This window comes from Gordonia sp. NPDC003950, assembly GCF_053605205.1.
Window position 1 is genome coordinate 1 of the sequence record NZ_JBSGIT010000008.1, and the last position, 57,090, is coordinate 57,090.

The window sequence follows — 57,090 nt, forward strand, 5'->3', positions numbered from 1 at the left end:
CCCGTGTCGAGACCCTGGTGGGGTGGCGCTGGGCGTTGGGTGGCTTCCAGCGCGGGTTGCGGTGGTCTCGAGGCTCGTCGCCCTGGGGGCTCCTCGCTCCTCGACCAGCGGGAGGGGCTTGTGCTGGGGTGCAGCTTATTTCGTTGGTGAATCTGGTCCGTTGGACGAGCCGGGCGGAGCGCCAGCGGAGCCCGTGTCGAGACCCTGGTGGAGTGGGGCTGGGAGGTGGTTGGCTTCCAGCGCGGGTTGCGGTGGTCTCGAGGCTCGTCGTTTCGACGGAGCTCAACGCGGCGGCTGGCGCTCCTCGCACCTCGACCGACGGAAGGGGGCTTACGCTGTGGTGCAGCTCTTTTCGTTGGTCGAGCCGACCGGAGCGCTAGCGGAGGTCGTGTCGAGACCTGGTGGGGTGGGGCTGGGAAGTGTTGGGCTGGTCGCGTTGTCGGGTTGCGGTGGTCTCGAGGCTCGTCGCTGGCGCTCCTCGCACCTCGACCGGCGGGAGGGGGCTTGCGCTGGGGCGCAGCTGGTTTCGCTGGCTGTGTCGGAGAGAAGCGATCGGTCAACTGGTGCGGGTGAACAGATCTTCGTAGAACTCGAGCAGGTTGTGTTCCGATGTGGCCCACGAGAGTTGGGACTCCACTCGGGATCGACCGAGGGCGCCCATCTCGGCTCGGCGTTCGGGGTTGTCGAGGAGTTCGTTGAGGGCTTCGGCGAAGGCGGCTTCGTCGTTGGCGGGGACGTAGACCGCGGCGTCGCCGGCCGACACTCGTGCTTCGACGAGGTCGAAGGATACCAGGGGGCGGCCCATCGCCATGTATTCGACCACCTTGTTCATCGTGGAGAGATTGTTCAGTGGGTTGAGCGGATCGGGTGAGAGGCAGACGTCGGCGGTGGACAGGCAGGTCTGTACGTACTCGTCGGGGACGCGGCCGGTGAATTCGACCATGTCGTCGAGCCCGAGATCGGTGGTCAGAGCGACCATCTCGTCGAGGGCGTCTCCGGCTCCCATGAAGATCGCGTGCACGTCGTCGCGGCCGATCTCGGTGCGCAGGTACTTCAGCGCGCGGATGGCGTAGTCGACACCGTCCTGCGGGCCCATCACCCCCAGGTAGGCGGCGAGATGCTTCTTACCCTGCGCCAGAGCAGTATCCGGTGTGCGCATGACGAACCTCTCGAGGTCGGGGGCGCTGCGCACCACACGCACCGCGTCGGGTGACATCTTGCCCCGTTCGATGGCGACGCTGCGGTAGCTCTCGTTGGTGGAGATCACCCCGTCGGCAGCGGCGAAGGTCACCCGCTCCACGGCCCGTGTCGCGCGGTAGAGCCAGTTGCGGCCACCGAAGCGGGATTCGAACAACTCGGGCACCAGATCGTGGTGATCGAAGACGAATGCCTTGGCGCCCAGCAGTTTCAGCAGCAGTCCCACCAGGAACAGCAGGTCCGGGGGATTGCAGGCGTGCACGGCGTCGATGCGTTCGTGGCGTCGCACCCGCAGTGCCAGGCGGGTGGTGTGCCACAGGGCGAGACCGTACTCGCGCAGATACCCGGCCGGACCGCCGGTGGCCGGGCGCAACGGATATCGCAGGATGCGCACCCCGTCGATGGTCTCCTCGGCCGCGGTGTCGGTGGCGGTGCCCTGAGGGCAGATCACGGTCACCTGGTAGCCGCCGTCGACGAGGGCGCGCGATTCCTGCCAGACCCGCCGGTCGAACGGAACCGACAGGTTCTCGACGAGGATGAGGATGTGACGCTTCATGATCGGGCCCTTCTACGTGCGAGTGCCGACACGAGATTCTGATAGTCGTGTGCGGTCTTGGTGATCTGATAGTCGTTCTCGGCGCGCCGACGGCCGGCGGAACCGAGCCGTCGTCGCAGTTCGGGATGGGCGGCGAGGTCGGAGAGGCGTTCGGCCATCGAATCCGCGTCGCCGACGTCGACGAGGTAGCCGTTGACGCCGTCGGTGACCATGTCGCTCAACGAGCCGCAGTCGGTGGCAACCACCGGCAGCCCGGCGGCCATGTACTCGATGACAGCGAGCGGCACCCCCTCGTGCACCGACGACAGGCAGCCCGCGTCGAAGGCCGGCAACAGGTTCGCGACGTCGCTGCGGACACCGGTGAACACGATGTGCTCGTCGAGGCCCAGAGACGAAGCCAGAACGCGTAATTCCTTCTCCCGATCACCCTGCCCGATCACGAACAGGCGCGCGTTCGGATGGGTACGCACCAGCCGGGACATCGCGTGGAAGGCCACCTCGTGCGCCTTCTGAGACGACAACCGGGCGACCATCCCGATCGCGAAGTCGTCGGGCTTGATGCCGAGATCGGCGCGAGCCCTCTCCCGTTCGGTGTCATCGACCGGCGGTGGAATGACGATCCCGTTGGGGATCACCACCTCCCAGGTGCGGCTGATCGCGGAGGTGCCGACGCCCTCCTGATCGTGCAGGTAGCGTCCCTGGGCGGGGCTCAGCAGCACCAATGCCTGACTGGCCCACAGGGTGTCGACCGCCCAGCGGGGCAGCACCCGGCCGCCGACGTCGGTGAGATCCATGTCGTGTGCGGCGACGATGTTGGGGATGCGGCGGATCCGGGCGGCGACCCGACCGAAGGCCAGCGCCGCGCGGTGGTGATGGGTGACGAGAACGACGTCGGTGCGCGATCGGCGCAGGTCTGCGACGAGCCGGGTGAGCCGACGCGGATCCCAGCGACCGGTCCGGTCGATCACGGCGACCTCGAAGCCGGCGTCCCGGAAGCGTTGCGTCAGCGCTCCTTCACCCCGCAGGCACACCACCCGGGGGCGGATCACATTCGTGTCGAAGTGCGAGAACAGGTCGAGCAGAAGCAATTCCACGCCGCCGACCTCGGTGACGTCGAGGACGACGGTCAGCGTCATCGGTTCGCGGGGTCCCCGGGTGGCCACCAGACGCTGCAGGTGTCGCTGCGTCGACTCGACGGCACCGTCGAGACTGAACTCGGTCTCCACCCGGGTGCGGGCATTGCGGCCCATCTCGGCGAGTCGGTCCCGGTCGGACAGCGTCGAAATGATCTGCTGCGCAAGCGCGCTCGCATCATGCGGTGGAACGAGATGACCGGTGCGGCCCTCGTCGACCAGTTCGCTGACCCCGCCGACGTCGGTGCACACGGCGGGCACCGCGCAGGCCATCGCCTCGAGCAACGCCATCGGAAAGCACTCGATGCTGTAGGAACACAACACGAACAGATCCAGGGACCGCAGGACCGCGGGGATGTCGGAACGCGCGCCGGTGAAGATCACCGCGTCGTCGAGATGGTGGGCGGCGGCCAGCTCGTGCAGCCGGTCGCGCATCGGGCCGTCGCCGACGATGAGGAAGCGGGCGTTGGGGATGCGGGCACGCACCTGCGCGGCGGCGGCGAGGAACAGCTGGTGATCCTTCTCCGGGCGCAGCGCCGCGATGATCCCGACGAGGGGCTCGCTGTCGGCGACCCCGAGGTCACGCGCCACCGACCGATCGCGGTCCTGATCGAATGCGGCCGGGTCGACGCCGTTGTGAATGATGGTGACCTTCTCCGCCGGACGTCCGAGCTCGTTGACGATGTAATCGCGTTGCCGTTGGGCCACACCGAAGTAGGCGTCGGTGACCCGGTCGAGGATCGCGTCGGCGATGATGCGGACCCGGCCCCGTGGTTCGATATCGCCGTCGTTGTGCACCCACACCACCGACACCGGGACGCGGGTGATCCAGGCGGCGATCCGCCCGAGCATCTCGGCGTTGTAGCCGCGGACGAGGACGACGTCGGGCCGATTCCGGCGGAACTCGGAGATCAGTCCGAGCAGTGCGGGCAGGGCTTGGCGTTTGCCGAGTCGCATGGCGCGCACCGGAATACCGGTGGAGCGCAGGTCGTCGAACAACGCGCCGGGTTGACCGATGCAGATGACGGAGGGGACGAAGTGCCGCGGGTCCAGTCGTGGCATCAGGGTGGCGACGTGGCGTTCGGCGCCACCGACTCCCAGGTCGGGAACCACATGCAGCACCCGGACCCGCGAGTCCAATCCGGTCGTCATCGAAGAATCCTTTGATAGATGGAGTCGAGAGTGGCGGTGGCGGCGTTGATGTCGAAGCGTTCCCGAATGCGTTCGCGGGCAGCGTCACCCAGGCGAGTGCGTCGGGCGTCGTCGATGAGCAACGCATCCAGCGCGGCGGCCAGCGCGGCGGGATCGTCGACGGGGATCAGAACGCCGCAGGAGGTGTCGAGGACATCGGGAATGTCGCCGACCGGGGTGGCGATCACCGTCACGCCGTGCGCCATCGCCTCGAGCACCGCCATCGGTAAACCCTCGTTGCGGGACGGCAACACCACGATGTCGGCGCGGCGCAGCAGCGCCTCGGTGGCCTCGGGTGAGAGCCAGCCGGTCAGCGACACTGATTCGGACATACCGTGGTCGGCGATGACGGTGCGGGCGCGGTCGAGGTCACCGTCGCCTGCGATGGTCAGCCGTGCGGGCACCGGAGCAGAGCGCTGCGCCCAGGCGTCGAGCAGGACGAAGGTGCCCTTGCGGTCACCGACGCGACCGAGGAACACCACCCGCAGCGGATCGTCCGCGCGGCGGAGGACCGAGTCATCGGACACGCGAACCGAATTGGGTAGCACCTCGACGTGTGCCGTCGGGGCGATGGCCAACAATCGGGTGCGCCACTGCGGGCCGAGAGCGATGACACAGTCGGCGGCGGAGAGGGTTTCGGCGATGTATGCCTGCAGGGGGCGGGGTGCACGCTCATGGAACAGGTGGAACTCGGCGCCGTGGACGTGCATCACCACCGGGACCCGACGCGCCGAGGCGAGCCACAGCAGCAGACTCTTGCGGATGAAGCTGCCGTAGGACGCCGTGTGCAGGTGCATCAGTGCGGGGGGTCGTCGAATCAGGGTGACGGCCACCGTAATCAGGGCGGCCAGGTAGGTCAGCATCCGGGTGGGGATGGAACCGTCGCGGTGGGTGGCGATGTGACGGATGTGCCAGTCCGACCAGAGTGGCGTGGCGGTGAACTCCCGCACCACCGACGACACCCCGCCGCGGGTGCCCAGCGAGGTGGACACCCAGAGGACCTCGGTGTCGGTGGCGGTGTGCAGGTCAGTGGACGGCGACATGGGAGACCTTCTCGGCGTGGGGAACCTTTCCGGGGGTGCCGATCGCAGCGGCACCGACCTGGGCGGCACCGACACCCGGCCCGCGGCTTCGTTCGTACCAGCCGATCGCGATGCCGGCGAGCAGGAATGCCAACGCGTTGGGGAAGTCGAAGAACCGCAGGTCCACGGTGGTGCCGGCGATGACGAGGGTGAGCATCGTCAGTGCGGCGAGCAACGCCAGGTTTCGGCCGCAGACTCCGGCGTCGGGTAGGGCACGGACGGCGCGAACCAGGGCGAGAGCCAACAGGATCAGGACGGCGAGCCACAGCCCGACACCGATGATCCCGAGCTCGACGAAGATCCCGGCCTCGTTCTGGTGCGAGGAGATGCCGAATCCGCGCATCCACGGGATCTCCTCGGAGAACCGTTGATGGTGCACCGTATTGAGTGCCGTGAATCGTCCGATCCCCCAGCCGAACAGGGGTCTCTCCTGGATTGCCCACCACGAGGTGGCCAGTGAGTTGAGCCGGTCGTCGACCTCGTTGACCGACGTGACCCCGCCGGCCGACCGGTCACTGCTGGTCAGCCGACTCCACGTGGCCATCACGCCGACGATCACCACGAGCAGCGAGATCACGTACGGTGTCCGGGGTTTGGCCAGGATGGTACCCACGATGATCACGATCACGAAGGCCAACCACACCACCCGCGTGTAGGTGAGGTACGCGCCGTAGGCCATCGCACCGGCCGCCACGTAGAGCAGCACCCGAATCCACACCGACCGCAGCCGCGGATCGGTGGCGAGGGTGATGGCGGCGAGGAATCCGGCGATCAGGCAGATCCCGTTGGCAACAGGCTGATTGAAGATGCCGTTGGCGCGCCCGGCCCAGTTGGGCGCGGTCACGATGTAGCGCGGGAACACCAGTGCGGGTGCGTGGAACTGGCAGATGTTCATCAGTGCGGAGTACGCACCGAATGCGCCGGTCATCCAGATGATCACCCGGACCGACTTCTCACTGCGATAGACCATCCGGCCGACGAGGTACATCGTGAACGGGATCGCGGTGCCGGTCAGGATGAAACGGTAGATCGACAGGTCGGTGTCGGTCAGCGGAGAGTTGACCGTCAGATCGTGTGGCGCGCACCAGGAGTAGATGTTCCACAGCAGGTAGCCGACCATCATCGCGTCGAGCCAGGTGAGTCGTGGCAGCGCGCCGTGCCGTGCGGACAGCCACAGGAGCATCGCGAGCAGCACTCCGGCGAAGGCAGGGACGAACGGATCGACCGGGGCGACCGCACCCAGGGCGATGCGCCCGAACATGGCCACCAACAGGTAGGCGACCGCGATCTGCGGATTGACCAAACCGGCGGCGACCGCCGCGATGGCGATCACCCCGAGGGCCGCCAGAAGCGGGAACTGTGCCGGAGCGACCACCACACCGACGGCGACGACGAGCGTCACCGCGGCAGCGACGATGACCCGGATCACCCGCGATCTGGTGTGCGCGAGCGGGATCGGAACCGATGCCACCGGATCAGCGCGTGCCGGCGGACTGCATGGCGGGTTCGGTCGCCTCTTCTGCGTCCGAATCCGATCCGCGGGACTCACGCCAGGTCGGGTGGGTGGCCACGTCCGGATCCTCCGGTGTGTCGGCGGTGTCGGCGGTGTCGGTGTTCTCCGCGTCGACATCGGTTGCCGGCGAGTCGATGTCGTCCGTCGGTGATGTCACGCCGTCCGCGGTGTCCGACGTGGCCGTGGCCTCACCGCCGGTACGGAACCGGGGAAGTCGCCCGACGACGGGGATCGGATGCTCGACGAACACGGTGCCGAGGATCGTGGCGTCAACCTGTCGGAGCAGGGCGACGGTCGAACCGACCGTGGCGTTGGTGGATCGTGACTGGTCGACCACCAGCACGCACTCGCGTGCGACGCTGCAGAGTACCTGCGCGTCACTGGATTCGGTGATGGGCGGCAGGATGAGCAGGATGCGATCGTAGCGGCCGCCGGCCCCGTCGAGCAGGGTGCGCAGCGCCGCGGCCGGCGGAGGTGCGTCGTCGGAGAGTTCGAGGGCCAGGAAGTCCTCGGACTCATCGGCGAGGAAGGTCTCCGTGGTCGGGTCGCCCTCATCACGGCCGTGGGCGGCGTCGATGATCGCCACCCGCAGTCCGGAGCGGCGCCAGCTGCGCGCAACCACTTCTGCGGCGTGTGCGGCGGAATCGTCGGAACTGGTGCCGCACAGCGCGATCAGCGGGGAGGTGGGTTCGGCGCGGTGATCGAGTGCGACGGCGAGATGTTGCAGACTGCGCGTGCCGGCCGGTTCGGCGGTGGGTACCGTCGCCAGCGACTCGAGCCCGGTCATCGCGTGCAGGTCGTGTGCGGAATCCGTCCGGCGGGTGAAGATGCCGCAGGCCAGTGCGACACCGGCGCCGACCACCAGGCCGGCGAGCAATGCCAACGCAATGGTGATCATGCTGGGTCCACCCGAGGAAGACACCTCCGACCGCAGGCCGAGTGTGGTGACCTGGTTGGTGGAATCGCCGGTGATCTGACTGATGCGGTCCTCCAACTGCGCCAGGGATTGCTGCGGGATCACCCCGCTGGCACTGCGGATGTCGTCAAATGGTTTGCGGATGGCGGCAACCGAACGATCCTGCTCTGCCCGTATTGCGTCGTTCACGGTGTTCTGCAATGCCGTGGCCATCTGCCCGGCCGCGGCCTCGACCTGCGCGGAGTCGGTGGACGTGGCGGTGATGTAGATCAACGGACTCGGCCCGGCCAACGACGCGGCGAAAGTGACATCCGCGGGTACCGCGGCGATGCTGCGCAGGGTGGCCTGGTAGGCGGGATCGTTGAAGAAGTTGATGTATCCCTGCGCAAGGTATGAATCCTGTTCCGGCGCACGGATTTGTGACGCAACCGACAGGGTGGCCTTGCTGGAATAGGTCGTCGCGGTGGTCAGCGACGACACCGTCCCGATCAGTGTGATGATGATCGCGATGGCGGCGACGAGATAGCGTCGCCGCCAGATGCGATCCCAATGGATCGCAGCAAAGCTGCTCGTATTCACGATGTTTCCCTTCGCGTTTGTACGCGGAGGCCCCCCCAAATTGGGCATCCTATGTCTTCGCTTGTAGCGTCCCCCCGGACGTGTGGACAGCGTCGGTGCCTCCCTGATGTGACATCCGCAGACGGGTGTCGCACGCTCACCGAGAACTGTCCTTGGACAAGTGAACCATCTTTTGTGCATTACAGTAAAGTGGGCGCGGGGGAAACGGCGTGGCCATTCCGTCATGCCGGGGGAGCGCTGGGGTGCATCGACACAGGTAGGCCGGTGTCTCCGGGGCAGAAGAGTTCGGAGAATTTCATGGGGGAAGTTGCGGCATCTGTGGTTGTGGGGGGAACCAGACCACGGGTGCTCATCGAGAACAGCGAGTACTGGCTCCGTAATCACGGGGACATGGCGATGATGCAGATGACCATCGAGCGCATCCGTCGCCGGTGGCCCCATGCGCGGGTGGCGGTGCTCACTGACTCGCCAATGTTGTTGCGCGCGTTGTTTGGTGACGTCGAGGCGGTCACCGTCGGCGACGCCGACCCGTGGGGGCCGCCGACGTGGTGGGAGAATCTCGCGCAGCACGTCGGCCCACAATTGGTGGGGCCCATCGTCATTGCCGCGTTGTGTGCGCGGGTGTGGTTGCCGCAGCGGGCGCGTGGTGCACGCAACCGGTTGCGCCGGGCGTGGCTGGTGCTCATCGGTCGCCCCGAGGAGATCGTGCCTCCGCCGCCGCGGGTGGCGGTCACCCGCGGATCGTTCGCGGCGGCCGAAGAGGCCACGGTGATCGTCGCGTTGGGCGGTGGCTACCTCACCGACGCCGACAGCGCGCAGTCGAATCGGGTGTTCGGTCTGATGGAACATGCGGTGGCGCACGGTGTTCCGGTGGCCTTGGTCGGCCAAGGGCTCGGCCCGCTGGACGATCCCGCGCTGCGGGAACGGGCGGCGGGCGCGCTCGGGGCGGCATCGGTCATCGCGTTGCGCGAGGGCCGTCGGGGTCCGGCTCTCCTCGAGTCGCTGGGTGTGCCACGTGACCGGGTGGTGGTGACCGGCGACGACGCCATCGAACTGGCCTACCGTGCGCGGACCGACGAGGTCGGCAGCGACGTCGGCCTGTGTCTGCGGGTGGCCGACTACTCTCCGGTGGCGCTTGCGGCCCAGGAGTGCGTCGGTCGGGTCGTCCGCACCGTCGCCGCCGGACACGATGCAACGATCGCGCCACTGGCCATCGCCGAATACCAGTCACAGGACCGGATCTCGACGCTGCCACTGGTCGACGGGTATCCGAAGGTGCGGGCGATGCCGCACCGGTATGCGCATCCGTCGGCGGTGATCGAGCGCGTCGGAGCGTGTCGGGTGGTGGTGACCGGGGCCTACCACCTTGCGGTTTTCGCTCTGTCGCAGGGTATTCCGGTGATCGCGCTGACCTCCACCGCCTACTACGACGACAAGTTCTACGGTCTGGCCGAGATGTTCGGTACCGGTGTCACGGTGGTTCACCTCGACGACCCCGACCTCGAGACCGTCCTGACCGGTGCGCTGACCGACGCGTGGGATTCGGCCGACGATGTGCGAGAGCCGTTGCGGTCCAGAGCGGCCGAGCAGATCGCGGCGAGCACCGACACGCTCTACGGGTTCCTCGACTCGGTGGCGGCGGGACACGCCGCGGCGGCCGGGCGGACCGACGCATGAGCATCGACGGTCCGGTGATCCGATGAGCACCGACTCGAAGGACCGCGTATCCGAAGAAGACGAGACACGCGACGGACGGTCGATGTCGAGTGTCGTCGGCAACGTCGCCGCGGCGTCGGCGGCGGCACTGGTGTTCGGCGAGATCGTCACCTTGGCCCAGACCATCGCCCTGGCCCGGTTGCTGACGCCGACGGAGGTCGGGTTGTTCATCTCCGGCACCGTCGTCGCCGCATTCCTCGGCAACTTCGTCGAGGGCGGCTTGCGTTCGGGACTCATTCACCGCGACAACGAACTCGAGGATGCCGCGGAGACCGTGTTCTGGGTGACGGCAATCGCCGGGCTCGGCATGAGCCTGCTCACCCTGGCCGCGAGCCCGCTCATCGGGTGGGCGTTCCACAGCAGCGAGGTCGGGCTGATTGCCGCCGCCACCTCGGGTGTGTTGTTCCTGTATTCGTTCACCAATGTGCCGGAAGCGTTGCTGCAGCGAGAGTTCAGCGTCAAGCGGCGTCTGATCGTCGGGCCCACCGTTGCGGTGGTGTATGCCGCGGTGGCCGTCGGAACCGCCGTCGCCGGGTGGGGTGTGTGGGCGATGGTGGCCGGATTCTATGCGTCCTACGTGGCGTGGGTTGCGACGTTGTGGGTGATCACCGATTGGCGGCCCCGCCGTGGCCGCGCCTCGGTACGACTGTGGCGGGAACTGGCACGGTACGGAATGCCGTTGGTACTGGGCATGATCGGCGCCCGAGTGCAATCGGTGGTGGAGTCGGTGGTGGTGGGCCGCGGTCTGAGCCAAGCCGACCTCGGCAATTTCCGCTACGGGCAACGGGTCTCGGCGATGCCGGAACGCGCGATCATCGAAGTGGGTGCCATCGCACTGTTTCCGGCGTTCTCACGGCTCAAATCCGACCCGGAGCGACTCAAACCGGCCTTCCTGCGAGCCCTGCAGTGGGCGATGCTGGGAGCGGCGGCCCTGTCGGGCATGATGATCGCCTTCGGCGAGCCTGCGGTGGTGGTGGTCTTCGGTGAGCAGTGGCGGGATGCGGGCGTCGTCGTCGTCGCGATGGCGGGACTCGGCGTCGGCAAGGCCCTGATCTCGGTGAGCGAGGAGGCCATCAAGGGAACCGGGCGTACCCAACTTCTGAACTGGTACACCGCGGTTGAGGTCACACTGGGTATCGGCCTGCTGCTGGCGCTGATCGGTCCGTTCGGATTGTGGGGTGCGGCGCTGTCGGCGTCGGTGACCGCGATCGTGGTGGGTATGACCTGTGTGTTCCTCGCACGCCCGATGGTCGGCTTCGCCTGGCGTGAGGTGATCGCCGCCACGGTGCCGTCCCTGCTGTGTGCCACGCTGGCCACCGTGGCCGCGTGGACGCTCGAACATGGCGTGCTGCATTCGGATTCGCGTGGCGTCATCGGCGGTGTCGCGTTCCTGGCCGTGGGCGGTGTGTTCTTCGTGACGGTGTACGCCGCCGCGTTGCTGGTGGCGATGCCCACGCAGATGCGTGCCGTGTTGCGTCTCATCGGGACACGCATCCGGATCGGGGCGCGGCAATGACGCTGATCAGAGGTAGGTCCGGACCCGATCTGTCGCATCTGCAACTGGGGCCGTGGCCGATGGGGGAGCATCGCGTGGTGCTGCGTCCGCCACGCCTCGACGACGTCGACGCCTGGCGTGGCATCCGGGTGCGCGACCGGCACTTGATCGAACCGTTCTGGGCGTACTCGCCATTGCGGTGGGAGCAGCGTCACTCCGACCGCGCGTGGCTGCGGGAGTGCCTGCGCAGCCGCCGTGAGGCGCGGGCGGGCCGATCGGTGGGTTTCGTCATCGACGTCGACGGGGAACTGCGTGGCCAGTGCGCACTGACCGACATCGACCGGCGAGGCCGGTCGGCGGAGTTGGGGATCTGGGTCGACTCGACGCTCGCATCGTCAGGTCTGGCGATCCTCGCGGGTTCCCTGCTGTCGGATTTCGCGTTCGCCACGCTCGGAGCGGAGCGGGTGACGGCGCCGGTGTGCGTCGACAACGTCCGCGCCGCCGGTGCCTGCCGTAAGAGTGGTTTCGCGGAGGAGGCGCTCATGCGGAATTACTTCCGGGTGGGGGCCGACGGCGTCGAACGGGACCATCTGCAGCTGACTCTGCGTCTGTCGACGGTGCCCGCCGAAGGCGTCACACGGAGCCTGAGCCGGTACTTCGATCCCGGCGGCAACGCCGTGGGACGGCACCTGTCGCGGGCCGCGCGGCCGCGTTACTGGCGGTTGTCGACCGTCGGTGACGGCCTGCGTTACGTGCTCGGCGTGCTCTGTGGCGGCGTGTGCGGCGTCGTGGGCAGGATCGGCCGGCACCGCGTCGTCCGTCGGCCAATGCACGAGGGCGGCGTCGTCCTGACCGCGCGTCCCGGACGCGAGGTCACGTTTACGGTGACGGTTGACGGCGGGCCGGCCGGCGTGTGCGGACTGCGGGGTCTCGATGAGCTCTCGTCGCATGTGACCGCGTGGTTCGACCTGCGCCCCGGTACCGACGAGTCGCTGGCGGCGGTGGTGAATGCGCTGGTCAGTAGTGCTTTCGCGGTGCGGGGGCTGCGTCGGGTGGCGGTGGTCTGCGTGCCGAAGTCGTCATTGTCGGATGTGCTCGCCGACGTCGGGTTCGAGCGGGAGGGATTGCTGGTCGAGCACACCGATGCGGTGGGCCGACGTGGTGATCACGAGCTCTGGGGCGTGACCGTGGCGCTGTGGAATCGCGCGGTGCAACCTGAGAGCCGCCGAGCCGCAAGCTGAGGGACTGCTGACAATTCCGCGCGTGTCCCTCGGATCGGGGACACTTTCGGTCGTTTCTTTGGCACCCTGGGGTGGTGAAGGTGTGGGAAATTGTGCTGCTCGTCGCCCTGGTGTGGGTGGCGTTGTCGGTGGGGGCCGCCCTTCTCATCGGTGCGATGATCCGGCTGCGTGATCGCCGGGAGGCCACCCGGACGCAGGACACCACGGGGCCGCATGCCGTCGTCGGCGCCGGTCGGGTGCGCCGCCGCGAGTGACGCCGCCGACGTGGCCTGGGTGGCCCGCCGATACGGTGTGAGGCATGACCTCCGCGCCACAGAACGATTGGGCTCAGCCCGCCGACAACGATTCCCCCCACGAGGGCGGGTTCCGGGCGCGCATGGACATCACCACCGAGCGGGGTGGGCCGCGGTACGGCGAACTCAACGAGGAGATCCGTCGAATGATGGATCTGGCGCGGTATGCGTGCCCGCCCGACGACATGGTCGCCGATTTCATCGATCAGATGCGCGGGTTGAATGCGCGCCTGGAGCAGGTGCAGATCGACGAGTGGCAGACACCGGCGGGTACCCGCATCGACCTGCCGGCGCGCGGCAACATCACGCTGCCGCCCTTTGAGATCACCGAAGGCGGGCCCGACGGAGTGGTCGCCGCGGTCACCTTTCGGCCGTTCCATCTCGGCGGCAACAAAGCCGCCCACGGCGGGCACGTCGCCGTCGCCTTCGACGACCTCGGTGGCATGGCATCGGCGTTGAAGGTCCAGGGCATCACCCGCACCGCCTATCTGACGGTGAACTACCGGTCGCTGACGCCACTGGAGATCCCGCTGCGGATGCACACCTGGGTGGAGGAACTCGACGGGCGCAAGGCCTTCGTGAAAGGCACGCTGCACGACGGTGATCGGCTGTGTGCCGAGCTCGACGCATTGTTCATCGCGTTGAAGCCGGGGCAGCCGTAGCCGGTGCTCGCGGACTCGTGCTCGTGTTCTCGCGACGGTCTCGCCGGGCGGCAACGATGCGGCTCAGGTCAGCTCTTCGGCTTCCAGCGTCATACCGGCCTCGCGGAGGCGATCGATGAGGGCGTCGCCCATGGCGGCGGCAGGGGTGAGGACGCCGGTGAGCTTGGGTAGTTTGTCGCGGTTGAGGGCCAGCGTCAGGGCGCATTCGCCGAGCATGACGGCTGTGGCCTTGTAGCCCGGGTCGCCGGTGGCTCGGATCGTCGAACGGTAGCGTCGGCCGGTGCTGGTGCGCGTAAAGGTTTCGGTGACGAAGTAGCCGTTGTCCCTGGCCTTTTCGCTCGGTCCCTCGCCGGGTTCGGGGAGGACCTTGTCGAGAAGGCGGCGCGTCGGACCGAAGCTCATCAGGCCGAGGAAGGCGCCCACCCCCACGCCGACAGCGCCGGCGGCCAGCGTGGAGACACCCGGGATGGAGCCGACGTTCATCGTTTCGGCGTAGTGGAAGTCAGGGCCGTAGCCGTTGTCCAGCAACGCGTTCGAGCGTCGTACCACGCGAGTGTTGTGCGAGGACATGAAGAACGGTGCGAGCGTGCCGCGCAGCGACGGGTCGACGTTGCGGGCCCGGACGATCGCGATGTCGCTCGGCTCGGAGGACATCTCCGCCTTTGGGGTGTTCCCGGGAGTGCCCGACAACGCCTGCGGGTTGAGGAGCAGACGTCGGGTCTGGGAGTCCTTGGCCTGCTCGGCGATCACCCGCATCGAGTCGATCGTGCCGCCGGACACACCGCCGCGGAAGGACTTCAGGACGAGGGTGGTGTCGGTGAGGGTGCCCGCGTCGTCGTCGCCGACCTTGCGGTAGAGCAGGAAGGCGCCGAGATCGGAAGGGACCGAATCGAATCCGCAGCAGTTGACGATGCGGGCGCCGGTGGCCTGGGCGGTCTCATGGGCCTTGTTGATGGCGAAGTGCACGAAGGGGACCTCGCCGGTGAGGTCGACGTAATCGGTACCGGCCGACGCCGCAGCGACGATCAGCGATTCGCCGTACTTCAGATATGGGCCGACCGTCGTGCAGATGACGCGGGTGCGCGCGACCATCGCGTCCAGCGAACTCGGTGACGACGAGTCGGCGACGATCAGCGGCCAGTGCGCGGCGTGGCCGCCGAGGCGGCGTCGGACGTCGGCGAGCTTGGTCTCCGAACGCCCGGCCAGGGCGACCCTTGTGCCGGCGGGTGCGTGCTCGGCGAGGTACTTCGCTGTCAGCTCGCCGACGAATCCGGTGGCGCCGAACACCACGACATCGAACTCGCGATCGGACTGCTCGGCACCCTCGGCCACCGTGGGTTCCTCGGTGACGTCGTCGGTGAAATCTGCGCTGACACTTTCCCCGCTGGTCATGGTGGCGAGCCTAGTCGCCGTGCGAGCCCGATCACAGTGGGGTGGCGCGCCGCGCGACCCATCGGGCGGCGAAAGGTGCGACGAACAGCATCAACAGAACCCGCAGGATCTGCGCGGCGACGACGAACGCCACGTTCCCACCGGCCGCGGTGGCGGCGGCGAGCACTGCGTAGATGCCGCCGGGGGTGGTGGCCAGGTAGCAGTCGAACATCGACTCCCCGGTCCACACCGACAGCAGCACGCCGAGAAGTGCGCAACCGACACCGATGCCGAGGATCAAGACGACGGCCAACGGCAGCACGCGGCCGATGGCACGCAGACGGTCGAGGGTGAAACCGAGGCCGGCCTGCCAGCCGATCACCGCGTAGGCGAGGCCGAGGAGGATGCCGGAGACGGCGGCGTCGCCGGCGATCCCGGTGAGTTCGACGATTGTCGCGATGGCCATCGGGCCGAGGAGGCCGGCGGCCGGTAGGTGGATGAGACGGCCGAGTGGCAGGCCGATCCCGATGCACACGGCGAGCAGGAGAAGGCCCCAACCCTGGTCACCGGCCGACGGGGACGCGACCACCACACCGTCGGCGCTCGCATGGAACACCATGGTCGCGATCAGCGGGATGGTGATGGTGACCAGTGCGACGCGTACATACTGGATGACGGCGACCATGCGTTCGTCGCCGCCGAGTTCCCTTGTCAGCGCGACCAATCCGGAGGTGCCGCCCGCGACGAGGGCCAGGGCGCCGGTCAGGGTGTCGACCTGTTTGTGCAGGCCGAGCAGCATGCCGCCGACTACCGACAGCGCCAGCGTGCCCAGGCCGACGACGAGCACCGGCAGCCACGCCGAGCCGAGTCCGGCGAGGGTGTCCGGGTCGGCCATCGTTCCGATGAACACGCCGAGTACACCCTGCGACGCCAGGAACAAGGGCCGCGGGATGACGGGTGGGTCCGGGTTGTCGGCGGTGGCGCGGGGTGCCACACCTGCAATGGCCAGTACCGCGGCGACAACCAGACCGGCAAACAATGCTGCGGCGTCGACGTCGAGGAGTTGCAGGAGGGCCGTGGCCATCGCGGTGAGGAGTGCCAACCCGATCCAGCGGAGGAGGGTCGGGTGGCGCATTGGGTCCAGGGTAGGCGGGGAGTTCTTCAGGTGCGTGGGGTGCGGTGGCTCAGGACGCGTGGGCGGTGCCGAGCGACATGGCGCCGAATGTGCGGGGTGTGCCGCGTTGGTAGAAGCGGTCGATGTCGGTGATCGTGAAGCCGGCGTCGGTCAGGGCGGCGGGGATGTCGCGGGTGAGGTGGCAGCCGCCGGCGACGCGGCGCTGGATCGGTTCGAGGCGGTGCTGCCAGCGTTGGACGCGGGAGTCGGGGGCGTCGCCGTGTTCCAGGAAGCACAGCGGGGCGCCGGGTTTGAGGACGCGACGCAATTCGGACAGCGCGGCGGGCAGATCCGGGATGGTGCACATCGTGAATGTGGACAGCGCCGAGTCAAAGGTGTTGTCGGCGAAGGGGAGTGACTGGCCGTCGAGGCCGGCGCGGGTGATCGGGACGGTGGCTGTGCTGACGCGTTCGGCGGCCAGGGCCCAGCCGTCGTCGGAGGGCTCGATGGCGACGACCTCGGTGACCGTGTCGGGATAGGCGGCGACGTTGAGTCCGGAACCGAACCCGATCTCGACGACGCGGCCGGTCAGTGGGGCGCAGGTGGTGGTTCGTAACGGTCGGATGAGCGACGAACCGCAGGTCAGGTTGATCAGACGCGGCAAAATGTGGCGATCATAGAAGCCGGGGGCCATGGAAGTGAGGGTAGGCCGAACCCTCTGCCCATTTCTAGACATCCCGCTCAGTAGCAGATCGCTCTGACCTGGGGTTTTGCGGCGAGGCTACTCCGAGAATGTCTAGAAATGGGCACAGGGTCGGGCGCCCGGGGATCCTCCGTGACACGGATGTGGCAGATGAGATACTAGTGTCTGATGGGATTGATGTGAAGCGGGTCCGGGTGGAGTGCACGCGGTTCGAAGATCGTCTTCTCCCCAAGCTGGAACTCGATGGAGCCACACGGGGTCCTGCTGCGTCCAATGGCCATGGACAACACGAACAACATCGACAAGATCGTGACATTGGGCGTCAGCACCCGACCGGAGCTGCTCGCGGCGGGAGTGACCGATACCGACATCAAGCGAATGGTGCGGCGCAAAGAACTCGAGCAGATCCGGCGCGGATGGTTTGCCGCCCCGGGAGCCGACCTTGAGGCCATCGCCGCAGCGCGACGGTATGGCGCAGTGAGCGGGCCGACCGCGTTGACGAAGTACGGGATCTGGGTGCCGCCCGGCTACGACCAACTGCACGTTCGGACCGGGAAGGCGGCGACTCGTCAATGGGCGGGATGCTGCCGGCCACCCGGGTCACTGACCCCGGTGACGACGATCCTCGATCCGCTGATGGTGGCGCTGGCCGCAGCGGCGCACTGCATGACCGACGAGCACTGGATCGTGGTCTGCGATTCGGTGATGAACATGCACGGCCTGGACGTGGAGTGGCTGATCGCCATGCTGCCGGGCGTCGACGAGTACATGAGGATGCTCCTCGAAGAGTGCGATCCGGCGTCGATGTCGGGGACCGAGACCATCGTCCGGGTGCGGTTGCGGCGGCTCGGTTACGTGGTGATCGTGCAACCGCCCATCAGCAGGGTCGGATTGGTCGACCTCCGGGTGGAGAACCTGCTCATCGAATGCGACAGCGAGCTTCACCACACCAGCCTGGAGAGTTACCGCAAGGACCGCCGACGGGATCGTAAGGCTCTCACCAAAGGACTCGATCCGTTGCGCCTGACCTACGACGACGTCCTGTATGGGTGGAAGGAGACCGTCGAGGACATCGAGCAGATCCTGCAGAACGAGCGGCACCATCGTCGGCTGACCGATGACTGACCGCCGCGACCGGGGCCCTCGTGCGGGCACTACTACGCTGGATCGCATGAATCCCTCGACCCTGCAGGCGCATGTGATCGTCGACGAGATGGTGCGCGGCGGTGTCCGGGAAGCGGTGCTGTGCCCCGGGTCGCGGAACGCGCCGCTGGCGTTCGCCTTGCATGCCGCGGACGTGGCCGGGTCGTTGCGGTTGCATGTGCGGATCGACGAGCGGTCGGCGGGATATCTGGCGGTGGGATTGGCGGCGTCGTCGGGGCGGCCGGTGCCGATCGTGATGACCAGCGGTACCGCGGTGGCCAACATGAGTCCGGCGGTCTTCGAGGCGAACTATGCGCGGGTGCCGCTGGTGGTGGTCAGCGCGAACCGGCCCTACGAACTGCTCGGGTCGGGGGCCAATCAGACCGTCGAACAGTTCGGCATCTTCGGCACGCAGGTGCGGGCGGCGATCAGTCTGGGACTGGCCGAGGCCGACGTCGACACGAACAGTCAGTGGCGTTCGGCGGTCGGGCGGGTGCTGGCCGCGGCGCGGGGTGCGCGGACCGGCAATGCCGGGCCGGTGCAGTTCGACATCCCGTTGCGTGAACCCCTCGTCCCGGGGTCGGGATCGGAACCCGACGACGCGCTCGGCGAGTTCGCCGGCCGACCGGGCGGGTTGCCGTGGACGCAGGCGCCGGTCGGCAAACTTGACATCCCGTTGCCGATCGATCTGTCCGTCGACACCGTCGTCGTCGCAGGTCACGGTGCCGGGTGGTATCCGGAGCTGGCCGGTGTGCCGACGGTGGCCGAGCCGACCGCACCGCATCCGTCGACGCCGCTGCATCCCCTCGCGCTCGACACGCTCACACCCAGGCAGGCCATCATCTGCGGCCGGCCGACGCTGCACCGCGGGGTGTCGCGCCTGCTGGCCGACCCGGACGTGCAGGTGTACGCGGTGACCACCGGCCCGCGGTGGCCGGATGTGTCGGGCAATGTGTACGCGACGGGCACGCGGGTGGAGGCCGTCGGCGAACCGCGTGAGGAGTGGCTCAAGGAGTGTGCGCAGATCCATCAGCGGACGCTCGGGGCGGTCGACGCCGAACTCGACGCGGGTGGTGCGCCGACCGGACTGCACGTGGCGCGGGCGGTGAGCGCGGCGATGGCGCCGGGCGATCAGTTGGTGGTGGGTGCGAGCAACCCGATTCGCGACATCGCCCTGGCCGGGCGGGTTCCGGCGGGTGTGCGGGTGTTGTCGAACCGGGGTGTCGCCGGGATCGACGGCACCAACTCGACGGCGATCGGTGCGGCGTTGGCGCACGACATCGACCATCCGGGCGCGCGGACCGTCGCCCTGATGGGTGATCTGACGTTCCTGCACGATGCGACCGGTCTGATCGTCGGACCGGGAGAGCCGAGGCCGACATCGTTGCGGATCGTCGTCGCCAATGATGACGGGGGTGGCATCTTCGGCCTGCTTGAGCAGGGAGATCCGCGGTTCAACACCGGCCCGTATGCGGGGGCGTACGAGCGGGTGTTCGGCACGCCGCACCGGACGGACCTGGCGTCGTTGTGCGCGGGTTTTCATCTGCCGCATCGTCGGGTCGAGGTGGGCGAGGTGTCGGCGGTGCTGGCCGAGCCGGGTGGTGAGGGCATCGAGGTGATCGAGGTGGTCACCGACCGGGAGCGATTGCGGGCGGTGCACGCGGGCATCGTGGCGCGGCTGCGGTAGCGGCGCGGGGTCGGTGGGGTGGCGACGTATCCTGTCTGTCATGAATCCGACGATCCTGCGGCGCGTGCAGAAGACGCTGCTGGTGCTCGGGTTGATCGTGACGGTGATGGCCGGGGCGATCGTGGTGGCCGCCTACCGCAATGACTCCGCCATCGACCGCAACAAGGGCACCGTGATGGCCGACATCGTGTCGGCGGACCGGCTGCATGCGGTGGCGTATTTCCAGACCCCGGACGGGCAGATCTACAGTCCGCGGCTGGGCCTGCTGTATCCGACCGAACTCGGTACCGGGCAGCGGATCAGCGTCGAATACGACACCACCAATCCTGACCTGGCGAAACCGGCCGGGCGGACGGCGGCGTTATCAATCATCCCGGCCGCGTCGGTGGCGGCGGTGGCGTGGCTCATCGTCATCGGATTGATGTTGCTGATCGCCGAGGTGAACCGGCAATGGCGGCGTCGACGTGGTGGGGCCGAGAGCAATGCCGAGCGTGGCGATGCCGGGCCGGACGAGGTTGCGTCGGATGATGACGGGTCGGGTAATGCGGGATCGGATGGTTCCGGTCCGTCCGGCGAGCGGGTTTCGGTGCAGGCGTGAGGATGTCGATCTAGGGATCGCTTTCGGCCGCGGTCGGAGATTTTGCGGGGAGTTCGCGTGCATGTCACGTCGCGCCTTCTCGCGGGTCATCGGCGACGGTGACGATGGCGCCATGCGCGTTGCGATTGTGACGGAGAGTTTTCTCCCGCAGGTCAACGGGGTGGTCAACTCGGTGCTGCGGGTGGTCGACCATCTGGAGCGGACCGGCCATTGCGCGGTCGTCATCGCTCCGGATTCGGAACGTGAGGGGCGGCGGGCGCCACGCTTGGTGGGTCGTCGGACGCCGGTGCACACGGTGCCATCGATGAACTTCCCCGGTGTGACGTCGTTGCCGGTCGGGGTACCGACCCCGGCGTTGTACCGGACGTTGCGCGACGTGGGGCCGGATGTGGTGCACCTGGCGTCGCCGTTCGTGGTCGGCGGTGCGGGTGCGATGGCGGCGAAGTGGCTGCAGGTGCCGTCGGTGGCGGTGTTTCAGACCGACGTCGCGGGGTTCGCGCAGGCGTATCGCATGCAGATGGCGGGCAAGGCGGCGTGGCGCTACACCAAGCGGGTGCACATGGCGTGTGACCGCACCCTGGCACCGTCGACGTCGACGATGGATGACCTTGCTGCACATGGCATTCCGAGGTTACATCGGTGGGTGCGAGGGGTTGATACGGCGCAGTTCTCGCCGTCGCGCCGCGATGAGGAGCTGCGGGCGTCGTGGGATGTGGATGGTCGGCTGGTGGTCGGGTTCGTCGGGCGGTTGGCGCCAGAGAAGCATGTGGAGCGGTTGGCCGGGCTCGACGGTGATGATTCGATCCGGTTGGTGATCGTCGGCGACGGGCCGGAGCGGGCACGGTTGTCGCGGATGTGCCCGAACGCGGTGTTCACCGGCGAGCTGCGCGGTGAGGAGTTGGCGCGGGCGTACGCTTCGCTGGATGTGTTTGCCCATCCCGGCGAGCATGAGACGTTCTGCCAGGCCATTCAGGAGGCGATGGCCAGCGGGTTGCCGGTGATCGGGCCGGATGCCGGTGGGCCGCGGGACCTGGTGACGCCGATGTCGACGGGATTTCTGCTGGATCCGCGGACGTATGCCGACCGGGTCGGCGAGGCGGTCGAGGCGTTGCGCGATCCGGTGCAGCGGGCGGCGATGGGGCGGGCCGGGTTGTCGGCGGTGCGGGCGCGGACCTGGCCGGCGCTGTGCGAGGAGTTGGTGGGGCATTATCGGGCGGTGATCGCCGAGCGCGATGGGCGTGGTGGGATCGCGTCGGAGGGGCAGCGGCTGGCCGGGTAGCGTGGTCGCCATGGCTACCACCGATCGTGCGAGTCTGGACAAGGATCCGGCCGAGGTCGCGGCGATGTTCGACGGCGTCGCGAAACGCTACGACATCACCAACACCGTGCTGTCGTTTGCGCAGGATCGACGCTGGCGCAAGGCGACCCGTAAGGCATTGGCGTTGACGCCCGACGACGTGGTGCTCGACCTCGCGGCCGGTACCGCGGTGTCGACGGTCGAGTTGGCGACGTCGGGCGCGAAGTGTGTGGCCGCGGATTTCTCGCTCGGCATGCTCAAGGCGGGAGCTGACCGTGACGTTCCCAAGGTGGCTGCCGACGCGATGCAGTTGCCGTTCGCCGACGAGTCGTTCGACGCGGCGACGATCTCCTTCGGGCTGCGTAACGTGCACGACGTCCCGACCGCGCTGGGTGAGCTGAGTCGAATTTTGAAACCCGGTGGGCGGCTGGTGATCTGCGAGTTCTCGACGCCGACGTTCCGGCCGTTCCGGACCGTGTACATGGAGTATCTGATGAAGGCGCTGCCCGCGGTGGCGACCAAGGTGTCAAGCAACCCGGCCGCGTATGTGTATCTCGCAGAATCGATTCGGGCCTGGCCCGACCAGTTCGGTCTGGGCGATCTGATTCGCGACGCCGGCTTCACCGACGTGCGCTGGCAGAACATGACCGGTGGGATCGCGGCCATTCACTCGGGGATTCGGGTGTAGGGGTATCCCAAAGTTGGGTGGCGTCGGAGCATCTGGGTGCTACAGCACCCAGATGCTCGTGCAGGAACCAGGTTTGGCGGGGGGTGGATGCTGGGTGTCTGAGTCAGGAAGGCATCTTGTCGATGGTCGCGCGCGTGAAAGCGATTGCCTTGGCGCAGATTTCGGGGGTGGGGGGTGGGTTGACGCTGATGATGACGATTGTTGTTACAATTGCAGACCCAGACTGGACGGCTGTCATGCACGAATGTAGGCCCTTTTGCTGGCCCACCGTCACGGTGCGTCCACTGATGGTGGTGTCATAGAGCCAGTTGATATTGACGGCGTACTTTTCCTTGTAGCGACGTAATGGCAGGTCGTTGCCCACGCCTTGAGAAAGGGTTGACGTGTTCGCTTCTGTGAACTGCCAGCCGCAACCCCGAGCGGTCTGGTAGTTCGCCAAGGCGGCATCGCTGACGGAGTCGGGATCGAGGCCCAGTGAGGCGACCTCTTCGGAGTCGAGAGCGGTGCAGGGCTCGTACGCTGAGCCGTCGTTGAGGTTGCTCCAGCGTTCGGTGAACTCAGTCTCGAATGGAAGTGGGCGTCCGGCGTCGTCGGTCTGGCGAGTAGTTGCGGTCGGGGACGGCCGCGTACTTTTCAGATGTTCGGGTTGAGTGACCGGTGGTGAAGAGGTCGCGCAGCCCGTTGCCGTCATCGCAAAAAATACCGCAGCGCAGGCGATGGTTCGTCGGACGGTCGGCAAGGGCTTAAGCCTGCATCAATCCCTCGCCGCCCTGGCTGTCGGCGAAGTGGAGGTCCGTGTTCGCTGTGGCGCATTGCGCTGCCAAGTCGTTAAGCGCGGCTACATGCTTGTCGATGTCGGACGCTAGCGCGCCGATGAACTCGCTCACTCCGTCAAACATGTTCTCGCCCTCCTTGACTGCGCCGTAGTGATTTCCGGCGTTTACTCGAGCGAGGTCTCGTAACACCCCAGCCAACTCCCCCGCCAACCCCCTGGCCACAGCGGCGCGACGTCCCCACTCGGCGTCGACGACTTGAACGACGCCACCGCCGAGGCCGTCACCGGCCGACGAGCCGAGCCCGATCTGACCGTCGTCGTCGGGTTGATAGCTGGGCATGTCGGAGCCCTCGAGGGGCACTCGCGTGCCTGGCAATACGAAGAAGTCCGTCATGATCTCCCCCTTCTGGCGGCTCCGGTGGCGGCCAGATCCACGGCGTCCACGCATTCTAAGCAGAAGTTCGCAGATCGGGCGGGGTAACCGCACCACTTGTGGATGGGCGGCGTTCGTCGTGTGGTGGCCATGCGAAGGGTGGGGCTTGTTGGAGAACGTGGGTGCGCTACCACCCACGACGTCCAACAGGGCCCACGTTCTTGCGGATACTGCTCAGCCGGCGTGACGGACGGGGCAACCGGGGGAGAAGGTGCCGAGCTGGTCGACATCGTATCCCTTGGGGTAGCAACGGATCTGCTGCATGTCGCGGCCGTAGTGCGGGGTGGTGCGGGGCGTGGCAGCGAACCGGATGGCCAGGCCTCGGGCCTTAAGGCCGTAGCGGGCGAGGACGCGTTCGACGGCGGTCGGCTTGGGGTAGCGGAAGGCATCGAGCAAACGGTCGTCCATCAATGCAAAGGACAGGCGGCGCACCAACCATGCCGGGAGCAGGCGGAACGGCATGAAGGTTGCGAGGAGATCGAGGGTGGCGTCGGCGACCCTGCGGGAGTCGGCGGAGTAGGCGAAGTGCGCGAGTTCGTAGTCGTCGAGGAACTTCTCGAAACTTTCGTAGGTGGCCGGGATGTCCTTGATGGCCATGTGGTTTCCGAGCTTGCGGTAGTACTCGGTCAGGCCGTCGATTTCGTTGCGGCGCAACGGTCGCCATTCGTAGTCGGCGACCCAGCGGACCGGGCAGACGACGAAGGTGGCCAGGACGTAGATCATGTCGTCGTTGGAGATGTCGTACATGCTGTGCATCTGGTTGATGCGGCGAATCGCGGCGCGGCCCTTGGGGTCTGCGAATCCGAACTCGACGGGGGTGTCGAGCAGTAGCACCGTATCGTCATAGCGCTTCTGGGTGCGGTCGGTGAATTCTCCTGTGTCGCACAGCAGATCGCCGATGGAGGGGACAGCGTAAGTGCGGAAGAGGGCGAAGCTCAGCGCCATGGTGATGCCCCACGGATACTCCAGGGTGCCCAGTGCGCGGGCGTAGGCCTCGGGTTCGCCGACGGGATCGGTGGCCGCCAGGTCGTTGCGCAGACGGTAACGCTCGGCGCGGCAGTCGCTGATGCGACCCGCGATCGCGGATGCGACGGATGATGCGGTCGGCACGATACTCCCTCGATGGCCTCGGCTGACGTGTTTGAAACACATTATCAAATATGTGTCTTTACGCTTGGGCCGACGGGCGCTACATGTCCGTAGGCCGGGTGCAGTCGAATGAGCGGGGCCGAGTGGTGCGGGGCCGAGTGACGCGGGGCCGAGCGATGCGGAGGCGGTCAGGCGAACGGCGGCACGTCGTCGAGCTTCGTGGACACGCGTCCCGCCGACCGCCAGGCGCGGGCGACGAGATCGGTGTCCTCGGGCGTGATCAGATTGCCCATCACCCGCACGACCAGCGACATCAGTCGCTGTGAGCGGATGCCGGGCCGCCCGAGAATGGGCACGGTCTGCGGCATCGTGAGCAGGCCGGCGAGGCGTCGGGCGGCGGAGAACGCGAGCCCGTAATGCTCGACGAGGGTCGCGCGCCAGGCGTCGGTGTGATCACCCGCGCCGAGTCGGGCGACGGCCAACCGCGCGGTCTCCAGGCCGTAATCGATGCCCTCGCCGTTGAGTGGATTCACACACGCCGCGGCGTCACCGATGAGCATCCAGTTGCGGCCCGCCACCCCACTGACCGCACCACCCATCGGCAACAGCGCCGAGGCGATTCGGACGGGGTCGCCGGCGATCTGCCATTCGTCGCCGACCATCCGGGCGTAATGCTCGAGGACCGGTCGAAGTGCCATGTGCGCCGGGCGTTTTGACGTTGCCAACGCTCCGACGCCGATGTTGAGCAGGCCGTGACCCTCGGGGCGGGAGACCGCGGACATCGGTCCGGAGTCGGCCGTGCCGAGCGGGAACACCCAGCCGTAGCCGGGAAGCAGGGCGTCGTCGGGTCCGCGCAACTCCAGATGCGAACCCATCAGCGTGGCTGCGGCGCGCCTCGATGGGACGTACGCGCGGGCGGCGACGCCGTAGGCGGTGTCGCGATGCCACTGCCGGCCGAGCAGCTTGCCGAGGCCGGAACGCACGCCGTCGGCGACGATCACCTCCCGCGCCCGGATGGTGTGCGGGCCGTCGGCGGTGGCGAAGGCGACCGCACCGAGGCGATCGCCGTCCATCTCCACGGCGACGGCCTTGGCGCCGGAGACCATCCGCGCGCCACGGGCCACGGCGAGCTCGCGGATCGCGTCGTCGAGTTCGAGTCGTGCCACCGCGCTGCCGTAGCCGGGGAAGCGCCCGGACGGCCACGGCACGTACACGGCCCGACCCCAACCGTGCAGTTCCAGGCCGTTCAGGCGGGGGCGGTTGGCGAGCAGCCCGTCGAGACCGAGGGTGGCCATCTCGGCGACCGCGCGTGGCGTCAGACCATCGCCGCAGGTCTTGTCGCGCGGGAACACCGCCGCGTCGGCGAGCACCACGTCGAAACCGGCCGCCGCGGCGTGCGCGGCCGCGGCCGCGCCTGCCGGTCCGGCGCCGACGACGAGCACGTCGGCGGTGTCGGGGCGGTCGGTCGGCGGCTGCGCGGTGCTCACCCGACCAGTATGTCGGCGCGCGCCTCGGTGACGTGTGTCGGGCGTCGTCGGTGCCTACGGATAGGCTGGCGGCAGACAGTGCGGCCTGCGCGGTGGATGCGGGCCGTCCCGGCACCTTCTCGAGATGGAGTGGCGCAGCACGTGAAGTCGACATTCACCGGCGTAGACCTGGGGTCCGACGAGTTCGCCGAGACCGTGCGGTCGTCGCTGGCGCGGGTCGAGGACCTGCTGCTGTCCGAGTTGGCCTCCGGCGATGATGTGATGACCGAGGCGGCGACGCACCTCGCGCGGGCCGGCGGCAAACGCTTCCGGCCGATGTTCGCGATCCTCGCCGCGCAGTTCGGGGCGCGTCCGGATGCCGACGAGGTGATCACCTCGGCCACCGTCGTCGAGATGATCCATCTCGCCACGCTCTATCACGACGACGTGATGGACGAGGCGCCCATGCGGCGCGGCGCGCAGAGCGCCAACGCCCGCTGGACCAACAGCATCGCGATCCTCTCCGGCGATTTCCTGTTCGCGCGGGCGTCGCGGCTGGTGTCGACGCTGGGCCCGGACGCGGTGCGGATCATCGCCGAGACCTTCGCCGAGTTGGTCACCGGTCAGATGCGCGAGACCGTCGGCGCGGGTGAGGGCGTGGACCCGATCGATCACTACCTGAAGGTGGTGTGGGAGAAGACCGGGTCGCTGATCGCGGCGGCCGCACGATTCGGTGCGATGGCCGCGGATGCGACGTCGGAGGACATCGAACGTCTCTCCCACATCGGTGACATCATCGGGACGGCGTTCCAGGTCTCCGACGACATCATCGACATCAGTTCTGTCACAACCGATTCCGGAAAGACACCGGGTACCGACCTGCGTGAGGGGGTGCACACCCTGCCGGTGCTCTATGCCCTGCAAGGCGACGACGCGGCCTCGGATCGGTTGCGGGAACTGCTCCTCGTCGACGGGGCGGCCCGGCCGCTGACCGACGACGCAGAGGTGGCCGAGGCACTCGATCTGCTCAACGCGTCGGGCGGGATGGTCGCGGCCAAGGACAGGCTGCGCGCCTACGCCGACGAGGCCAACGCCGAACTCGCGCAACTGCCGACCGGGCCGGCGCATCGGGCGTTGAGCTCCCTGGTGGATTACACGATTGAGCGCACCGGCTGAGAAACCCGTCCCCGTGCTCGGTGGGTGATCGGGGATGGGGGTCGTCGTGGTGGCCGGGGTGGATACCGATCTGACGCGCAGTGGCCACGATCGATCGGCCGCGTCAGGGCATCTCGTCCTAGGCACGCGGCCAGGCCGCGAGGCGATCACGCACCGCATACGCCGCCTCCTCGTACTGCGCGGCGTCGAAGAAGAACGGTCCGAAATTCGAGTGATCGATATCGCGGCGTTGTCGGGAGAAAGACCAGGACACGGCGGTCTCCGAGACGGTGACCCGGGCGAACAGGGGTCCGCACCCAACCTCCCCGCATGAGCACCCGAGCAATGCGGCAACGTGGGGTTCTGGCCACTGGTGCGGACTGCGTCCGAGAAGATACTCGGCCATATCGCCGTAGCCGAAGTATCTCGGAATCAGGCCGGCGTAGTCGCCGGCGAGTCCGCTACCGGCGTCGCGCTCGTACTCTGCGACGACGTCGATCAGGCTGACAGCGTCGACGTAGGGCGTCAGTACCGCGATCGGGGAGTCCTCGGCACCTGCGGAGCGCCAGACGGACAACTCGAACGTGACCCGGTTCACCGGCAGGGGTGTGCGCGTCATCGGGGGTCGAGTGTAGCGACAGAGTTGTGACGGTGGCGCGGCGAGGAAACCGAATGGCCTCATGGATCGTTTGACAGACTGGACACCCCACGTCCGGTGTGGCCAGAACGAACGAGGATTTGATGCATTTCAACGGATTGAAAACGGCGGCCCTGCTGGGTCTGATGTCGGCGATCATCGTCGGAATCGGTGCTGCGTTCCGGAATCCGACGGTGCTGTGGGGGTCGGTGATCCTGGCCGTCGCGGTCAACGCCTACGTGTACTTCAACAGCGCCAAGATGTCGTTGAAGGCGATGCACGCGCAGCCGGTGACCGAGGTGGAGGCGCCGGTGCTCTATCGCATCGTGCGCGAACTGGCCACGCAGGCACGCCAACCCATGCCCGCCCTGTACATCAGCCCGACCGAATCGCCGAATGCCTTTGCGACGGGCCGGAATCCGAAGAACGCCGCGGTGTGCTGTACCGCCGGCATCCTGCGCCTGCTCGACGAGCGGGAGTTGCGTGCGGTGCTCGGACACGAACTGTCGCATGTGTACAACCGCGACATCCTGATCAGTTCGATCGCCGGTGCGATGGCCGCGATCATCAGCGGCCTGGCGAATTTCGCGTTGTTCTTCGGTGGCAATCGGCAGAACGGCGCGAATCCACTTGTGCTGCTGCTGATCACCTTCCTCGGGCCGATCGCGGCGACGCTGGTGAAGCTGGCCGTGTCACGGTCGCGGGAGTACCAGGCCGATCAGTCGGGGGCGGAACTGACCGGCGACCCGTTGGCGTTGGCGTCGGCGTTGGCAAAGATCTCCGGCGGTATCCAGGCGGCGCCGCTGCCGCCGCAGCCCGATATCGCCGCGCAGAGTCACGCGATGATCGAGAGCCCGTTCCGGGCCACCGACCGGATGGCGAAGATGTTCTCCACGCACCCGCCGACCGCCGAGCGCATCGCCCGGCTGCAGGAGATGGCGCGGCGGGGGCCGCATTCGGGGAAGTAGTCACTCTTCGGTGCGCCCGTCGGGACGGCCAGATCGTCGTCGTCGAGCCGGAGGTCACAGATCTGCACCTGGTCAATCTGGCGGCTCGCCACTCCGGTCGCCTGATCACCTTCGACGCGAAGATCTCACGCGTCCTCACGCCGCCCGACCAGCAGTCGGTGCTGACGCTGGTCTGATGAAGTGAGGACGCGCGGAGAGCCGGGCGTTACCGGTAGTTGACGAACTGCAGGGCGATGCCGAAGTCCTCGCCCTTGAGCAGTGCGATGACGGCCTGCAGGTCGTCGCGCTTCTTGGACGAGACGCGCAGTTCCTCACCCTGGATCTGCGCCTTGACGCCCTTGGGGCCCTCGTCGCGGATCTTCTTGGAGATCTTCTTGGCGTGCTCGGAGTCGATGCCCTGCACGAGCTTGCCGGTGATCTTGTACTGCTTGCCCGACGCGACGGGTTCGCCGGCGTCGAAGGCCTTCAGTGAGATGTCGCGCCGGATCAGCTTCTCCTTGAACACCTCGAGGCCGGCCTGCACGCGCTCCTCGGCGTCGGAGGTCAAGACGATGCCCTCCTCGCCGGACCACTCGATGCCGGTGTTGGTGCCGCGGAAGTCGTAGCGCTGTGACAGTTCCTTGGCGGCCTGGTTGAGTGCGTTGTCGACCTCCTGGCGGTCGACCTTGCTCACCACGTCAAACGATGAATCAGCCATACCCGTCAGCCTATCGGGTCCGACCGTCGGGCTCCGACGGTTGTGCCGACCGGGCCGATGCCAACCCGACACCGGCGCATCGGTGTCGCGGAGCCCTCTGTGGAAAGCGTCCTGAGCTGCTGGTTTGCGCTGACCGGGAGGGTTCGTTGTATTCTTCACGACGTTGTTCACGCGGTCGTCACGGTCGCGGAGACAGCACCCGGCAGATTGCCCGAGCGGCCAATGGGAGCGGACTGTAAATCCGTCGCGAAAGCTACGCAGGTTCGAATCCTGCATCTGCCACAACGAGAAGATCGTCGTCCGCGACGTGCCATCCAATTGCCTGGACGCAGGCGATTTGGTGCGCCGCCGGATCGGTGTGTAATCTCGTTAAGGCTCTCGAGCCGCCCCGGACCACCTGGTGCGGAGCGGAACGGGTACGCCCCCTTAGCTCAGTCGGCAGAGCGTTTCCATGGTAAGGAAAAGGTCGACGGTTCGATTCCGTCAGGGGGCTCGCTGGACTTGGACGCCCGTACGGGTTTTCAGGCCGCCAAGGCGGTGTAGCTCAGCTGGTTAGAGCGCACGACTCATAATCGTGAGGTCGAGGGATCGAGTCCCTCCACCGCTACACAACACGCAGCGCCCGCGGCGGCCCGGGGACACGGGGGCGCGAGCGCCAACAACGCACCACCCCCGTGAAAGAAGGACAACCGTGGCTTCCTCAACCGATGTGCGGCCCAAGATCACCTTGGCCTGCGAGGTGTGCAAGCACCGCAACTACATCACCAAGAAGAACCGTCGCAACGATCCCGATCGCCTCGAGATCAAGAAGTTCTGCCCGAACTGCGGCACGCACCAGGCACACAAAGAATCGCGCTGACCTCGTCGTCGGCGATTCCGACATAAGTTTTCACAGACTGCGGGCCGCCTCGATGAGGCGGTCCGCAAGTCTTTGTGGACGCGTCAGCAGCCCAACCCGATGTGACCCATGCCCGGTCGGTCCACATCGTCGTCCATATCGTCTCAGCCACACCGGGAGCGGCGAGTAAGGAGCCCATATCCCATGTCACAGAGCACCGAGGAACGGACGACGGCGTTGCCCACCGACGGCGGCAAGCTCTCTCCCGAGGAGATCGCCGAGCACACCAAGTCGCTGGTCGGTTTCAACTACACCGTCGACGATTACTACGAGATCGGTCGCGAGGAGGTCCGTAAGCACGCCTTTGCCGTGCAGGACACCCACCCGGTGCACTGGGATGAGGCCGAGGCGAAGCAGATGGGGCATGACACCCTGGTCGCCGCGCCGACCTACGTGTCGGTGCTGGGCATCATCGCCCAGCGCAAGCTCTTCGAGGACGTCATCACCGGCTATGACCTGTGGCAGATCATGCAGACCGATCAGCGTCTCATCTACCACCGTCCGATGAAGGTCGGCGACCGCCTGATCTGCGATGTGTCGCTGGACTCGTTCCGGCACGTCACCAGCCCCGAGATGATCGACCTGATGGTCACCAAGAACGTCATCTGGAACCAGCACGACGAGCCGGTGATGACCACCTACACGTCGCTGGCCGCGCGCCCGGGCATGGAGATCGATCCGCAGCTCACCGAGTCGCTGAACCACGTGATGATGAAGGTTCCGCCCCCAGCGCAGGTCGCGCGGACCGTCGAACCCGAGCCGGGCCGGTACGAGCTGCCCGATCCGACCGAACGTCCGGGCGCGTACGCGGCCGTCGACTTCGACACGCTGACCGTCGGGCAGGAGCTGCCGGCCAGGCGTTTCCTGCTGACCCGCGGCAACCTCACCAACTATGCCGGTGTGGCCGGCGATCCCAACCCGATCCACTTCTCCGATCACCTGGTCAAGGCGTCGGGGATGGAGGACGTCGTCGCCCACGGGATGCAGACGATGGGGCTGGGTGCAAGCTTCATCTCCGAATTCATCGGCGATCCGGCCGCGTTCTGCGAGTACAACGTGCGTTTCACCAGCCCGGTGTATGTGCCCGCCGACGACAGTGCGGCCGTCGACTTCACCGGCAAGATCAAGTCGCTGGACCCCGACACCCGGCGCGGCACCATCGCCATCGTCGGCAAGCAGGGCGACCGCAAGATCTTCGGACGTGCGCAGGCGGTTGTTCAGTTCAACTGACGTAGGCGCCGTCGCCGGTGAGGTGAGCGCTGTCAACGTTGGATAGGGCGCTGTCAACGACCGCGGGAGCGCCGTCAGCGAGTCCGGGGGTTGCGGGCCTCTGGGCTTGCCCATTTCTAGACATTGCGCCGAGTCATTTTCGGCAAAAGCCCAGGTCGCTGGTCGGGCTCTACTTCGAGAATGTCTAGAAATGGGCAACAGGTCCGGGCGGTGCCGCGGCTCGTGCCCACTCGACGGGAAAGGGCGCCCACTCGACGGGAAAGGGCGCCCACTCGACGGAAAGCGCCCACTCGACGGGATGTCGCCGGGGCCGATCTCGCCGCGGTCGCGTGCCCACTCGATGATCACGCGTGAGAGCTCCTCGGCCCGGGTCTTGAGGACGGTGAGTGCGTCCGATTCGGGTTCGGCGGCGGCACGGCCAGGATGCCGAGAATGACCCACTCCAACGCCGCATAGCAGTCGTCGATCGCGGAGGGATACGCCCGACTGATCTTCGGTAAGCCATCTACTCCGGTCGATCGGTAACCGACACCGAAGTGCTGTCGGGCCCAATGCTGTCGGGGACAGGTGTGTCCGGGCCCGGGGCTCCCCATCGTGCGGCGACGACACCCCACGGATCGGCGTATTTTCCCGGCCATCCCCGATAGGGCGAGCGTAGGCGCAGGGCCAGATTGGCCAGCGGTGCGAGGACACGTAACAGAGGGCGACGCCGTCCGCTATACGCACGGGCCTGCGCGAGCGACTCGTCGAAAGTGATCCGCTGATAGTCGAGCACCTGTTGCGCGCGCGTGGTGTCCATCCAGTCGGTGGCAAACCACTCGGCGTCCTGTGCGGGGTCACCGGGCCGTGCGGGGGGCATCCCGCCGACCATACCGACGGCCGCGGCGGTGCGTTCGGCGAGTTCCTCCTGGCGAAGCCGGTGTGAGGGATCGCCCCGGACGAGATAGACCTCCCGGGACCGATCGGTGGTCAACGCACTTGCAAATGCCCGGGCGACGTCGCCGACGGCGACCGATTGCAGTCTGCCGTCACCGGGCAGCGCAGCGGCAAATGCGATCAGATCCGGATTGAGGTCGAATGTCTGGCCGGCCGAGATCACCCCGCCGAGGCGCAGAATCACCCAGTCCAGCGCCGAGGCCGTCAGGATGTCCTCGGCCTCGCATTTGTGGCCGCCGTACAGATCATTGGGTCGACGCGGGGTGCTCTCGTTCAGAAGGTCGTTCTGCGAGTGCGGATTTCGAGAACCGTAAACCGCGATCGACGACGCCAGCGCGAAACGCGGTGACGCCTGGCTCGCCACGCAGGCGTCGACGAGGTGTCGTGTCGCGTCGACGTTGACCGCCCGCGCCAGCTGCGGACGCGCATAACAGAACGGCGGGATCAGCGCCGCAAGGTGGACCACTGCCTCTGGCTGTGTCGTGGCGACCAGTTGTGACGACGCTGACGCAGTGGTCAGATCGCACCAGCGAACATCGAGCGAACCGCTGGTCGTCGCTGCATGTACCTGCAGCGACGCGACCACCCTGTGGTTGTCTTTGACGTCGAGATCTGTTGCGGTGACACTGTTCCCGCGATCGAGCAACTCCCGAACGACCGCGGATCCGACGAGACCGCAAGCCCCGGTGACCAACGTCTTCATGGTCCCAACCCACTATCCCAGCGAGATGCCGAGTTTGTCGGCCATCACGCGAACCATGTGCTGGACCCCGACCTCGTTACGGCCGATCAGCATGTGGTCGTGTTGGCCACGCCGGACACCCTCCCCACATTGGGGGAGCATGGCGAAATCCTCGTCACGGACGGCGGAATGCACCTGGGAGAAGATCCCGTCGTACAGTTCGCGTTGCTCGTCGGTGGTCGCCGGGTAGCGAGCCATCCAACTGTGGCGCACCGTGCAGCGGGTGGCTGACTTCTCCGGCAGGATGTCGATCACCTCGACGCCGACGGGGCTGTTGGCGAGGATCAGGTTCGGATAGACCCAGTAGATGATGCCCATCTGCGCAACCGGGTCCCAGTTGTCGGCAGGTTCGGTGCCCTCGAGCTGTCCGATCCAGTTGAACGGGAAACCGATCCGGTGATGGTCACCGAACTCGTCGTAGACATGGGTGTTGGCGAGGGTGTTCATGCCGATGAGACTGTTGCCGTGCACGAACGGGAAATGATATCCCTCGGCGAACGCCTCGAGCGCACCCTTCCAGCTGACGTCCGAAGTCAGTAACCTCTCGTCGTGGTAGCGGAAATCTTGGTAATTCCATTGTGCGAGTTCAGCTCCCATCGGTCCGAGATGTGAGTCGAGGTCGATGGTGGCGTCGGCCGACAGCACCGCCCAGATGAATCCGTGGCGTTCCTCGCTGGGCAATTCGACGAGACCGTAGTCGTCCCGGTTCATCGAGTCGAATCCCGCAGCGCCCGGTACGCCCTTCAATCGCCCCGTGTTGTCATAGACCCACGCGTGGTACGGGCAGGTGAACCGGCGTGCATTTCCCGAACCGCACGCAGGCATCGCACCGCGGTGGCGGCAGTAGTTCAGCAGCACGTGCGCGGTACCCGAGCGGGAGCGGGTGATCAGCAGCGAATCGCCGATCACCGAGCGGACGACGTAATCGAACTTGTCGGGGATCTGTGCACTGGCGAGGACTGGGATCGGCACCCGACGCAGGATCGTCGATTCTTCGCGGTCGGTCAGAGAGTCGTCGCGGTAGTAGTCGAGCGGCACGCGCAATGTGTCGGCGGCCATGTCGGTGGTTTGCGTCGATGCGAGTTCGAGGGCGCGACGGGTGAGGTCCCAGCCGAGCGGCGTGGGCTCGGTGGCGAGTCCCTCGGGTGATGTGGTGGTCATCGGGCTGCTGACCTCCTCGTTGTCATGGGTATCGAAGGTGTGGTGCGCAATAGGCGCGCGGCAAATGTGATCGCGGCCATGCGGTGGACCATACACTGTCTCGGGGAAGTGTCTAGTCATTTTGGGGCTTGAGTGACATAGCCTGTCGATGACGCCACTTGAGAGGGTGACCTATGCGAACGCACGGCTGGTCCGGCGCCGCGCCGAACGATGACGAGGAAGCGGTCGAGCGGATCCTGACGGCAGCGATGGAGATGATGGACGAGCGGGAACTGGTCAACATCCTCCAGATCTCGCGCCGACTGGGAGTGACGCGCCAAACCGTGTATCGCTACTTCGACTCGAGCGGGGCGATCCTGCAGGCGGCCGCCGAGCGCAGTACCTCCGGGTTCCTCCGCGAACTCTCCGCGGCGATGGACGGGGTGACCGATCCCGCCGACGCGGTGGTCGAGGGCATTGCGGTGACTCTCGAATTGCTGCGCAGCAACCAGAGATTCGCACTGTTGTTTGGGCGGGAGGAGTCGTCGCGATTCCTCGCAGAGGTCACCTCGCCGGGAGCAATTGCACTGGGTAGGTCGATCATCGGCGAGTTCGACGTCGACTGGGCGACTGCCGGCTGGTCCGACGGCGACCTGGATGAACTGGTCGAGCACATGCTCCGGATGTTGCAGACCCTGATCGCCGACCCCGGGCATCCGCCGCGTCACGGTGGCGACCTCAGGGCGTACCTGCGCCGCTGGGTGGCGCCGAGCGTCGCAGCACCGCAACGTAATCCGATCCCGGAATGTAGCCGGTGAGGCCGGTGTGCGGGCCGGGTCCCCGCGACGGAAACGGCTCAGGCACACCTGCACACTCGGTCGCCGTTGTGCACCCGGACCGGCCGCGCGTCGATTGGGCTGAGTTCGAACGGTTCGCGATCGCCGAAATAGTTGCAGCGGTGGCGAAGTGGACTTCCTCGAATGCGACTCGGGTACCGCGGCGCGCTGCCCTCTTCGACTTCCACGTCCGCGACATGCTCATCCTGTTCCCGTCGGTTGCCATCGACGACGAGCCCGCCAGGCATCCGGACTGGTGTCCCGAAGAATGGTCGTGGCAACACGATCCGGGACGTGACGCCGATGCGTGGGCCGGTCGGGTCACCGCGAGTATCGGTTCCGGTGGCGGGCGGTGGGAAGGGGTCGTCGAACGGTACTTCGCCGCACTGGTGACCGCGAGCCACGAGGCGGCGCGCTACCTGCGGGCGATGGAGGCGGTCAGTCCCGACTTCCTCATCGTGGTCCTCAACGGAGACGACGAGCAGATCGTGCGGAGTGTTCCGCCCGAGAGGCTCGTGCAGGAGTTTCCCGCCATCGCAGCCAGACGGTTGGAGAACGCCCGGCTGGCGGCACTGTCGCCGGCTGCTCGAACCGACGAGCTGATGAGGGCGATCGCCGAGCCGCAGTCCTCGCCACTGATCCGCGCGGATGCCATCGGCCTGCTGATGGAGTGCGGACCGGCTGCGGTGGCTGCGGTGGCCGCGCGGATCTGTGACGTTGTGCCGGCGGACGGCCTGGACTGGTGTGCGGTCCTCGACGCGTTGAGCGCGATACCCGACGATGTCGCCGCGCAGCTACGGGACGTCGTGGGCACCACCGGCCGACCCGAGGCCTACCGCGCGAGGGTGGCGTCGTCGATGGGATGGCTCGGGCGCCTCGGCGAGATTGTCGACCTGATGTCAGATATGTCCGACGAGGTGGTCCTGTCGGTGCTGTCGCGGCGATACCTCGCCGATCACCTCAACGGTGGGCTCGAATACGCCTCGCTCGAACGGGTATTGGCGAGCCGACCGCATCTCGATCACGTTCTTGCGACACAACTGTCACCGTCGAGGATGTTCGCGATCGGCGAAGGCGAAGTCGGGGTAGCGATGGCGGGTCTGTCCTCGCGATGGGTTTTCGTCCGCCGTCACGCGGCGACCGTGCTACTCACCGTGCACGTCTGAGCGCTGTCGCGGGACGAGCATGGCTCCGATCAGGCAGGTGATCCCGAAACAGGCCACCGTTACCCACGGCCAGAACGTGACGTGGACGGAATCGGTGTCGACGTCCGCCGACCGCCGCAACTGAAGTGGTGGGTGTGGAACACCGAACTGTCGACGTCGCACCCGGCGTTGGGAGTGGTTCCCTACCTCAACATCACGGTCTTCACCCTCGTGGATCCACGAATGCGGGGCCGGGGCCTGTCGTTCGATCCCGTACTCGGGACCGGACGGTGAAGGCCGCACATCCGATGACCACGCAACCACCGACTGTGAGCGCCGGGGTCAGCTGCTCCCCGAGAAGGACGACGGCCCAGATCACGCTGAGGACCGGCTGCACGAGCTGGATCTGACTGACCGTGGTCATCGGGCCGATCGCCAGTCCGCGATACCAGGCGAAGAAGCCGAGGAACATGCTGATCCCCGCGAGATACAGGAACGCACCCCATTGTCCGGGCGTCGCATGCACCGGGCGGGTACCCAGCGCAACCGTTGTGGCGGCGAGCATTACCGGCGACGCGAGAATCAGGGCCCAGCAGATCGTCTGCCACGAGCCGATCTCGCGGGACATCCGACCGCCTTGGGCGTAGCCCAGTGCGCCGAGCGCGACCGCCGCCACCAGGTACACGTCGCTGACGCCGCCTCCGCCCAGCGATCCGTGTGCCACCACGGTGAACCCGACGGTCGCGATCACACCCAACGTCGCACCGAGCCAGAACCTCGGTGTCGGGCGCTCGTGGGTGAGCAGGACGGCGACCACCGCTGTCGCCGCGGGCAGCAGACCGATGACGACGGCCGCATGTCCCGCAGTGGTCTGCCGCATGGCGAGGGACGTCAGGATCGGGAAGCCGGCGACCACACCCACCGACACCGGGACCAGCCGTAACCACTGCCCGGGCGACGGGACAGGGACACGGCGAACGAGGAGGACGACGGCGGCGAGAGTTGCGGCGATGACGGCTCGTCCGCAGCCGATGACGATCGGGTCGAGGCCGGCGCCCGCGTCGCCACCGACGGCTATCCGCGTGAACGGGAGGGTGAACGAGAATGCGACCACGCCCAGCAGTCCCCAGGCGAGGCCGTGGGTGGTGGTCGGACCCTGGCGGGAAAGCGGTGGGCGTGACGGCGCGATAGCGCTACTATTACCATTCATGTCTGACGATAGCAGTGACCGGATCGTTCGTCACCTGCGTTCCCTGGCGGCCTCCGCGACGCCGGGAACGCGGCTGCCCTCCACCCGCGAGATCGCCGCGCAGTTCGGTGCCGGCCCGGTCACCGTGCAGCGCGCTCTGGCGCTCCTGGTCGCCGACGGCGTCGTCGACACCCGCCCTGGTCTGGGCACCTTTGTCCGGGCTCGTCCGGCGGCGGCTCACGCGACGGATGTCGCGTGGCAGACCGCGGCACTCGGGCCCCGACGGTCGGGTGCCTCGCCGGTGGGCTCGACTTTGCGGCAGGTGCCGCACGACACCATCGCGATGCATTCGGGCTATCCGGATGCGTCACTGCTACCGAGGCGCGAGGTGGCCGCCGCACTCGGACGTGCGGCTCGTCGGGAGGAGAGCTACCGCCGACCGCCCGTTGCCGGACTGCCGGAACTACGTGCCTGGTTCGCCGGCGAGGTGAGCGAGGCGGGGTCCGACAGTGGATCGGCGTGGCACGAGTCCGAGGTGATGATCGCCTCCGGTGGTCAGGCGGCGCTGGCTGCGAGCTTTCGGGCGCTCGCCGCGCCGGGCGAGCCGATCGTGATGGAATCACCCACCTACTGGGGTGCGATCGGCGCGGCCCGGCAGGCCGGACTGGTGATCGTTCCGGTGCCACGCGTCGACGGCGCACCCACCGCAACCGACCTCGACGCGGCGTTCGCGTCGTCGGGGGCGCGGCTGTTCTACGCCCAACCCAATTACGCCAATCCGACCGGCGATCAGTGGACCGGCGCCCAGCGTGCCGAGATCCTCGACGTCGTCGCCGCGCATCGGGCCTTCGTGATCGACGACGACTGGGCCCACGACTTCGGCATCGATCGGCCCGCACGTCCGCTGGCCAGTGCCGACGTCCACGGACATGTGGTGTACATCCGGTCGCTGACCAAGTCGATGTCGCTGACCATGCGGGTGGCGGCGGTGATGGCCCGCGGTCCGGCCCGGCTGCGGATCGAGCAGGCCCTGGCGCATTCGGATCTGTTCGTGTCGCCGATCCTGCAGGCCGCGGCGCTCGACGTCGTCAGCAGGCCGGCGTGGCGTCGGCACGTCAAGGCGCTGTCGCGGGAGCTCGGCGAGCGACGCGACGCGCTCGTCGGGGCACTGCGGTCGGCTGGTTTCGACGTCACCGCGCCCGGCGGTGGGCTGCATCTGTGGGTGCGGCTCGAGGGTGCGCGCGGCCTCGACGACGTGCCGGACCCCGACGTCGTCGCCGCGCGGGCGCTGGCCGCGGGCCTGGCGATCTCGTCGGGTGGGGAGTGGTTCCCGGCCGAACCAAACGGCTCCTTCGTGCGGCTGACCTATGGGGCCACCGGGGTAGAACGCTACGACGAGGCGGTGCGGATTCTCGTCGAGAGCCGGTGAGCGGGCGGCCACGCCGGGCTGCGCCGAGGGCGTTTTGGGTTCGACGTCGCCGATGTTCTACACTGAAGTGTCTCGATTGATTTTGACTTGCGCGCTACCCATAGGGTGGCGCGTTGGTTTTGTCGCCAAGCATTCGCACCGGGGTGACCGGTCGGAGGCTCCGGGAGATCCGTAGGGTGGATCGAGACGGTGACCATCGACGCTCGGAGAGTTACTTCCCCGGACGACGACCGTCACAAAGGGGCGTAGCTCAACTGGCAGAGCAGCGGTCTCCAAAACCGCAGGTTGCAGGTTCAAGTCCTGTCGCCCCTGCCCTGGAGAGGGCATACGTAGACGAGAGGAACCTCGAAGGTGAGCAAGCGAGATCGAGCCGCCCGCGCCAAGGATGCCGCGGAGGAGACCGCCGACACGGCGGCCGACGAGCTCGATGTGGCCGATGCCGCTGACGAGGAATCCGACGACACGAGCGCTGAGAAGAAGACCTCGCTGACCAAGGACGCGGAGGCCGAGAAGGATCTCCGGCCGATGGGTAAGCGGTCGGGGCGTCGTCGTTCTGCGTCTGCCACCGACAGCTCCGACGACGACACCGATTCCGCTGGCGGAACCGCGGTCGCCGTCAAGGAACGCAAGAAGAAGGCGTCTCCTGCGGAGAGCCGCAATCCGTTCGTTCGGATCTGGGTCTTTCTGCAGCAGGTCGTCTCCGAACTGAAGAAGGTCATCTGGCCGACGCGACGCGAGATGATCACCTACACCGTGGTCGTCCTGGTCTTCGTCGTCGTGATGACCGCCTTCATCTTCGGTATCGACCTCGCCTTCGCGAAGGGCGTCCTCTGGCTGTTCGGCTAGCGACTCACCACAGGTGAGTTCGCCGGTCGGTCGGAGGTGCCAACCGGAACGGTCCGAGTGACCGACCCGGGAAGGTCCCAGCGATGACGGCCGACCCGAACACATGAAAGAGGAGCGTGGGCTGCAGTGAGCACCCCGGACAACACCGAAACGACTGAGTTCGACGCCGCTGACGTCGTCGTCGATGACGCTGTTGACGACGCTGTCGTCGATGAGGCTGTCGACGAGACCGACGAGCCGGGCGTCGATGCGCAGGCCGAGGCCGCCGAGGACGAGCTGGCTGCCGTCGAGGGTGGCGAGGCCGCAGTCGAGGCCGCGGACGCTCCCGCCGACGAGCCCGAAGAAGAGGTCGACCCCGCCGAGGAACTGCGCAAGCAACTGCGTCGCGCGCCGGGCGAGTGGTACGTCATCCACAGCTACGCCGGCTACGAGAACAAGGTGAAGGCCAACCTCGAGACCCGCGTGCAGAACCTCGACGTCGGCGACTACATCTTCCAGGTCGAGGTCCCGACCGAAGAGGTCACCGAGATCAAGAACGGCCAGCCCAAGAAGGTCAACCGCAAGGTGCTGCCCGGCTACATCCTGGTGCGCATGGACCTCAACGACGAGTCGTGGGGCGCGGTGCGCAACACCCCGGGTGTCACCGGCTTCGTCGGAATGACCTCCAAGCCGTCGCCGTTGAGCCTCAACGAGGTGCTGCAGTTCCTGCTGCCGCGCGCCGAGGCCAAGAAGTCCCCGGCCAAGGCGGCGTCGGCCGGCGAGAGTGTCGAGGCGGCAGCCGCGGCCGTCACCTCGACCATCGAGGTCGACTTCGAGGTCGGCGAATCGGTCACCGTCATGGACGGCCCGTTTGCCACGCTTCCCGCGTCGATCTCCGAGGTCAACGCCGAGCAGCGCAAGGTGAAGGTGCTCGTCTCGATCTTCGGTCGCGAGACCCCGGTCGAGCTCGGGTTCAATCAGGTCGAGAAGATCTGATCCCACGGGGCTCCGCCCCCGTGCACTCCCGAACAGCGGGACAACAGACTTCCACGCCTCCAGCGGACGTGGATTTGCAAGGAACAACCAAGGAATCTAGAGATGCCTCCCAAGAAGAAGAAGCTCGCCGGGATCATCAAGCTCCAGATCCAGGCAGGCGCCGCCAACCCGGCCCCGCCCGTGGGTCCGGCGCTTGGTCAGCACGGCGTGAACATCATGGAGTTCTGCAAGGCGTACAACGCCGCAACCGAGTCGCAGCGTGGCAACGTCGTGCCGGTCGAGATCTTCGTGTACGAAGATCGCTCCTTCGACTTCAAGTTGAAGACCCCGCCGGCCGCGAAGCTCCTCCTCAAGGCCGCCGGCCTGCAGAAGGGCTCCGGCGAGCCGCACGTCAAGAAGGTCGGCAAGGTCTCGATGGACCAGGTCCGCGAGATCGCCAAGACCAAGGCCGAAGACCTCAATGCCAATGACATCGACCAGGCCGCGAAGATCATCGCCGGTACTGCTCGGTCCATGGGCATCACCGTCGAAGGCTGAGAACCACATCCCCGTGGGAGGGCCGGCTCGGTCCGCACCACACACCCGTCGTGACGACGGAGAAAGAACAGAGCAATGAGCAAGAAGAGTAAGGCCTACACGGCAGCAGCCGAGAAGGTTGACAAGTCCAAGCTCTACAGCCCGCTGGAGGCTGCTGAGCTGGCCAAGGACACCTCGTCGAAGAACACCGATGCGACCGTCGAGGTTGCGATCCGGCTGGGCGTCGACCCCCGCAAGGCGGACCAGATGGTTCGAGGCACCGTCAATCTGCCCCACGGGACCGGTAAGACCGCCCGCGTGATCGTGTTCGCCGTCGGCGACAAGGCCGCAGAGGCGACCGCCGCCGGAGCCGACGAGGTCGGCGCCGAGGATCTCATCGAGAAGATCCAGGGCGGCTGGCTGGACTTCGACGCCGCGATCGCCACCCCGGATCAGATGGCCAAGGTCGGCCGCATCGCGCGTGTCCTCGGACCGCGTGGCCTGATGCCGAACCCGAAGACCGGCACCGTGACCCCGGATGTCACCAAGGCCGTCAATGACATCAAGGGCGGCAAGATCAACTTCCGCGTCGACAAGGCAGCCAACCTGCACTTCGTCATCGGCAAGGCATCGTTCGACGCCACCAAGCTGGCCGAGAACTACGGCGCCGCGTTCGACGAGATCATGCGCGCCAAGCCGTCGGCTGCCAAGGGCCGCTACATCAAGAAGATCACCGTCTCGACCACCACCGGCCCGGGTATCCCGGTCGACCCGGCGGTCACCCGGAACTTCGCCGAGGCTGCGCAGGCCTGATCTGCGCAGTCGCTTGTAGCGCAACAGCTTCGAAGTCCCCGATCACCAGTGGTGGTCGGGGACTTCGGTGTCGGTGGGGTCCTGTCATATCGCGTCGCATCACCGATCACGCTGGTTATATCTGGTTGGTGGCAGGGAGATCACCCGGCCACGCAGCGCTGAGCGAACGTGATGATCTCGGAGGCGACGTCGTCGCGGATCTCCGGTTCGTTGTGCACCTCGTGGCGGAAGCCGGTGTAGACGCGGGTGCGGACGTCGGGGTGGCCGGTGCCGATGAGGCGGTTGGCCACGTGATAGGCGCCTTCGCCGTAGTTGGTCACCGGGTCGGCGTCGCCGGCGAGGATCAGCACCGGCAGGTCGGGGCGGGCGCCGGCGTAGAAACCGTCGCCGTTGGCGGTGTCGTAGAGGTCGACGAAGCCGCGGATGAAACGGACCGACATCGGGGCGCCGAAGTTGTTGAACGGATCGGTGGCGTGATCGCGGACGACGTCGGCGTTGCGGGCGACCCAATCGGTGGGACCGGGGTTCTCGCCGTAGCGGGACACGAATCCCTCGAAGAGCGCGCCGAGATACGCCTCGCCGACCGGGGATTCCGGATCCGGTTCGGCGGCAAGGGCGGTGCGGTCGACGAGGGCCTCGATGCCGTGCATCTGCGCGGCGATGCCACACAGGATGAGACCGGCGACGCCGCCCCTGCCGCCGGCGACGAGGCCACGGGCGATCATCGAACCCCACGAGTGTCCGAAGATGACATACGGCAGGGCTGGGAACTGCTCGCGGACCCGGGTGCCGAGGGTGCGTTCGTCGGCGAGGACCACCTCGTCGGCGTTGTCGCCGGCGTCGCCCCAGATGCCGGACGTCATCGCGGTCTTGCCGTGGCCGGCGTGATCGTCGGCGGCCACCACGAAGCCGGCGTCGAGGAGCTTGTTGATCAGTGGGAGGTAGCGCCGCGAATGCTCACCGAGGCCGTGGATGAGATGGATGATCCCGACCGGCGGGCGCACCGGCACGTAGATCCAGCCGAAGATGGTGTCGCGTCCGTTGTGTGAGGTGAACTCGACCTCGTGAAGTGACATCGTTGTCCTCTCCCAGCGCGCCGCGGATGCGACGGTTGGGGTAAGGCTAACAGCGACGCCCGTGGCGCCGGGAGCGGTTGACGCCTCACACCGTCTCGGGTTGCGCCTGAACCTGCTTGATCGGTCCGGTGAACCACTTCTTCACCGACACATGCCAATACACATACAGCAGGATCAATGCACCGCCGACGAGCAGTGGGGTGTAGTTGACGTACTTCCAGGCGAATCCCGGATCCCAGGGCATGCCGCCGAGGGAGGTCGGGAACAGGGCAATGATCGAGGTGAGTGCGATCTCGATCAGGGCCAGCGGGGCGATCCACTTGTACTTGGAACCCAGGGTCCAGGAACCGGCCTCGAAATCGTCACCGGCCTTCCAGCGGAAGAAGATCGGCACCGCGAAGCACAGGTAGAGGCCGACGACACCGATCGAGACGACCGCGAAGAAGGCCACCGGAACCGGTGCACCGTTGATGTCGACGGGCACGAGGGCGGGCAGCGTGATGATGGCCGCGACGGCCGCGGTGATCATCACGGCGTTGGCGGGCATGCCGTTGGGGCGCACCTGCGACCAGAGTTTGTGGCCGGGAACGGCGCCGTCGCGGCTGAATGCGAACATCATCCGCGACGCGCTGGTCTGGCAGGCGGCGGTGCAGAACAACTGCCCCGCGGTCGAGATCAGCAGCACCAGCCCGGCCCACTTGGAGCTCAGCGCCTGGCTGAAGATGGTGGCGACGGCACCGCCCGACGCCGACACCGCGTCGGAATCCTGTACGGCGAAAAGGAAACTCAGCAACAGAATCCAGCCGCCGATGGCCGAGTAGGCGATGGAGCGCCAGATGCCCTTGGCGGCGGCTCCGGCGGCGCCCTTGGTCTCCTCCGAGAGGTGCGCGGACGCGTCGTAGCCGGTGATCGTGTACTGGGTGAGGATCGCCGAGATCGGCAGCACGTACAGGATGAACCCGGCGTGGGAGGTCTCGCCACCGAAGATCCCGGAATTGTTGATCGTCTTGGCGAACACGTCGGAGAACGAGGCGTGCTGATCGGGGATGAGGAAGAGGATGAGAATGACTGCGGCAGCACCGATCACGTGCCACCAGACGGAGATGTTGTTGATCGCCGACAGCAGGTGCCCGGAGAAGATGTTGATCAGTGCGGCGACGGCTAGGATGATCAAGAAGATGATGAACACGCGGGTCAGGCTGTAGCCGTCGAGCCAGGACTGGCTGAAGGTGCCGAGGGTGAGGTCGAGGAAGGTGGCTGCGCCGTAGGCCACCGATGCGAGGATGGCGACGAGGCCGATCAGATTCAGCCAGCCGGTGTAGAAGCCGGCCTTGGCGCCACCCAGTTTCGATGCCCACCAATAGATTCCACCCGACGTCGGGTATGCCGACACCAGCTCGGCCATGCAGAAGCCGATGAGCAGGATGAAGATCGAGACGATCGGCCAGCCCCAGGCGATGGCGGCCGGGCCGCCGTTGTTCCAGCCGAGCCCGAACGAGGTGAAGCAGCCCGCGAGGATCGAGATGATGGAGAAGGAGATCGCGAAGTTGGAGAAGCCCGACCATGATCGGTGGAGTTCCTGGGTGTAACCGAGGCGGGCGAGGTGGGCCTCGTCGTCGGAGTATTGTTCGTGGCCCTCGGGCATGACGTGTCCTTCGCGTTCTTTGGTGGTTCGGCGAGCGACACTGCTCTGTCCGAAACATAGACCGCGTTGACCCCAGGTGCTGGGTGGTGTCCGATGTGCCGGGTATGCGCGGTGGCGGCGGCACGGCCGACGCGCGCCGACGTATGCCAACTGTGCCGGCCCCCAACGCCGGCTACCCACATGGAGTCGGCAAGGCCGGTGCCCTCGACCGACGTCGGGCACACCGGTCACGAACTTCACCGTCAACGACGACGTGTACAAGGCGAACACGGCCCGCGACCGTGACAGGGACGGCATCACCTGCGAGAAGGATTGAGCGTAGCGCTGTCCGTGGCGTGGTGAGCGCTGTCAACGTCGGGGAGAGCGCCGTCAGTGGTGACGAGGGCGCGATCAGCGCAGGGCCGCGGCGAGTTCGTCGACGTGTTCGATGAGTTCGGCGCCGTCACGTGCGCTGACGAAGGCGTCGCAGTACTCGAGGTAATCGGCGAGGGCACAACCGGTTTGGTTCCAGTATCGGCGCGGCTCCGGGGTGATCCAGGCGACGCGGTGCACGCGGCGGGCCAACTCGGCGAACTGGTCGACGCGCGGGTCGAAGCCATTGCTGCGGGCATCCCCGGCGACCACCACCGAGGTGCGGGGACCGATGAGATCGCCGTGGCGGGCCAACAGATGCGTCAGCATGGTGCCGTAGTCGCTGGTTGCGGCGAGGTCGAGCCCGTCGGCGGCGAGGACCGAGGTGAGGGCGGACTCGCCGTCGCTGCGTCGGAGTTCGTCGGTGACGCGGATCGGGTCGTCGACGAAGGCGATCACCTCGCAGCGGTCGCCGTGCCGATGCAGTGTCTGCGCGAGGCGGAGCAGGAAGCCGGCGACCGGCCGCACCGACAGTGACACGTCGACGAGCAGCAGCAGGCGGACCGGGCCGGGGCGGGTGGTGCGGCGCCAGAGTTCCAGGGGTACACCGTCGGTGGCGACGGCCGAACGCATGGTGCGACGCATGTCGAGGCCACCCCGATCGGTGTGTCGGACGGTGCGCAGTGGCGCGCCGCGCATCCGCTGGATCAGGCGATGGCAGGCGCGGTCGATGTCGGCCTGGTCGGAGGTGACGCGGCGGTCGTCGGGATCGTCGGAATCGGCCGCCGTGGCCTCGCCGAGACGCTGTGAGAGCGCTTCCACGAATGCCTCGAGGGCGCGCTCCAGTTCGGCCCGTTCGCGGTCGTCGAGGCCCTCGGCGCCGTCGGTGCCGTAGGCGCGCCGGGCGTCGTAGGCGTCGAGCGCGGCGAGAATAGCTGCCGCACCGTCGATTCCGAGCGGGGTGCCGTGGACGCGGGTGGCGGTGCCGACGAGTTCGCCGACGGTCGAGGAGTCGGCCTCGTCGACGTCGATGGTGAAGGTGACGCCGCCGGCCACCGACCCGGCATTCTGATCGACGCCGAGTTCCTCGGTGCCCGCCGATACGGTGAAGTCGTTCTCCTCGCGGTGTGCACTCTCGCCGCGGCGTTCGGCGGCGTCGGGGTCGTCGACCATCAGATCACCGATCTCGTCGGTGTGTTCGTCGGCACCGATCCGTCGTGCGGCGCCGGTGAAATCCTCGTCCCACACGATGTCGTCGGGTAGGTCGGCGGCTGCGCCGCGAGGCCGGGGCAGAGGCTCGTCGTCGTCGGGAAGGTCCACGCCGCCGAAGAAGGCGTCGAAGGCGTACTCGAAACCCGCTGTTTCGTAGTCGTATTTGACGCTCACCGAACGCAGGCCGGCCCGCAACCGGTGCGGGTCGGCGCCGCCGATGATGCCGATGACCCGCCGGATCTCGATGACCTCCGCGGGGGACACGTTCACCCCGAAGCGGCGCAGGACCCGGCCGAACAGGACGGCCAGGCGGTCGACGGTGTTCTCCCGCGCCGGGTCGAGGGATGAATGATGGTGTGGGGACGCCATTGTCGCCGACCTCGAGCCTCAGCGCCGGGCGGAACTGCGGGCGCGTCCGGCGCCGAAGGCAGTGGCGGTCACCGAACCTGCGGGACCCGACCCGTCGGTGCCGATCGGTGTGGATCCCGATGATGTTGCCGCGGTGGGGGTGTCGAGTTCGCGCCGAGCGAGATCGAGATCGCTGCCGAACTTGACGAGGAGCGACAGCAACGCACGGTCGAGGACGGCGCCGTCGGCGTCCCGGGTCTCGGAGAGGAACGATGCGGCGCGGGCGGCGTCGATGACCTCGGCGATGGACGGGCTCTTGCGCAGCGGCAGGTCGCGTAGGCGGCGGGCGAGGTCGACGATCTCGGTGATGACCGACTCCTCCACCTCGGGGGCGCGGATGCCGACGATCCGGCATTCCCGCACGGCGTCGGGATAGGCCACCTGGAAATGCAGGCAGCGGCGTTTGAGGGCGGGGGACAGTTCACGAGTATCGTTGGAGGTCAGGATGACCCACGGTGCGGAGCGTGCGGTGAAGGTGCCGAGTTCGGGGACGGTGACCTGCCGTTCGGCGAGCACCTCGAGCATCACCGCCTCCATCGCCTCGTCGGTGCGGTCGACCTCGTCGACGAGCAGGACCGTCGGCGTGGCCGAGCGGATCGCGGCGAGCAGCGGGCGGGCGACGAGGAAATCCTCGGTGTAGACCCCGACCTCGGTGCGGGCCAGCGCCGCCGACGCCGCCGCCAGGCTGGGTTGTTCGGCCAACTCGGCGCCGATGCGGTCACGCAGCATCTGCACATGCAGGAGTTGGCGTGCGTAATCCCATTCGTAGAGGGCGCGTGATTCGTCGAGACCCTCGTAGCATTGCAGGCGGATCAACTCCCGACCCGACGCTGCGGCAAGGGCTTTGGCCAATTCGGTCTTGCCGACGCCGGCCGGCCCCTCGAGCAGCAGCGGCCGGTCGAGCAGGGTGGCCAGGTGGACGACCACGGCGAGGTCGGCGTCGATGAGGTACCCCTGACCGGCCAGCGCGTCGACGACGTCGTCGACGCGCTCGAATTCGGTGGACGGGCCGGGCAGGGCCGAGGGTTCCGACATGGCTCCTCTTCGCGACGGTGCGGTGATCACCAGGGTGTGGGGATCAAAAGTGTTGGGGGAGGAAAGGTGTGGATCGGTCCGGGTGAAGGGTCAGGTCAATGACCTCACCCGGACCGATCCACGTGTCCCGGGAGTTGCTCAGGCTCCCGGGGGTCTCGATACGCCGCGGCCTCGCGTCGCTCGGTCGAGGCTACTCGACCGGCGAGGGTGGAGAGCGCGGCCTGCGAGGGCGGTGTGCTCGAGAGAGACCGCTACCTCAGTAGCTGCCGGTCATCGCGTGGGTGACCATCGGGATGAGCGACTCGACGGTGCATTCGCGCGGGTTGCCCGGCGTGCACCAGTCGTCCATCATGTGCTCGGCGATGGCGCGGATCTGCTTGTCGGAGGTGTCCATGGTGTCGCCGCGGCCCTCGTACTTGCCGGTGTTCATCCGGTTCTTCTCGTAGCTGTTGACGCTGAGCTGGCCGAAGTTGTCCGGGATGCCGAGGTCCTTGGAGAGCCGGATGGCCTCCTCGACCGCGGCGTCGGCGGCCTGCACGGTGGTCATGTTGGTGGTGTCGACGCCGAGCAGCTTGGCGATGTCGGCGTAACGCTCGTAGCGGCTGGGCAGGTTGTACTCCCACACGCGCGGCAGGGCGATGGCGTTGTTGAGGCCGTGGTGGCTGTCGTAGAACGCCGAAACAGCGTGCGAGAGTGAGTGAATGAGTCCGAGGCCGCCGGAGTTGAAGGCCTGCGCGGCGATGTACTGGGCGTGCATCATGCCGGTGCGGGCCTCGAGGTTGCGGGGCTCGTACACAGCAGTGCGCAGGTGATCGCGGATCAGCTCGATGGAGTACTTGGCGTTGCCGAGCGACGGGGCGAAGTCCAGGCGCGAGACGTAGGGCTCGGAGGCGTGCGCCAGGACATCGAAGCCGCAGAAGGCGGTGAAGTGCTCGGGGCAGCTGTAGTACAGCAGCGGGTCGTCCATCGCGAGATCGACGAGGCAGGTGTCGTCGAAGGCGACCCACTTGTGCGGCTTGTTCATGTCGGAGGTGTCGGTGATGACATACGCCCAGGAGGTTTCCGAGCCGGTGCCGGCCGTCGTCGAGACCGCGATGTGCTTGGGGTTCTCCTTGTTGGTGGCCTTGGAGAAGCCCTCGAACTCGTTGATGTTGCGGCCGTCGTGGGCGATCACCATGCGGGCGCCCTTGGCGGCGTCGTGGCTCGAACCGCCGCCGACGGAGATGATGCCGTCGCACTTCTCGCTCTGGTAGAGCGCGGCGGCGTCCATGCAGTTGTAGTCCTTGGGGTTGGACTCGACCTTGTCGTAGAGGACGACGTCGACGCCCTGGTACTCGATCTTGCCCTTGAGTTCTTCGATGATGCCCGAGCCGCGCAGGCCGGTGGTCATCAGCAACACGCGGGTCATGCCGAGATTCTTGGCCTCGACACCGAGCATGTCGTGGGCGCCGACGCCCAGCTTGGCGTTGGGGAAGGGGTGGAAGTCCTTGATGGGGAAGTCCCAGATCTGATTCAGCTCGATGGCCATGAATCCTCAATCTCCTGTGTCGGTACGGGGTGACTCTTCGAGCATGTAGCGGTCGTCACACTTCCCACAAGAACACCTGAACACATACACAGATGATCAGACCGACAGGCGAGGGAGGAACTGTCCGGACGGTCAGGTCGGCGTCGTCAGCCCTTGCGACCTTCCGGAGATCGGGAACTCCCCGTCGTCAGCGTGAAACTTGGGTGACAACAACCGCCGATGTCCGGCGTCGGCGTGACCGATGGGATAGGACTGGAGCAGGGGCCGAGCGAGCGTGGAGGAAGTCATGGACACACGAGGGACGAAGCTGGCGATCATCGGGGCCGGTGCCGTGGGAACCGCCGTGGCGTACGCGTCGCTGATCCGGGGCGTCGCGCGCACGATCGCGCTGATGGACATCAACGAACCGAAGGTGACCGCCGAGGTCCTCGACATGTCGCACGGACTGGAGTTCGTGCCGCGCACCGACATCATCGGCGGCGCCGACATCTCGGTGTGCGCCGACGCCGACGTGGTGGTGTTCACCGCCGGCGCCAAGCAGAAGCCCGGACAGTCGCGACTCGAACTCGCCGAGGCGACAATCGGACTCACCCAGAAGATCATGCCGGGCCTGATCGAGGTGGCCCCCAATGCGATCTACATCATGGTGACCAATCCCGTCGACATCGTCACCTATGCGGCGCTGAAATACAGTGGGCTGCCGCGTAATCAGCTGTTCGGGTCGGGTACCGTGCTCGACTCGTCGCGGCTGCGTTTTCTCATCGCCCAGCATGCCGGGGTGGCGGTGCAGAATGTGCACGCCTACATCGCCGGTGAGCACGGCGACTCCGAGATCCCGCTGTGGAGTTCGGCGTCCATCGGTGGTGTGCCGCTGACCGATTGGCAGCCGCTGCCCGGCTACGACGCGATGGACGAGAAGGTGCGCGCAGAGATCCACCATGAGGTGGTGCACGCCGCGTACAAGATCATCGAGGGCAAGGGCGCCACCAACTATGCCATCGGTCTGGCGGCCACCCGCATCGTCGAGGCGGTCCTCAAGGACGAGCACCGCGTGCTGCCGGTGTCGACGGTGGCCTCGGGGTTCGAGGGACTCGAGGATGTGTGTCTGTCGCTGCCCACGATCGTCGACCGGGCCGGGGCCCAGATGCGGCTGGAGATCGCCATGTCCGAGAGCGAGCGCGAGGGGCTGATGAAATCGGCGGAGACGCTGCGGGCGATGCAGGCGAAGTTCGGGTTGTAGGCGCTGCAGGCCCGACGGTTCGTCTCTGGGGTTGTGGACAACGCCGTCGGGTTGTGGATGACGTCGCCTCGGCGTGGTACCCGGCGCCCGCCGAAATAGTCTGGTCGGTATGCGCGATGACAAGTTGCTCACCCGGATCGCCGGACTGCTGCGCCAGGCGGAGAACACCGACAACCCGCACGAGGCGGAGACCTTCATGGCCGCCGCCCAACGGCTGGCCACCGCGGCCTCGATCGACCTGGCGGTGGCGCGGGCCCACGATCCGGCCGCCCGGGCGAAGGCCACCCCGGTGTCGCGGCAGATCGCCATCGGGGAGCCGGGCAAACGGGGGCTGAAGACCTACGTGCAACTGTTCGTGGCCATCGCGCGCGCCAACGATGTGACCGTCGACGTCGCGGGGAACTCGACGTTCGTGCTGGCCTACGGCTATGCCGCCGACATCGACATGTGCGAGGCGCTCTACACCTCGCTGCTGGTGCAGATGGTGGCGGCCAGCGACGCCTACCTGCGGTCGGGCGAGTATCGCGACGAGGAGTCAGCGCGGATCGTCCGACGGGGAAGCGGATGGCGGGCGCGGCGGGTGGTGGAGCGAAAACCGTTGGCGCCCATCACCGCCCGGCTGAACTTCCAGTCGGCGTTCGCCGAACGGATCGGTAAGCGACTGGCCGCGGCGCGCGACGAGCAGCGTTCCGAAGCGATCGCCGGGGACGCCCCGGAGGTGGCGGGTTCGGCGTCGTCGACGGCGGTGGTGTTGCGTAACAAGGAGATCGAGGTGACCGACTTCTACCGGTCGGAGTCCACCGCACGCGGCACCTGGCGGCCGACGAGTGCGTCGGCGGGCTATTCGGCGGGGGCGCGGCAGGCCGGTGACCGGGCGGGTCGTCGGGCCAAGATCGGCGCCGACCCCCAATTCGGTGCTCCGCGTGGGCAACTCGGTTCGTGACGCGCCGTGGCCCGATTCGGGGCGTGTCGAGTCGGGGACCGGTCAGTTCAGGGCGTGCTCGATGGCGTCCTGGTAGCGGGTCTGCTGCTCGTCGCTCACCGACGCGGGAAAGGTGACGACCACATTGAGGAGTTGGAAGGCGTCGGTGTGCTCACCCGCGTAGAGCTCGGCGCGGCCGGTGCTCTCGAACTGCATCAGGGTGAACTGATCGGTGATCAGGATGCCGCCGCAACCGGCGTCGGAGCAGTCCTGCGCCGAACCGGTGTGACGTCCGGTGACCGGGAGCCCGGCGGCTGCGACGTCGTCGGCGAGGGTGTCGAGGGTGCCCGGCGCCGGGGCGTTGCTCACCGAGGTGGAGTACGACGTGGCGTCGTCAACGGGGTTCTCCGTCATCGCGCAGGCCGTCGGGATCGCGGCGAGGGCGACGAGGACCGCGGCCGTCGCGGCGCGCCTCATTCTGGTCGGATACGTGGTGGGCGTCATCGTCGGCCCCCGTCTCCTTCTCGTGGTGCGTCGTCGGCTCCGCCTGTGATACCGGATCGTGGCGGGGAACCGTCGCCCGCATCGGTGGACGTCGCGGGACGGACCCCGAACGCGATGCTAGCCGCAGAGGGAAAGGGGGTCGGTCGGCCGGTGAAGCGGGAGAGGTGACGGCCCAGGAAACCGTCGTCGGTGACGATGGTGTTCACGACGGTGGCCGAGGCCACCAGGATGCAGGTGTAGAAGAACAACCAACTGATGGTTACGAACACCACACCGAGCGTCCCGTAGTGCCGGGTGGTCTCCGGCATCGTGCGGGGCAGCACGATACGGCTGCCGATGAGATAGATGGTGATGAAGATCGAGGTGAGGACACCGTTGACCGCCAACAGGCGCATCGGCACCTGCGTCGAGACGAGCAGACGGGGGATGATCGTCCACAGCACCGACCAGATGATGACGGCGCCGATGATCTCGAGGATCAGGCCGGTCACCCCGAAGCCGTACCAGGTGCGTCCGACCAGGCTGAACTCGTGTACCGGTGTGATGAGGCCCTGCACGACGACGGCGGCGGGGATGAGGAACAGCACCACCACCCAGCGCCACCAGCTGCGCCAGTTGAGTTTCTCGACCTGCCAGGCGGCCAGGTACATGCGGCCCAGTGCGCGCGAGAGGGAGGTGGCGCCGGCGATCACCATGAGCGCGCCGAACCAGCCGAATGCGCCGAGCCGCTGCGAGGTGTCCACCGGCGGGAGTCCGAGATTCTGCGCGTTCATCCCGAAGCCTTCGAAGGCCTTGTCCAGGAAGCGGCGGCCGATCGGCACCGTCGTCATCAGGATCGCGAACGGCAGTACCGAGGTGAAGGCCTGGGCGGCGAGAGTCATCGCGCGGTCGGTGAGTCCGCTGGTCGCGATGTCGCCGATCATCCGCAGGATCAGTCGGGCGCCGGGCACCTGCAGTCCCCGCTCGTACAGGGCGAGCCCGCGTTGCCGCATGCGTTCGAGCAATGGCAGCGACGGGACGGGGTCCATCGGTGATGATTCCTTTCGCGGGTGTGGCTGTGCAGATCGTAGTGGTCGAGGGCGTCGACGAGGTGTGGCGCGTCGGCGTGGCGCCGATAGCATCGGGCAGGTGAGCGCAGGGAGCCGATTCGATGAGCCCGCGTGATGTGGGGCGCTCTCGGTTGTATGAGGCCGAGGCGTTGGTGCAGCGCATGTTCGATCGGGCCGCGCAGGCCTCGGGCGGGTCGTCGCGGACCGTGCAGATCGCCGGCACCGAACTGACGTTGCCCAGCGAGGCGCTGTTCTCCTCCGCCGAAGCGGTCGGTGATTACGTCGATCGGGTGCTGGCGATGCCTGCGGTGCGGGAGCGATTCCCGCGAGCAGGCATTCCGGTCACCGTGCGCGCCCGCCGCGGACATCGGTCCGCGGAGTACCGCTCCGCGCTTGCCGAGATCGCGATACCGGAGAGTCGTGAAGGGCGTTGGGCGCTCAGGGAATTGGTGGTGCTGCATGAGCTCGCCCATCACCTCGACGACGGTGACGGACCGGCACACGGCCGTGGATTCGTGCTGACGCTGACCGAATTGGTCGGTACCGTTCTCGGGCCGGAAGCGGGATTCGTCTACCGGGTGATCCTGTCGGATTCCGGAGTGGGGTGAGCTGCGGTCTCTGGTGGGATATCCCGAGTGGCCCGCTACCGTGGGCGGCATGGGACTTCCGATCTCCGGTGACGATCTCGTGCTGTCCGGTTCGTTCAATGTGCGCGACGTCGGGGGTTTGCCGACGGCCGACGGCCGGTCGGTCCGGCCCGGGATGCTGCTGCGGTCGGCGCACCTCGGGGACCTCGACGACGACGGTCGGGCGGCGTTGACCGACCTCGGTGTCGACGAGGTGATCGACCTGCGCGCGCCGGCCGAATGCGACGCGGAGGGCTATGACGCGCTGCCCGGGCATGTGCGGGGGCGGTTGTTGCCGTTCGCGGTGGACCGGTCGAGTTTCTCCGCGCGTGGCATGTCCGCCGACGCGGTGCGCGGCCACATGTCCGACATCTACCGTACTTATCCGGGTCTTTCCGGGGCGTCGGCGGCGATCCTCGCCATCGTCGAGTCGATCGCCGACGGACGATCGGTGTTGGTGCACTGCGCGGCCGGCAAGGACCGCACCGGCTGGGCGGTGGCGTCGGTGCTGCGGGCCGCCGGTGTGCCGGAGACGGCGGTTCACGCCGACTATCTCCGCAGCAATGACGCGGTGGATCACCTGCGGCAGATGGTGATTCGCCGACATCCAGATGCCGAATCGATTCCGGTGGACTACCTCGGAGTGCACGTCGACTACCTGCGGTCGGCGGATGCGGCTATGGCCGCGACACACGGTGACACGGCGGGATACCTTGCGGCGTGCGGGATCGGACCGGATCTGATGACACGCTTTGCGGAGCGGTTCGTGGGGTAGGTGGTCGGGTCCAGACCTGTGGGTTGGGTTGTGGTGCGCGCTGTCAACGGAATTCAGGGCGGGAATTCAGGGCGCTGCAACGGGATTGCGCCCCTCGACGGGTTACCAGGTGCCGCCGGAGCAGAAGGTGAGGTAGCTGGGTTTGTCGGGGTCGAGGACGAGGCGTTGCTGCCGGCCGCGGGCCTTGATCAGGTCGGGCACCACCGTCAGATACCGAGGGAAGCTGGCCGCGTAGACGTCGACGCGCAGGCGGTGCCCGGGCTGCAGGACGGCGTCGGTGGGCACGAGATCGACGTCGATGCGGACCGGCTCGTCGGCGGGGACGGGCAGCTTGCGCTTGCGGGAGAGGAAGTGGTGGGCGCCGAGCAGGCTGCCGTCGGAGGCGTAGGTGGACTTCGAGCGGTCCAGCGCGCGATTCGACGACGACAGTGCACCGTTGGTGAGGACCGTCGAAGTGCCATCGGGCGCAACATCATTGACGGTGACCGCCCAGATCGCCTCATGGGCGTTGGTGGCGACGTTGAGGCGCAGGTTCATCGCACCGCTGACCTGAGTGGCCTCGGTGACCGGTGCACTGGTGAACGACAGGCCGCCGCGTTCCTGGAAGCGGGCGTCGAGGGTGAAGCGGTCACCGAACACCATCGACGCGCCTGCGGTCACCTGGGTCATGTCGCGTGAGACCAGTCCACGCAGGTCCGGTTGTACGTGCAGCGACGAAACGCCGTGTGCGGGAGTTGAACTCAACGATCCGTCGTGGACGGCGTGGGAGGCGGTGTCGGTTGACTCCTCGGTGAGGAAAAGCTTCACCGGTCGCACCCCGGTGCGCGGGAAAGCGGTTCCGGCGGTCCAGGATCCGCCTTGCTGCAGCATGGTGACAGGGCCGTAGAACTCGATGCCGTTGCGGTGGCCCTTGAGCCACCGGTCGAACCACGCGCGTTCGAGGACGTCGAGCCGTGGTGGGGCCGACGCGCCGCCCTGGCCGGTGCCGACGTCGAAGTGGTAGCCGTCGCCGACCAGCATCTGCTTGCGCCCGGGTTCCAGCGTCATACGCTCGTAGATGCCGGTGGCGCTGCGTCCGAACAGGTCGTGCCAGCCGCCGACGGTGAATGTCGGGGCGTCGATGCGGTCGACCTGGGGGTCTCGTTCGTCGAAGTAGGGGTCGTCGAAGATGCGGTCGTCGCGGGCGGTGAGGAATCCCCAGAGCAGAGAGGGGATTTCGGTTGCCGGCGAGGCGATGCGATCGCGCAGCAACTTCAGCGAATCGCCACGGAGGACGTCACGCAGGGTGGTCGACGGATTGGGTACCCACTTGAGGATGTTGACCACCGACAACCACAGCGGGATGAACGCCGACGGCATGCCACCGGTGATGTAGATGTCGCGGACGATGTCGTCGCAGCCCTCGACGGCGAAGACGGCGCCGAGTTCGGCGGGACGTTTGTCGGCGGCCTGTAGCGAGTTGATCGCCGAATACGACCAGCCGGCCAATCCGACTTTGCCGTTGCACCAGTCCTGTTCGGCGGCCCAGGAGATGACCTCGACGGAGTCCTGCTGTTCGCGTTGGCCGAGGATCTGCCACTTGCCCTCGCTGGCGCCGGTGCCGCGGACGTCGACGATCACCTGCACGTATCCGCTCTGTACCAGGGAGCGGTTGATGCCGAAGACGTCGAGGATGCCGCCGGCGAGGGTGCCGGTGAGCCGGGTCAGTCCGGCCAGGGCGGTGCCGGTGGCGTCGATGGACGCCGACGCCGACCGCAGCGCCTTGCCCAGTGCCGGGGCGTGGGTGGTGGTGTCGATGAGGTCGACCGCCGCCCGGTTGTACGGGTTGATGTTGACGACGGCCGGATAGGGGGTCAGGACGGTCTGGCCGAAGCGGTTGGCGGGGCGAACGACGGTGGCGCGCAGGCGGGTGCCGTCGCTCATGGTGATCGCGACGTCGCGGTCGATGACCACGCGCGGGTAGGTCTGCTCGCCGTCGACGGCCTCGCGCCAGCGGATCCCGTCGGCGCCGCCGGTGGGATCGCCGAGGGGCAGTGTGCCGAAGTGTGGGGCACCGACCGGCGTCGCGCGCTGCGGCGTCGCACGGGGAATCGAACTGGTGTCCAGCTGGTACGTCATGGCGCTTCACCCTGCCTGGGATGCCCGACGGCGTGGACGCCGCCTCGCACACCCCCTCGTGTCCGCGGAAGCGAGTGAAACTGGTTTTACACTTTGTGTCGCACATCACTTCCGACCGCCGACGATAGTGCATGGCAGGTATCGGATAGGCAACCAGGTCGGACGCATTTGTGTCACGGAGGTAAAAGGCCAGGTCACAGCTTGGCGTTTGGGGGCAAAACCGTCCAGTTGGACAGGTGGGCTGGTCGGATGGATGACGGCTCGGGCGGCCTGGTGCCCGGTCCCGCGCACTCATTCACTTCCCGCGCACTCATCTCGCAACGCGGGAAGTGAATGGTTGCGCGGGAAGGTTCGCGCCGGAACTCCGGTGGGAGCCTGCGCCCACGGATTTGGTTGTCGACCCCTGCTCCGGTACCGTTATTCCTCGGTGTGACGCGCAATGCCGCGTCGTATCGGTTCAACCAGAGACCGTTGGTCATCGGGAGTGATCCCGATCGAAGGACGACGAAAG

At 67.1% G+C, this 57,090-nt stretch carries 50 protein-coding genes and 4 tRNA genes; 29 read left to right on the forward strand and 25 right to left on the reverse strand.

The genetic code is table 11. The features are described from left to right. Positions 1-556: 556 nt before the first annotated feature. From ACWETB_RS08640 to ACWETB_RS08660, 5 genes are read right to left on the reverse strand one after another with little or no spacing between them, the layout of a single operon-like run. On the reverse strand, positions 557-1,753 hold the full coding sequence (locus ACWETB_RS08640) for a glycosyltransferase family 4 protein (RefSeq protein ID WP_452210579.1): 1,197 nt from the start codon (positions 1,751-1,753) through the stop codon (positions 557-559). After that, entirely contained in the window at positions 1,750-4,038 is a 2,289-nt protein-coding gene (locus ACWETB_RS08645) for a glycosyltransferase (protein WP_348804982.1), read from the reverse strand. Before ACWETB_RS08645 ends, ACWETB_RS08640 begins: the two co-directional genes overlap by 4 nt. Further along, positions 4,035-5,120 carry a glycosyltransferase family 4 protein gene (locus tag ACWETB_RS08650; protein WP_452210581.1) on the reverse strand — a complete coding sequence of 362 codons (1,086 nt, stop codon included), beginning with the start codon at positions 5,118-5,120 and terminating at the stop codon, positions 4,035-4,037. Before ACWETB_RS08650 ends, ACWETB_RS08645 begins: the two co-directional genes overlap by 4 nt. Further along, positions 5,104-6,630 (reverse strand): O-antigen ligase family protein, encoded by a 1,527-nt coding sequence (locus ACWETB_RS08655; RefSeq protein WP_452210583.1) that lies wholly within the window; start codon positions 6,628-6,630, stop codon positions 5,104-5,106. The genes ACWETB_RS08650 and ACWETB_RS08655 overlap by 17 nt, the downstream gene beginning before the upstream one ends. A 4-nt stretch (positions 6,631-6,634) precedes the next feature. After that, on the reverse strand, positions 6,635-8,167 hold the full coding sequence (locus ACWETB_RS08660) for a hypothetical protein (RefSeq protein ID WP_452210585.1): 1,533 nt from the start codon (positions 8,165-8,167) through the stop codon (positions 6,635-6,637). Positions 8,168-8,512: 345 nt separating this feature from the next. On the opposite strand from ACWETB_RS08660, the gene ACWETB_RS08665 reads away from it, so the two are divergent. The 5 genes from ACWETB_RS08665 to ACWETB_RS08685 all read left to right on the forward strand — a co-directional run bounded on the left by ACWETB_RS08665 (position 8,513) and on the right by ACWETB_RS08685 (position 13,574). After that, positions 8,513-9,844 (forward strand): polysaccharide pyruvyl transferase family protein, encoded by a 1,332-nt coding sequence (locus ACWETB_RS08665; protein ID WP_449741465.1) that lies wholly within the window; start codon positions 8,513-8,515, stop codon positions 9,842-9,844. Positions 9,845-9,866: 22 nt separating this feature from the next. Beyond that, on the forward strand, positions 9,867-11,399 hold the full coding sequence (locus tag ACWETB_RS08670) for an oligosaccharide flippase family protein (protein WP_449741464.1): 1,533 nt from the start codon (positions 9,867-9,869) through the stop codon (positions 11,397-11,399). Next, entirely contained in the window at positions 11,396-12,619 is a 1,224-nt protein-coding gene (locus ACWETB_RS08675) for a GNAT family N-acetyltransferase (RefSeq protein WP_452210588.1), read from the forward strand. Before ACWETB_RS08670 ends, ACWETB_RS08675 begins: the two co-directional genes overlap by 4 nt. 74 nt (positions 12,620-12,693) lie before the next feature. Continuing rightward, on the forward strand, positions 12,694-12,873 hold the full coding sequence (locus ACWETB_RS08680; RefSeq protein WP_452210590.1) for a hypothetical protein: 180 nt from the start codon (positions 12,694-12,696) through the stop codon (positions 12,871-12,873). A gap of 44 nt (positions 12,874-12,917) precedes the next feature. Next, positions 12,918-13,574 carry a PaaI family thioesterase gene (locus ACWETB_RS08685; RefSeq protein WP_452210592.1) on the forward strand — a complete coding sequence of 219 codons (657 nt, stop codon included), beginning with the start codon at positions 12,918-12,920 and terminating at the stop codon, positions 13,572-13,574. Positions 13,575-13,637: 63 nt separating this feature from the next. On the opposite strand, the gene ACWETB_RS08690 is transcribed toward ACWETB_RS08685, so the two are convergent. The 3 genes from ACWETB_RS08690 to ACWETB_RS08700 are packed head-to-tail and all read right to left on the reverse strand — an operon-like array spanning position 13,638 to position 16,753. Continuing rightward, positions 13,638-14,966, reverse strand: a complete 1,329-nt coding sequence (locus ACWETB_RS08690; protein WP_452210594.1) for a saccharopine dehydrogenase family protein — start codon at positions 14,964-14,966, stop codon at positions 13,638-13,640. Between the two features lie 31 nt (positions 14,967-14,997). Then, positions 14,998-16,080, reverse strand: coding sequence for an AbrB family transcriptional regulator (locus ACWETB_RS08695; RefSeq protein WP_452210596.1), 1,083 nt, complete (start codon positions 16,078-16,080; stop codon positions 14,998-15,000). Positions 16,081-16,129: 49 nt separating this feature from the next. Beyond that, positions 16,130-16,753, reverse strand: coding sequence for a class I SAM-dependent methyltransferase (locus ACWETB_RS08700; RefSeq protein ID WP_452210598.1), 624 nt, complete (start codon positions 16,751-16,753; stop codon positions 16,130-16,132). 252 nt (positions 16,754-17,005) lie between these two features. Here ACWETB_RS08700 and ACWETB_RS08705 point away from each other — a divergent pair, with 252 nt between their 5' ends. The 5 genes from ACWETB_RS08705 (at position 17,006) to ACWETB_RS08725 (ending at position 22,175) form a co-directional block, all read left to right on the forward strand. Beyond that, positions 17,006-17,887, forward strand: a complete 882-nt coding sequence (locus tag ACWETB_RS08705; RefSeq protein WP_449741457.1) for a hypothetical protein — start codon at positions 17,006-17,008, stop codon at positions 17,885-17,887. Between the two features lie 46 nt (positions 17,888-17,933). After that, positions 17,934-19,592 (forward strand): 2-succinyl-5-enolpyruvyl-6-hydroxy-3-cyclohexene-1-carboxylic-acid synthase, encoded by a 1,659-nt coding sequence (gene menD / locus ACWETB_RS08710; protein WP_452210600.1) that lies wholly within the window; start codon positions 17,934-17,936, stop codon positions 19,590-19,592. Between the two features lie 40 nt (positions 19,593-19,632). Beyond that, positions 19,633-20,190, forward strand: a complete 558-nt coding sequence (locus ACWETB_RS08715; RefSeq protein ID WP_452210602.1) for a hypothetical protein — start codon at positions 19,633-19,635, stop codon at positions 20,188-20,190. 112 nt (positions 20,191-20,302) lie between these two features. Beyond that, positions 20,303-21,469 (forward strand): glycosyltransferase family 4 protein, encoded by a 1,167-nt coding sequence (locus ACWETB_RS08720; RefSeq protein ID WP_452210819.1) that lies wholly within the window; start codon positions 20,303-20,305, stop codon positions 21,467-21,469. A gap of 10 nt (positions 21,470-21,479) precedes the next feature. Next, complete coding sequence (locus ACWETB_RS08725; protein WP_452210604.1) at positions 21,480-22,175, forward strand: demethylmenaquinone methyltransferase; 696 nt, start codon at positions 21,480-21,482, stop codon at positions 22,173-22,175. A 103-nt stretch (positions 22,176-22,278) separates the two neighbouring features. Here ACWETB_RS08725 and ACWETB_RS08730 read toward each other — a convergent pair whose 3' ends face one another. From ACWETB_RS08730 to ACWETB_RS08745, 4 genes are all read right to left on the reverse strand, one after another. Next, positions 22,279-22,914, reverse strand: coding sequence for a DUF3558 family protein (locus ACWETB_RS08730; RefSeq protein ID WP_452210606.1), 636 nt, complete (start codon positions 22,912-22,914; stop codon positions 22,279-22,281). Between the two features lie 4 nt (positions 22,915-22,918). Continuing rightward, positions 22,919-23,344: a hypothetical protein gene (locus ACWETB_RS08735; RefSeq protein ID WP_452210608.1), complete on the reverse strand. Its 426-nt coding sequence runs from the start codon at positions 23,342-23,344 to the stop codon at positions 22,919-22,921. A 213-nt stretch (positions 23,345-23,557) separates the two neighbouring features. Beyond that, positions 23,558-24,493, reverse strand: coding sequence for an oxygenase MpaB family protein (locus tag ACWETB_RS08740; protein ID WP_452210610.1), 936 nt, complete (start codon positions 24,491-24,493; stop codon positions 23,558-23,560). A 167-nt stretch (positions 24,494-24,660) separates the two neighbouring features. Next, on the reverse strand, positions 24,661-25,959 hold the full coding sequence (locus tag ACWETB_RS08745) for an FAD-dependent monooxygenase (protein WP_452210612.1): 1,299 nt from the start codon (positions 25,957-25,959) through the stop codon (positions 24,661-24,663). Between the two features lie 141 nt (positions 25,960-26,100). Here ACWETB_RS08745 and ACWETB_RS08750 point away from each other — a divergent pair, with 141 nt between their 5' ends. After that, complete coding sequence (locus ACWETB_RS08750; RefSeq protein WP_452210614.1) at positions 26,101-27,114, forward strand: polyprenyl synthetase family protein; 1,014 nt, start codon at positions 26,101-26,103, stop codon at positions 27,112-27,114. Between the two features lie 118 nt (positions 27,115-27,232). Here the strand turns inward: ACWETB_RS08750 and ACWETB_RS08755 are convergent, their stop codons facing one another. Next, complete coding sequence (locus ACWETB_RS08755) at positions 27,233-27,712, reverse strand: hypothetical protein (RefSeq protein WP_452210616.1); 480 nt, start codon at positions 27,710-27,712, stop codon at positions 27,233-27,235. A gap of 122 nt (positions 27,713-27,834) precedes the next feature. On the opposite strand from ACWETB_RS08755, the gene htpX reads away from it, so the two are divergent. Beyond that, positions 27,835-28,698 (forward strand): zinc metalloprotease HtpX, encoded by an 864-nt coding sequence (htpX, locus tag ACWETB_RS08760; protein WP_452210618.1) that lies wholly within the window; start codon positions 27,835-27,837, stop codon positions 28,696-28,698. A 205-nt stretch (positions 28,699-28,903) separates the two neighbouring features. On the opposite strand, the gene ACWETB_RS08765 is transcribed toward htpX, so the two are convergent. Continuing rightward, complete coding sequence (locus ACWETB_RS08765; protein WP_348804957.1) at positions 28,904-29,395, reverse strand: YajQ family cyclic di-GMP-binding protein; 492 nt, start codon at positions 29,393-29,395, stop codon at positions 28,904-28,906. A 201-nt stretch (positions 29,396-29,596) separates the two neighbouring features. Between ACWETB_RS08765 and ACWETB_RS08770 the strand changes: the two genes are divergently transcribed. The 5 genes from ACWETB_RS08770 (at position 29,597) to ACWETB_RS08790 (ending at position 31,523) form a co-directional block, all read left to right on the forward strand. Next, positions 29,597-29,677: transfer RNA gene (locus ACWETB_RS08770), tRNA-Tyr, on the forward strand. Between the two features lie 138 nt (positions 29,678-29,815). Further along, a tRNA-Thr gene (locus ACWETB_RS08775) sits at positions 29,816-29,888 on the forward strand. 40 nt (positions 29,889-29,928) lie between these two features. Further along, positions 29,929-30,002, forward strand: a tRNA-Met gene (locus ACWETB_RS08780). Positions 30,003-30,086: 84 nt separating this feature from the next. Further along, complete coding sequence (gene rpmG, locus ACWETB_RS08785) at positions 30,087-30,254, forward strand: 50S ribosomal protein L33 (protein ID WP_005188102.1); 168 nt, start codon at positions 30,087-30,089, stop codon at positions 30,252-30,254. Positions 30,255-30,437: 183 nt separating this feature from the next. Beyond that, positions 30,438-31,523, forward strand: a complete 1,086-nt coding sequence (locus ACWETB_RS08790) for a fused (3R)-hydroxyacyl-ACP dehydratase subunits HadA/HadB (RefSeq protein WP_452210620.1) — start codon at positions 30,438-30,440, stop codon at positions 31,521-31,523. 505 nt (positions 31,524-32,028) lie between these two features. Here ACWETB_RS08790 and ACWETB_RS08795 read toward each other — a convergent pair. Both ACWETB_RS08795 and ACWETB_RS08800 read right to left on the reverse strand, forming a co-directional pair. After that, positions 32,029-33,162, reverse strand: coding sequence for an NAD-dependent epimerase/dehydratase family protein (locus ACWETB_RS08795; RefSeq protein ID WP_452210622.1), 1,134 nt, complete (start codon positions 33,160-33,162; stop codon positions 32,029-32,031). Positions 33,163-33,174: 12 nt separating this feature from the next. Beyond that, complete coding sequence (locus ACWETB_RS08800; RefSeq protein ID WP_348804953.1) at positions 33,175-34,362, reverse strand: aromatic ring-hydroxylating oxygenase subunit alpha; 1,188 nt, start codon at positions 34,360-34,362, stop codon at positions 33,175-33,177. A 173-nt stretch (positions 34,363-34,535) separates the two neighbouring features. Between ACWETB_RS08800 and ACWETB_RS08805 the strand changes: the two genes are divergently transcribed. After that, a complete protein-coding gene (locus ACWETB_RS08805) occupies positions 34,536-35,159 on the forward strand; it encodes a TetR/AcrR family transcriptional regulator (protein ID WP_348804952.1) in 624 nt (207 codons plus the stop codon). Between the two features lie 140 nt (positions 35,160-35,299). Continuing rightward, positions 35,300-36,343: a hypothetical protein gene (locus ACWETB_RS08810; protein ID WP_348807822.1), complete on the forward strand. Its 1,044-nt coding sequence runs from the start codon at positions 35,300-35,302 to the stop codon at positions 36,341-36,343. A gap of 202 nt (positions 36,344-36,545) precedes the next feature. Here the strand turns inward: ACWETB_RS08810 and ACWETB_RS08815 are convergent, their stop codons facing one another. After that, the gene (locus ACWETB_RS08815) at positions 36,546-37,532 is read right to left on the reverse strand and encodes a DMT family transporter (RefSeq protein ID WP_452210625.1); all 987 of its coding nucleotides are present in this window, start codon (positions 37,530-37,532) and stop codon (positions 36,546-36,548) included. Here ACWETB_RS08815 and ACWETB_RS08820 point away from each other — a divergent pair. The 6 genes from ACWETB_RS08820 to rplA all read left to right on the forward strand — a co-directional run bounded on the left by ACWETB_RS08820 (position 37,531) and on the right by rplA (position 42,090). Then, entirely contained in the window at positions 37,531-38,940 is a 1,410-nt protein-coding gene (locus ACWETB_RS08820; protein ID WP_452210627.1) for an aminotransferase-like domain-containing protein, read from the forward strand. The genes ACWETB_RS08815 and ACWETB_RS08820 overlap by 2 nt on opposite strands. Before the next feature lie 239 nt (positions 38,941-39,179). After that, a tRNA-Trp gene (locus tag ACWETB_RS08825) sits at positions 39,180-39,252 on the forward strand. A 39-nt stretch (positions 39,253-39,291) separates the two neighbouring features. Further along, complete coding sequence (gene secE, locus ACWETB_RS08830) at positions 39,292-39,786, forward strand: preprotein translocase subunit SecE (protein WP_452210629.1); 495 nt, start codon at positions 39,292-39,294, stop codon at positions 39,784-39,786. Positions 39,787-39,912: 126 nt separating this feature from the next. Next, the gene (gene nusG, locus ACWETB_RS08835) at positions 39,913-40,761 is read left to right on the forward strand and encodes a transcription termination/antitermination protein NusG (protein ID WP_452210631.1); all 849 of its coding nucleotides are present in this window, start codon (positions 39,913-39,915) and stop codon (positions 40,759-40,761) included. A 102-nt stretch (positions 40,762-40,863) separates the two neighbouring features. Then, the gene (gene rplK / locus ACWETB_RS08840) at positions 40,864-41,298 is read left to right on the forward strand and encodes a 50S ribosomal protein L11 (RefSeq protein ID WP_240860087.1); all 435 of its coding nucleotides are present in this window, start codon (positions 40,864-40,866) and stop codon (positions 41,296-41,298) included. 75 nt (positions 41,299-41,373) lie between these two features. Then, a complete protein-coding gene (rplA, locus tag ACWETB_RS08845; RefSeq protein WP_452210633.1) occupies positions 41,374-42,090 on the forward strand; it encodes a 50S ribosomal protein L1 in 717 nt (238 codons plus the stop codon). Positions 42,091-42,230: 140 nt separating this feature from the next. Here rplA and ACWETB_RS08850 read toward each other — a convergent pair whose 3' ends face one another. The 5 genes from ACWETB_RS08850 to mdo all read right to left on the reverse strand — a co-directional run bounded on the left by ACWETB_RS08850 (position 42,231) and on the right by mdo (position 49,345). Then, complete coding sequence (locus ACWETB_RS08850; RefSeq protein WP_452210635.1) at positions 42,231-43,166, reverse strand: alpha/beta fold hydrolase; 936 nt, start codon at positions 43,164-43,166, stop codon at positions 42,231-42,233. An 85-nt stretch (positions 43,167-43,251) separates the two neighbouring features. Then, positions 43,252-44,811, reverse strand: coding sequence for an amino acid permease (locus ACWETB_RS08855; protein WP_452210636.1), 1,560 nt, complete (start codon positions 44,809-44,811; stop codon positions 43,252-43,254). Between the two features lie 390 nt (positions 44,812-45,201). Further along, positions 45,202-46,743 (reverse strand): MadC family VWA domain-containing protein, encoded by a 1,542-nt coding sequence (madC, locus tag ACWETB_RS08860; RefSeq protein WP_452210638.1) that lies wholly within the window; start codon positions 46,741-46,743, stop codon positions 45,202-45,204. Positions 46,744-46,761: 18 nt separating this feature from the next. After that, on the reverse strand, positions 46,762-47,817 hold the full coding sequence (locus tag ACWETB_RS08865) for a MadB family AAA-type ATPase (protein ID WP_452210640.1): 1,056 nt from the start codon (positions 47,815-47,817) through the stop codon (positions 46,762-46,764). 256 nt (positions 47,818-48,073) lie between these two features. Beyond that, positions 48,074-49,345, reverse strand: coding sequence for an NDMA-dependent methanol dehydrogenase (mdo, locus tag ACWETB_RS08870; protein ID WP_348804940.1), 1,272 nt, complete (start codon positions 49,343-49,345; stop codon positions 48,074-48,076). A gap of 286 nt (positions 49,346-49,631) precedes the next feature. On the opposite strand from mdo, the gene ACWETB_RS08875 reads away from it, so the two are divergent. Next, on the forward strand, positions 49,632-50,585 hold the full coding sequence (locus ACWETB_RS08875) for an L-lactate dehydrogenase (RefSeq protein ID WP_348804939.1): 954 nt from the start codon (positions 49,632-49,634) through the stop codon (positions 50,583-50,585). A gap of 109 nt (positions 50,586-50,694) precedes the next feature. Beyond that, a complete protein-coding gene (locus ACWETB_RS08880; RefSeq protein ID WP_452210643.1) occupies positions 50,695-51,528 on the forward strand; it encodes a DUF2786 domain-containing protein in 834 nt (277 codons plus the stop codon). Positions 51,529-51,570: 42 nt separating this feature from the next. Here ACWETB_RS08880 and ACWETB_RS08885 read toward each other — a convergent pair whose 3' ends face one another. Then, positions 51,571-52,011, reverse strand: a complete 441-nt coding sequence (locus ACWETB_RS08885; protein WP_452210645.1) for a hypothetical protein — start codon at positions 52,009-52,011, stop codon at positions 51,571-51,573. Then, positions 52,008-53,039, reverse strand: coding sequence for a hypothetical protein (locus ACWETB_RS08890; protein ID WP_452210647.1), 1,032 nt, complete (start codon positions 53,037-53,039; stop codon positions 52,008-52,010). Before ACWETB_RS08890 ends, ACWETB_RS08885 begins: the two co-directional genes overlap by 4 nt. A gap of 122 nt (positions 53,040-53,161) precedes the next feature. Between ACWETB_RS08890 and ACWETB_RS08895 the strand changes: the two genes are divergently transcribed. Then, positions 53,162-53,668 (forward strand): TIGR04338 family metallohydrolase, encoded by a 507-nt coding sequence (locus ACWETB_RS08895; protein ID WP_452210649.1) that lies wholly within the window; start codon positions 53,162-53,164, stop codon positions 53,666-53,668. 49 nt (positions 53,669-53,717) lie between these two features. Then, entirely contained in the window at positions 53,718-54,461 is a 744-nt protein-coding gene (locus ACWETB_RS08900; protein WP_452210651.1) for a tyrosine-protein phosphatase, read from the forward strand. A 102-nt stretch (positions 54,462-54,563) separates the two neighbouring features. Here ACWETB_RS08900 and ACWETB_RS08905 read toward each other — a convergent pair whose 3' ends face one another. Further along, complete coding sequence (locus ACWETB_RS08905; protein WP_452210653.1) at positions 54,564-56,579, reverse strand: CocE/NonD family hydrolase; 2,016 nt, start codon at positions 56,577-56,579, stop codon at positions 54,564-54,566. Between the last annotated feature and the right edge of the window lie 511 nt (positions 56,580-57,090).

What these genes read in the sequence shown, in the direction of transcription:
- ACWETB_RS08815 (WP_452210625.1), bottom strand. Translation starts at nt 37,532, where the DNA reads ATGAATGGTAATAGTAGCGCTATCGCGCCGTCACGCCCACCGCTTTCC.
- ACWETB_RS08885 (WP_452210645.1), bottom strand. Translation starts at nt 52,011, where the DNA reads ATGACGCCCACCACGTATCCGACCAGAATGAGGCGCGCCGCGACGGCC.
- ACWETB_RS08670 (WP_449741464.1), top strand. Translation starts at nt 9,867, where the DNA reads ATGAGCACCGACTCGAAGGACCGCGTATCCGAAGAAGACGAGACACGC.
- ACWETB_RS08675 (WP_452210588.1), top strand. Translation starts at nt 11,396, where the DNA reads ATGACGCTGATCAGAGGTAGGTCCGGACCCGATCTGTCGCATCTGCAA.
- ACWETB_RS08650 (WP_452210581.1), bottom strand. Translation starts at nt 5,120, where the DNA reads ATGTCGCCGTCCACTGACCTGCACACCGCCACCGACACCGAGGTCCTC.
- ACWETB_RS08645 (WP_348804982.1), bottom strand. Translation starts at nt 4,038, where the DNA reads ATGACGACCGGATTGGACTCGCGGGTCCGGGTGCTGCATGTGGTTCCC.
- ACWETB_RS08820 (WP_452210627.1), top strand. Translation starts at nt 37,531, where the DNA reads ATGTCTGACGATAGCAGTGACCGGATCGTTCGTCACCTGCGTTCCCTG.
- ACWETB_RS08865 (WP_452210640.1), bottom strand. Translation starts at nt 47,817, where the DNA reads ATGTCGGAACCCTCGGCCCTGCCCGGCCCGTCCACCGAATTCGAGCGC.
- ACWETB_RS08895 (WP_452210649.1), top strand. Translation starts at nt 53,162, where the DNA reads ATGAGCCCGCGTGATGTGGGGCGCTCTCGGTTGTATGAGGCCGAGGCG.
- htpX (WP_452210618.1), top strand. Translation starts at nt 27,835, where the DNA reads ATGCATTTCAACGGATTGAAAACGGCGGCCCTGCTGGGTCTGATGTCG.
- ACWETB_RS08875 (WP_348804939.1), top strand. Translation starts at nt 49,632, where the DNA reads ATGGACACACGAGGGACGAAGCTGGCGATCATCGGGGCCGGTGCCGTG.
- ACWETB_RS08880 (WP_452210643.1), top strand. Translation starts at nt 50,695, where the DNA reads ATGCGCGATGACAAGTTGCTCACCCGGATCGCCGGACTGCTGCGCCAG.
- ACWETB_RS08790 (WP_452210620.1), top strand. Translation starts at nt 30,438, where the DNA reads ATGTCACAGAGCACCGAGGAACGGACGACGGCGTTGCCCACCGACGGC.
- ACWETB_RS08700 (WP_452210598.1), bottom strand. Translation starts at nt 16,753, where the DNA reads ATGGCCCCCGGCTTCTATGATCGCCACATTTTGCCGCGTCTGATCAAC.
- ACWETB_RS08715 (WP_452210602.1), top strand. Translation starts at nt 19,633, where the DNA reads ATGAATCCGACGATCCTGCGGCGCGTGCAGAAGACGCTGCTGGTGCTC.
- ACWETB_RS08755 (WP_452210616.1), bottom strand. Translation starts at nt 27,712, where the DNA reads ATGACGCGCACACCCCTGCCGGTGAACCGGGTCACGTTCGAGTTGTCC.
- ACWETB_RS08900 (WP_452210651.1), top strand. Translation starts at nt 53,718, where the DNA reads ATGGGACTTCCGATCTCCGGTGACGATCTCGTGCTGTCCGGTTCGTTC.
- ACWETB_RS08685 (WP_452210592.1), top strand. Translation starts at nt 12,918, where the DNA reads ATGACCTCCGCGCCACAGAACGATTGGGCTCAGCCCGCCGACAACGAT.
- ACWETB_RS08690 (WP_452210594.1), bottom strand. Translation starts at nt 14,966, where the DNA reads ATGACCAGCGGGGAAAGTGTCAGCGCAGATTTCACCGACGACGTCACC.
- ACWETB_RS08765 (WP_348804957.1), bottom strand. Translation starts at nt 29,395, where the DNA reads ATGGCTGATTCATCGTTTGACGTGGTGAGCAAGGTCGACCGCCAGGAG.
- ACWETB_RS08705 (WP_449741457.1), top strand. Translation starts at nt 17,006, where the DNA reads ATGGAGCCACACGGGGTCCTGCTGCGTCCAATGGCCATGGACAACACG.
- ACWETB_RS08800 (WP_348804953.1), bottom strand. Translation starts at nt 34,362, where the DNA reads ATGACCACCACATCACCCGAGGGACTCGCCACCGAGCCCACGCCGCTC.
- ACWETB_RS08890 (WP_452210647.1), bottom strand. Translation starts at nt 53,039, where the DNA reads ATGGACCCCGTCCCGTCGCTGCCATTGCTCGAACGCATGCGGCAACGC.
- ACWETB_RS08855 (WP_452210636.1), bottom strand. Translation starts at nt 44,811, where the DNA reads ATGCCCGAGGGCCACGAACAATACTCCGACGACGAGGCCCACCTCGCC.
- rplA (WP_452210633.1), top strand. Translation starts at nt 41,374, where the DNA reads ATGAGCAAGAAGAGTAAGGCCTACACGGCAGCAGCCGAGAAGGTTGAC.
- ACWETB_RS08805 (WP_348804952.1), top strand. Translation starts at nt 34,536, where the DNA reads ATGCGAACGCACGGCTGGTCCGGCGCCGCGCCGAACGATGACGAGGAA.
- rplK (WP_240860087.1), top strand. Translation starts at nt 40,864, where the DNA reads ATGCCTCCCAAGAAGAAGAAGCTCGCCGGGATCATCAAGCTCCAGATC.
- ACWETB_RS08795 (WP_452210622.1), bottom strand. Translation starts at nt 33,162, where the DNA reads ATGAAGACGTTGGTCACCGGGGCTTGCGGTCTCGTCGGATCCGCGGTC.
- mdo (WP_348804940.1), bottom strand. Translation starts at nt 49,345, where the DNA reads ATGGCCATCGAGCTGAATCAGATCTGGGACTTCCCCATCAAGGACTTC.
- ACWETB_RS08695 (WP_452210596.1), bottom strand. Translation starts at nt 16,080, where the DNA reads ATGCGCCACCCGACCCTCCTCCGCTGGATCGGGTTGGCACTCCTCACC.
- menD (WP_452210600.1), top strand. Translation starts at nt 17,934, where the DNA reads ATGAATCCCTCGACCCTGCAGGCGCATGTGATCGTCGACGAGATGGTG.
- ACWETB_RS08735 (WP_452210608.1), bottom strand. Translation starts at nt 23,344, where the DNA reads ATGACGGACTTCTTCGTATTGCCAGGCACGCGAGTGCCCCTCGAGGGC.
- ACWETB_RS08850 (WP_452210635.1), bottom strand. Translation starts at nt 43,166, where the DNA reads ATGTCACTTCACGAGGTCGAGTTCACCTCACACAACGGACGCGACACC.
- ACWETB_RS08905 (WP_452210653.1), bottom strand. Translation starts at nt 56,579, where the DNA reads ATGACGTACCAGCTGGACACCAGTTCGATTCCCCGTGCGACGCCGCAG.
- madC (WP_452210638.1), bottom strand. Translation starts at nt 46,743, where the DNA reads ATGGCGTCCCCACACCATCATTCATCCCTCGACCCGGCGCGGGAGAAC.
- ACWETB_RS08725 (WP_452210604.1), top strand. Translation starts at nt 21,480, where the DNA reads ATGGCTACCACCGATCGTGCGAGTCTGGACAAGGATCCGGCCGAGGTC.
- ACWETB_RS08640 (WP_452210579.1), bottom strand. Translation starts at nt 1,753, where the DNA reads ATGAAGCGTCACATCCTCATCCTCGTCGAGAACCTGTCGGTTCCGTTC.
- ACWETB_RS08720 (WP_452210819.1), top strand. Translation starts at nt 20,303, where the DNA reads ATGCGCGTTGCGATTGTGACGGAGAGTTTTCTCCCGCAGGTCAACGGG.